43 protein-coding genes and 1 other annotated feature (1 of these 44 cut by a window edge) are annotated in these 44388 nt (G+C 38.8%); of the genes, 32 read left to right on the forward strand and 11 right to left on the reverse strand.

All coding sequences use genetic code 11. The annotated features are described in order from the left end of the window. The 6 genes from argB to CYJ36_RS00275 all read left to right on the forward strand — a co-directional run. Window positions 1-345: the 3' end of an acetylglutamate kinase gene (argB, locus tag CYJ36_RS00250; RefSeq protein WP_101563692.1), read on the forward strand. Its footprint begins 435 nt before the window's first position; the window shows 345 of its 780 coding nt (coding positions 436-780); its start codon lies beyond the left edge, outside the window; it ends in the stop codon at window positions 343-345. Then, window positions 342-1502, forward strand: a complete 1161-nt coding sequence (locus CYJ36_RS00255; protein WP_101563694.1) for an acetylornithine transaminase — start codon at window positions 342-344, stop codon at window positions 1500-1502. The genes argB and CYJ36_RS00255 overlap by 4 nt, the downstream gene beginning before the upstream one ends. A gap of 72 nt (window positions 1503-1574) precedes the next feature. Continuing rightward, window positions 1575-2624: a carbamoyl phosphate synthase small subunit gene (locus CYJ36_RS00260; RefSeq protein ID WP_101563696.1), complete on the forward strand. Its 1050-nt coding sequence runs from the start codon at window positions 1575-1577 to the stop codon at window positions 2622-2624. Further along, entirely contained in the window at window positions 2617-5703 is a 3087-nt protein-coding gene (locus CYJ36_RS00265; RefSeq protein WP_101563698.1) for a carbamoyl phosphate synthase large subunit, read from the forward strand. Before CYJ36_RS00260 ends, CYJ36_RS00265 begins: the two co-directional genes overlap by 8 nt. Then, the gene (gene argF, locus CYJ36_RS00270; RefSeq protein ID WP_101563701.1) at window positions 5700-6653 is read left to right on the forward strand and encodes an ornithine carbamoyltransferase; all 954 of its coding nucleotides are present in this window, start codon (window positions 5700-5702) and stop codon (window positions 6651-6653) included. Before CYJ36_RS00265 ends, argF begins: the two co-directional genes overlap by 4 nt. A gap of 201 nt (window positions 6654-6854) precedes the next feature. Then, window positions 6855-7034 carry a YjzC family protein gene (locus CYJ36_RS00275; protein WP_101563703.1) on the forward strand — a complete coding sequence of 60 codons (180 nt, stop codon included), beginning with the start codon at window positions 6855-6857 and terminating at the stop codon, window positions 7032-7034. Window positions 7035-7106: 72 nt separating this feature from the next. Here CYJ36_RS00275 and CYJ36_RS00280 read toward each other — a convergent pair whose 3' ends face one another. Further along, window positions 7107-7292 carry a YjzD family protein gene (locus tag CYJ36_RS00280; RefSeq protein ID WP_101565553.1) on the reverse strand — a complete coding sequence of 62 codons (186 nt, stop codon included), beginning with the start codon at window positions 7290-7292 and terminating at the stop codon, window positions 7107-7109. A gap of 203 nt (window positions 7293-7495) precedes the next feature. On the opposite strand from CYJ36_RS00280, the gene CYJ36_RS00285 reads away from it, so the two are divergent. The 4 genes from CYJ36_RS00285 (at window position 7496) to CYJ36_RS00300 (ending at window position 10444) form a co-directional block, all read left to right on the forward strand. Continuing rightward, entirely contained in the window at window positions 7496-8227 is a 732-nt protein-coding gene (locus tag CYJ36_RS00285) for a hypothetical protein (RefSeq protein WP_101563706.1), read from the forward strand. Window positions 8228-8318: 91 nt separating this feature from the next. Next, window positions 8319-9167, forward strand: a complete 849-nt coding sequence (locus CYJ36_RS00290) for an NAD-dependent epimerase/dehydratase family protein (protein WP_101563708.1) — start codon at window positions 8319-8321, stop codon at window positions 9165-9167. A gap of 122 nt (window positions 9168-9289) precedes the next feature. Continuing rightward, window positions 9290-10240, forward strand: coding sequence for a BMP family ABC transporter substrate-binding protein (locus CYJ36_RS00295; RefSeq protein WP_101563710.1), 951 nt, complete (start codon window positions 9290-9292; stop codon window positions 10238-10240). Between the two features lie 12 nt (window positions 10241-10252). Further along, on the forward strand, window positions 10253-10444 hold the full coding sequence (locus CYJ36_RS00300) for a ComZ family protein (protein ID WP_101563712.1): 192 nt from the start codon (window positions 10253-10255) through the stop codon (window positions 10442-10444). Between the two features lie 488 nt (window positions 10445-10932). Here CYJ36_RS00300 and rsgA read toward each other — a convergent pair whose 3' ends face one another. Both rsgA and CYJ36_RS00310 read right to left on the reverse strand, forming a co-directional pair. Further along, window positions 10933-11940 (reverse strand): ribosome small subunit-dependent GTPase A, encoded by a 1008-nt coding sequence (rsgA, locus tag CYJ36_RS00305; protein ID WP_101563714.1) that lies wholly within the window; start codon window positions 11938-11940, stop codon window positions 10933-10935. Between the two features lie 230 nt (window positions 11941-12170). Continuing rightward, window positions 12171-12428, reverse strand: a complete 258-nt coding sequence (locus CYJ36_RS00310; protein ID WP_101563716.1) for a hypothetical protein — start codon at window positions 12426-12428, stop codon at window positions 12171-12173. 155 nt (window positions 12429-12583) lie between these two features. Between CYJ36_RS00310 and CYJ36_RS00315 the strand changes: the two genes are divergently transcribed. The 9 genes from CYJ36_RS00315 to CYJ36_RS00355 all read left to right on the forward strand — a co-directional run bounded on the left by CYJ36_RS00315 (window position 12584) and on the right by CYJ36_RS00355 (window position 22726). Next, the gene (locus CYJ36_RS00315) at window positions 12584-13516 is read left to right on the forward strand and encodes a beta-ketoacyl-ACP synthase III (protein ID WP_101563719.1); all 933 of its coding nucleotides are present in this window, start codon (window positions 12584-12586) and stop codon (window positions 13514-13516) included. A 36-nt stretch (window positions 13517-13552) separates the two neighbouring features. Then, window positions 13553-14791 carry a beta-ketoacyl-ACP synthase II gene (gene fabF, locus CYJ36_RS00320; protein ID WP_101563721.1) on the forward strand — a complete coding sequence of 413 codons (1239 nt, stop codon included), beginning with the start codon at window positions 13553-13555 and terminating at the stop codon, window positions 14789-14791. A 186-nt stretch (window positions 14792-14977) separates the two neighbouring features. Beyond that, window positions 14978-15775 carry a DUF2268 domain-containing protein gene (locus tag CYJ36_RS00325; protein WP_257962348.1) on the forward strand — a complete coding sequence of 266 codons (798 nt, stop codon included), beginning with the start codon at window positions 14978-14980 and terminating at the stop codon, window positions 15773-15775. 204 nt (window positions 15776-15979) lie between these two features. After that, window positions 15980-16966, forward strand: coding sequence for an ABC transporter ATP-binding protein (locus CYJ36_RS00330; protein WP_101563723.1), 987 nt, complete (start codon window positions 15980-15982; stop codon window positions 16964-16966). Then, entirely contained in the window at window positions 16963-17982 is a 1020-nt protein-coding gene (locus CYJ36_RS00335; RefSeq protein WP_101563725.1) for an ABC transporter ATP-binding protein, read from the forward strand. The genes CYJ36_RS00330 and CYJ36_RS00335 overlap by 4 nt, the downstream gene beginning before the upstream one ends. A gap of 112 nt (window positions 17983-18094) precedes the next feature. Continuing rightward, window positions 18095-19753 carry a peptide-binding protein gene (locus tag CYJ36_RS00340; RefSeq protein WP_101563728.1) on the forward strand — a complete coding sequence of 553 codons (1659 nt, stop codon included), beginning with the start codon at window positions 18095-18097 and terminating at the stop codon, window positions 19751-19753. A gap of 154 nt (window positions 19754-19907) precedes the next feature. Further along, window positions 19908-20858, forward strand: a complete 951-nt coding sequence (locus CYJ36_RS00345) for an ABC transporter permease (protein ID WP_101563729.1) — start codon at window positions 19908-19910, stop codon at window positions 20856-20858. A 14-nt stretch (window positions 20859-20872) separates the two neighbouring features. After that, window positions 20873-21790, forward strand: a complete 918-nt coding sequence (opp4C, locus tag CYJ36_RS00350; protein WP_101563731.1) for an oligopeptide ABC transporter permease — start codon at window positions 20873-20875, stop codon at window positions 21788-21790. Window positions 21791-21979: 189 nt separating this feature from the next. Continuing rightward, on the forward strand, window positions 21980-22726 hold the full coding sequence (locus tag CYJ36_RS00355) for a YjbA family protein (protein WP_101563733.1): 747 nt from the start codon (window positions 21980-21982) through the stop codon (window positions 22724-22726). 155 nt (window positions 22727-22881) lie between these two features. Here CYJ36_RS00355 and trpS read toward each other — a convergent pair whose 3' ends face one another. Together trpS and CYJ36_RS00365 are read right to left on the reverse strand one after the other, a co-directional pair. Further along, complete coding sequence (trpS, locus tag CYJ36_RS00360) at window positions 22882-23871, reverse strand: tryptophan--tRNA ligase (RefSeq protein WP_101563735.1); 990 nt, start codon at window positions 23869-23871, stop codon at window positions 22882-22884. A 138-nt stretch (window positions 23872-24009) separates the two neighbouring features. Continuing rightward, window positions 24010-24218, reverse strand: a binding site (T-box leader). Window positions 24219-24270: 52 nt separating this feature from the next. After that, window positions 24271-24630: a DUF3899 domain-containing protein gene (locus tag CYJ36_RS00365; protein ID WP_101563737.1), complete on the reverse strand. Its 360-nt coding sequence runs from the start codon at window positions 24628-24630 to the stop codon at window positions 24271-24273. 418 nt (window positions 24631-25048) lie between these two features. Between CYJ36_RS00365 and CYJ36_RS00370 the strand changes: the two genes are divergently transcribed. The 6 genes from CYJ36_RS00370 (at window position 25049) to CYJ36_RS00395 (ending at window position 32256) form a co-directional block, all read left to right on the forward strand. After that, window positions 25049-26746 (forward strand): peptide ABC transporter substrate-binding protein, encoded by a 1698-nt coding sequence (locus CYJ36_RS00370; RefSeq protein WP_101563739.1) that lies wholly within the window; start codon window positions 25049-25051, stop codon window positions 26744-26746. Window positions 26747-26893: 147 nt separating this feature from the next. After that, window positions 26894-27820, forward strand: coding sequence for an oligopeptide ABC transporter permease (opp3b, locus tag CYJ36_RS00375; protein ID WP_101563741.1), 927 nt, complete (start codon window positions 26894-26896; stop codon window positions 27818-27820). Beyond that, window positions 27820-28842 carry an oligopeptide ABC transporter permease gene (opp3C, locus tag CYJ36_RS00380; RefSeq protein ID WP_101563743.1) on the forward strand — a complete coding sequence of 341 codons (1023 nt, stop codon included), beginning with the start codon at window positions 27820-27822 and terminating at the stop codon, window positions 28840-28842. The genes opp3b and opp3C overlap by 1 nt, the downstream gene beginning before the upstream one ends. A gap of 21 nt (window positions 28843-28863) precedes the next feature. After that, entirely contained in the window at window positions 28864-29907 is a 1044-nt protein-coding gene (locus CYJ36_RS00385; protein WP_101563745.1) for an ABC transporter ATP-binding protein, read from the forward strand. A 3-nt stretch (window positions 29908-29910) separates the two neighbouring features. Continuing rightward, entirely contained in the window at window positions 29911-30849 is a 939-nt protein-coding gene (locus tag CYJ36_RS00390) for an ABC transporter ATP-binding protein (protein ID WP_101563747.1), read from the forward strand. A 201-nt stretch (window positions 30850-31050) separates the two neighbouring features. Beyond that, window positions 31051-32256, forward strand: a complete 1206-nt coding sequence (locus tag CYJ36_RS00395; protein WP_374702766.1) for a putative glycoside hydrolase — start codon at window positions 31051-31053, stop codon at window positions 32254-32256. Between the two features lie 257 nt (window positions 32257-32513). On the opposite strand, the gene CYJ36_RS00400 is transcribed toward CYJ36_RS00395, so the two are convergent. After that, entirely contained in the window at window positions 32514-32699 is a 186-nt protein-coding gene (locus tag CYJ36_RS00400) for a hypothetical protein (RefSeq protein WP_101563749.1), read from the reverse strand. A 118-nt stretch (window positions 32700-32817) separates the two neighbouring features. On the opposite strand from CYJ36_RS00400, the gene CYJ36_RS00405 reads away from it, so the two are divergent. Beyond that, window positions 32818-33396, forward strand: a complete 579-nt coding sequence (locus CYJ36_RS00405; protein WP_101563751.1) for a GNAT family N-acetyltransferase — start codon at window positions 32818-32820, stop codon at window positions 33394-33396. Window positions 33397-33701: 305 nt separating this feature from the next. Continuing rightward, a complete protein-coding gene (gene spxA, locus CYJ36_RS00410; protein ID WP_101563753.1) occupies window positions 33702-34097 on the forward strand; it encodes a transcriptional regulator SpxA in 396 nt (131 codons plus the stop codon). 28 nt (window positions 34098-34125) lie between these two features. On the opposite strand, the gene CYJ36_RS00415 is transcribed toward spxA, so the two are convergent. After that, complete coding sequence (locus CYJ36_RS00415; protein ID WP_101565559.1) at window positions 34126-34800, reverse strand: TerC family protein; 675 nt, start codon at window positions 34798-34800, stop codon at window positions 34126-34128. Window positions 34801-35236: 436 nt separating this feature from the next. Between CYJ36_RS00415 and mecA the strand changes: the two genes are divergently transcribed. The 5 genes from mecA to pepF all read left to right on the forward strand — a co-directional run bounded on the left by mecA (window position 35237) and on the right by pepF (window position 41161). Further along, window positions 35237-35908 (forward strand): adaptor protein MecA, encoded by a 672-nt coding sequence (mecA, locus tag CYJ36_RS00420; RefSeq protein ID WP_101563755.1) that lies wholly within the window; start codon window positions 35237-35239, stop codon window positions 35906-35908. Between the two features lie 174 nt (window positions 35909-36082). Beyond that, a complete protein-coding gene (gene cls, locus CYJ36_RS00425; protein ID WP_101563757.1) occupies window positions 36083-37606 on the forward strand; it encodes a cardiolipin synthase in 1524 nt (507 codons plus the stop codon). A 200-nt stretch (window positions 37607-37806) separates the two neighbouring features. Continuing rightward, window positions 37807-39006, forward strand: coding sequence for a competence protein CoiA (locus tag CYJ36_RS00430; RefSeq protein WP_180849970.1), 1200 nt, complete (start codon window positions 37807-37809; stop codon window positions 39004-39006). 101 nt (window positions 39007-39107) lie between these two features. Beyond that, a complete protein-coding gene (locus CYJ36_RS23460) occupies window positions 39108-39266 on the forward strand; it encodes a hypothetical protein (RefSeq protein WP_180849972.1) in 159 nt (52 codons plus the stop codon). 77 nt (window positions 39267-39343) lie between these two features. Continuing rightward, window positions 39344-41161 (forward strand): oligoendopeptidase F, encoded by a 1818-nt coding sequence (pepF, locus tag CYJ36_RS00435; RefSeq protein WP_101563761.1) that lies wholly within the window; start codon window positions 39344-39346, stop codon window positions 41159-41161. Between the two features lie 211 nt (window positions 41162-41372). Here the strand turns inward: pepF and CYJ36_RS23465 are convergent, their stop codons facing one another. The 4 genes from CYJ36_RS23465 to CYJ36_RS00460 form a co-directional block, all read right to left on the reverse strand. After that, window positions 41373-41543 carry a hypothetical protein gene (locus CYJ36_RS23465; protein WP_374702774.1) on the reverse strand — a complete coding sequence of 57 codons (171 nt, stop codon included), beginning with the start codon at window positions 41541-41543 and terminating at the stop codon, window positions 41373-41375. A 342-nt stretch (window positions 41544-41885) separates the two neighbouring features. After that, window positions 41886-42767 carry a ClpXP adapter SpxH family protein gene (locus tag CYJ36_RS00440; protein ID WP_101563763.1) on the reverse strand — a complete coding sequence of 294 codons (882 nt, stop codon included), beginning with the start codon at window positions 42765-42767 and terminating at the stop codon, window positions 41886-41888. Next, the gene (locus CYJ36_RS00445) at window positions 42764-43174 is read right to left on the reverse strand and encodes a globin domain-containing protein (protein WP_101563765.1); all 411 of its coding nucleotides are present in this window, start codon (window positions 43172-43174) and stop codon (window positions 42764-42766) included. Before CYJ36_RS00445 ends, CYJ36_RS00440 begins: the two co-directional genes overlap by 4 nt. A 585-nt stretch (window positions 43175-43759) precedes the next feature. After that, entirely contained in the window at window positions 43760-44386 is a 627-nt protein-coding gene (locus CYJ36_RS00460) for a lytic transglycosylase domain-containing protein (RefSeq protein ID WP_101563771.1), read from the reverse strand. Between the last annotated feature and the right edge of the window lie 2 nt (window positions 44387-44388).

Consider the following 44388-nt stretch of genomic DNA (forward strand, 5'->3'; position numbering starts at 1 on the left):
CTTGCCAGAACAGAAGATCATCAAACGCTTAATGTAAATGCTGATACGGCAGCTGCAGCGATTGCAAGTGCGCTTGGTGCAAAAAAACTGCTGTTTGTCACAGACGTACCAGGAATATTAAAAGAAAAAAAATTAATTGATCATACGACCCCTGAAGAAATTGAAGAATTGATTGTGAGCGGGGTCATTAATGGCGGGATGATACCAAAGGTACAGGCTGCGATCAAGTCGTTATCCCAATCTTTAAAAGAAGTTATGATTGTCAGCGGCCAATCCATGTTTGTCGCAGAACAATCATTATTAGGGACGAAAATTACAATGAGCAAGGAGGCGACTGTAAAATGAGTCACGTATTTCCAACATATGCACGCTGGAATCTAGAGATAAAGGAAGCAAAAGGATCAATCGCCATTGATCAAAATGGAAAATCATATCTTGATTTCATATCAGGAATTGCTGTATGTAATCTTGGCCATGCAGACACGGACGTAAAGCAAGCTGTTCAAGACCAGCTTGACAAAGTCTGGCACGTGTCGAATTTGTTTCAAAGTTCGCTGCAGGAAGAAGTTGCTGAGATCCTCACCGCAAATAGCTGCGGAGATGCTGTTTTCTTTTGCAATAGCGGGGCTGAAGCGAATGAAGCAGCAATTAAGCTAGCTAGAAAGCATACTGGAAAATCGAAAATTGTTACATTTAAGCAATCGTTTCATGGACGAACGTTTGCGGCAATGTCAGCTACAGGGCAAGCGAAAATACATGAAGGCTTTGGGCCGTTATTGCCTGAATTCGAATATTTGCCTTTCAATGATATAGAAACATTGCAGCAGTTAACTGGAGACGGGTATGCAGCCATCATGCTTGAAATCATTCAAGGTGAAGGCGGTGTCGTACCTGCTGAAGCTCTATTTTTAGAAAAAATAAAAGAAACATGTAAACGTCTTGGGGCACTTCTGATTATTGACGAAGTTCAAACAGGCATAGGACGTACAGGAATGCCGTTTGCATATCAGCACCATCATTTAGAACCTGATATCATCACAGCAGCAAAAGGGCTGGGAAGCGGTTTTCCTGTCGGTGCGATGATTGGAAAAAAAGAGCTCATTCCATCTTTTCAGCCTGGGTCACACGGAACGACCTTTGGGGGGAACCCATTGGCTATGGCAGCAGCAAAGGCAACACTCGCTAAAATTTTTCAATCTGAATTTTTAGAGGCAGTTAAAGAGAAATCGGAGCAATTGACTGAAAAACTTCAAGCTGCATTGTCTGATTCTCCGGTTGTTCATGAACTTAGAGGTATGGGATTAATGATTGGAATGCAATTAGACCGAGAAGCAGCCCCAATCATAACAGAGCTGCGAACCAATGGATTATTGGCACTTTCAGCTGGTCCGAATGTGATTCGGCTGCTTCCGCCGCTTACCGTAACAGATGATGAAATAAATAAAGCCGCTGAGATACTTGAAAGTACGATTAAACAAGCTGCAGCTGCAGCAAGTCACTAACTTAAATTTTTTTGCAGAATAATGTATAAATATACTTTTAAATAAATAAAAATTCATTATGAGGTGAATAAAATGAGCGGTTACTTACTTCTCGAGGATGGCACCAGCTATCATGGGGAACTTCATGGGGATGACAGTGAGGGTGAAATCGTCTTTTACACAGGCATGACAGGCTATCAAGAGGTGCTGACAGACCCTTCTTATCAGAATCAGATCATCGTGTTTACGTATCCTTTGATTGGAAATTACGGCATAAACGCAGTTGACTTTGAAAGTGAAAGACCACAAATAAAAGGTGCCGTTTTTTATGAATGCTGTGAACATTTCTCTCACTATGAGGCCGCTTATAGTGTCAAAGAATACTTAAGTAAATGGAACATTCCATATATAAGCCATGTTGATACAAGGTCCATTGTCAAACAAATCCGCAAAAATGGGACGATGAAAGCAAGATTGTCAGCAGGATGCGGACAGGTGGAACAAGGGAAGCCCGCTGTAAACGAACTTCCAAAGATTGAACATGGGATTACCACATTAGGAGAAGGAACTATTCATGTTGCATTACTGGATTTTGGATTTAAGAAATCAATATTGCAATCTTTTCTTAAACGAAACTGTAAAGTAACAGTTATTCCATATACAGAAATGGATAAACTGGACCTTTTTCAACCTGATGCCGTAGTGATCTCAAATGGACCGGGAGATCCAAAATATCTGAAACAATATCTGCCTCAAATCAAGAAAATTGCGGAAAGCTATCCGACACTTGGAATTTGTCTCGGTCACCAGCTCATCGCATTAGCTTTTGGAGGAGACACGAAGAAGTTGCCTTTTGGTCATAGAGGTGCCAATCATCCAGTGATTGACCGCAATAGGGGGACTGTTTTTATGACTTCTCAAAATCACAGCTATGTAGTGACATCCAGTGATGAGAAGGAATTTTCAGTTCGATTTGAAAATGTGAATGATCAATCGGTTGAGGGCATGCTTCATCACATACTTCCGCTTTTATCGGTTCAGTTCCATCCAGAAGCACATCCTGGTCCGGCGGAGAGTGAATATATATTTGACGAATTTCTGGAAATGGTTCTAAAGACAAGGAGAGAAATGGTTTATGCCTAAACGTCAGGACATTAAAAGCATCTTAGTTATTGGTTCAGGACCAATTATTATCGGTCAGGCAGCAGAGTTCGATTATGCTGGGACACAAGGCTGCATCGCACTGAAAGAAGAAGGTTATAAGGTCATCCTTGTTAATAACAATCCGGCAACGATTATGACGGATCATAAATATGCAGATGAAGTTTATTTTGAACCTTTAACTGTGAAAAGCTTGACTAAGATTATTGAAAAAGAAAGGCCTCATGGCTTGCTTGCAACGCTTGGAGGTCAAACAGGCCTGAATTTGGCCGTGAAGCTCCATGATGCAGGTGTCCTTCAAAAATTTGGCGTTCAAATGCTCGGCACATCTGTTGAATCTATCCAAAAGGGTGAAGATAGAGAAAAGTTCAGAAAGCTGATGTATGATTTGAACCAGCCTGTGCCTGCAAGTGAAATTGTGACAGAGGCAGATGAAGCATTATCATTCGCAAAAAAAATTGGCTATCCCATTATAGTGCGTCCTGCCTTTACTCTCGGAGGAAAGGGAGGCGGAATTGCAGAAAATGAAAAAGCTTTGAAAGAGTTGATGAAAAGCGGTTTAAGTGCAAGTCCGATTCATCAATGTCTCGTTGAGAAAAGCATTGCGGGGTTTAAAGAAGTTGAATATGAAGTAATGAGAGATTCGGCGGGTACTTGCATTACTGTTTGCAACATGGAAAACATTGATCCTGTCGGCATTCATACGGGTGATTCGATTGTAGTGGCACCATCACAGACGCTGACAGATTATGAATATCAAATGCTTAGAAGTGCTTCGTTAACGATTATTTCTGCATTAAACGTAGTCGGCGGCTGCAATATTCAATTTGCCTTAGATCCTGCCAGTAAACAATATTATGTCATAGAGGTTAATCCTCGTGTAAGCCGGTCTTCGGCTCTTGCTTCTAAAGCGACAGGCTACCCAATTGCTAAAATTGCAGCAAAACTTGCAGTCGGCTATACATTAAGCGAGCTGAAAAATCCGCTAACACAATCAACATCTGCAAGCTTTGAACCAGCGCTCGACTATGTAGTTGTGAAATTTCCGAGATGGCCATTTGACAAATTTAAAAATGCGGATCGGACTCTTGGTACAAAGATGAAGGCTACTGGCGAAGTGATGGCTATTGAACGAAATCTTGAAGCCGCTATTCAAAAGGCTGTATCCTCACTTGAACTTGGGAATATTGGAATTTATTTTGATGAAATCTCAAATCTTTCTTCAATCGACCTTGTGAAAATGGTAAAAAAAGCAACTGATCAACGTTTTTTTGCCATCATTGAGCTGTTGAGAAGAGGAGAAGATGTAACCGTCATTCATGAGACTACCGGGATAGATTACTATTTTTTAAATAGTTTTTACTCGCTGGTAACGTTAGAAAACCAGCTTAAATCAACAGCCTTGTCTGAAATTCCAAAGGAACTCTTTTCTTTTGCAAAGGAAAAGGGGTGTTCAGATCAATACTTGGCCTATTGTATGAATGAGAATGAATCGGACATTCGAAATGCAAGAAACTCGCTTGGAATAACAGCTAAATTTAAGCTTGTTGATACATGTGCTGCAGAATTTGAAGCGAGAACGAATTATTACTATTCAACATATTTCGGGGAATGTGAGCTGCTGGAAAAAACAGCAGCCAAGAGAAAAAAGGCATTAGTCATTGGCTCAGGTCCGATACGGATCGGTCAGGGGATTGAATTCGATTATAGTGCTGTACAAGGAATAAAAGCGCTTCAAAGATTAGGATACGACGCAATTATGATCAACAATAATCCAGAAACGGTGAGCACAGATTTTGAAACGGCTGATCGTCTCTACTTTGAACCGCTGACAATAGAACATGTATTAAATGTCATCGAAGCTGAACAAATAGACGTTGCGATTGTTCAGTTTGGCGGGCAGACAGCCATTAATCTGGCGGCAGGTTTAGAAGCAAACGGGGCAAAGCTTCTTGGAACAGATTCAGAAACACTCGATTTGCTTGAAGAACGCGAAAAATTTTATCTTCTATTGGATCAGCTGAATATCAATCATCTTCCTGGGTCAACAGCTAATTCCACTGAGGAAGCCATCATTCAAGCTGAAAAAATCGGGTATCCCGTCTTGATCAGACCTTCCTATGTAATCGGAGGAAAAGGAATGATTGTTCTTGAAACGAAAGAGCAGCTTCAGCAGCAATTAGAGAAATCTGAAACACATCCATTTCCAATTTTAATTGATCAATATGTTACTGGCCAAGAAGCGGAAATCGATCTTGTCGCAGACGGGGAGAACATACTAATCCCTGCGGTAATGGAACATATTGAACCTGCTGGTGTTCATTCAGGTGACAGCATGGCGATTATTCCTGCCATAAATATTAGCGAAGACATCAAATCCGCTATGCACCATGCAGCAGAGAAAATCGTTAAGGAGCTGGGGTTTACTGGGATTATGAATATTCAATTTCTCATTCAGGAAGAAACTCTATATGTGCTTGAGGTCAATCCAAGAGCAAGCCGGACTGCCCCAATCGTAAGCAAGGTTATGGATGTGCCAATGATTGAATTGGCAGCAGGCATGTTAAATGGTGAAAAATTAACGTATCAGTATATAGATGAAAAGAAGCCGTATGTTGCTGTTAAATATCCTGTATTTTCAAGTCACGCTCTTCATAATGTTGACCTTAAACTAAGTCCTGAAATGAGATCGACAGGAGAAGGAATGTGTCTTGCGCCTACATTAAAAGAAGCGCTTGGAAAAGTTTTTGATGAAGATGGCGATATGAAAAACAGCAGTGTTTTTATCGATGAAAAAGATTATACATTGCTTCAAAAAGCTGAAACAGCAGGACTGACATCGGAAACAGAGAACTTTGAGGAATGGGCAGAAACAGCAGTAAACGGTATTTTTGTCAGTCTGAAAGCCGATGAATCTAAGGAAAAACGGCTGCTTGCAATTGAGAAAGGAATAAAGGTATTTTCAAATGCTTCAACCTTCCTTGCCTATTTAAAAGCTGCATCTGAATATGACGTGTACTCAATCGGTGAATTAACAAGAACAGGAGTGAAAATGATATGAGTTCCATTAAATTAGCACAGGCTAAAACATCCTCATTATTTGGAAAAGACTGCTTAACGCTGCTGGATTATACATCTGAGGAAATCCTGCATCTAGTTGAAGAAGGCTTGCAAATGAAAAAATTCCCGATCCAATCAATCTTGTCTGGAAAAATATTAGCGCTGATTTTTGAAAAATCTTCTACACGGACACGAGTATCGTTCGAAGCCGGGATGCAGCAGCTTGGCGGCAATGCACTCTTTCTCAGCAGTCAAGACCTTCAAATCGGACGCGGTGAAAGCATTGCAGATACAGCAAAAGTACTGTCAGGCTATGTAGATGCCATCATGATCCGTACGTTTGAACACGAAAAAGTGGAAGAGCTTGCGCTTCATGCATCAGTTCCTGTCATTAACGGGCTTACGGATACGTTTCATCCTTGTCAGGCACTCGCTGATTTAATGACGATTCTGCAGCTGAAACAAACATTTAAAGGAACAAAGGTTGCGTATGTTGGTGATGGTAATAATGTTGCCCACTCTTTATTAATTGCGTGCGCAAAAGTAGGCATGGATGCTGTAATTGCTCATCCAGAAGGGTACGGTCCGGATCCGTCCGTAATGGAAAAAATAGCAGAAATATGTGAACTTACAGGTGCTGTTATTACATCCACATCGAATCCGGAAAAGGCTGTTCATGAAGCAGATATTGTATATTCTGACGTATGGACGAGCATGGGACAGGAAAAAGAAAATGAAATCCGGCTGACTGCTTTTCATGCTTATCAAATAAACGCAGAGTTGATGAGCGGCGCGAAAAAGGATTGTCATTTTCTTCATTGTCTGCCTGCACATCGAGGTGAAGAAGTTACAGCTGAAATCATTGATGGAAGCCATTCCGCAGTGTTTCAGCAGGCGGAAAATCGGCTGCATGTTCAAAAAGCGTTGTTAAAGGAATTGCTGATTGGTTAGTTGCATTAGTTTGAAAATAAAAAGCATGGATCACTGAATCCATGCTTTTTGCCTTGGTAAAGATAACGCAGTTGGTCAAGCAATAATACGATAATATACAAATAATTCCTATGATAATGAGTGAATTTCTCTTCTGATAGCATGTAATCTTCGGAAAATGCCATACTATTTAAAGAATCATACCTAAGGAGGGATCTAATTTTGGGGCAGCAGCATCACTTTAAATCAGGTCAGAAAGCACCTAACAATGGGATTTATGTAGAAGTTGGAGAAACAGGATCTATGGTCAAAAATCCGCAGAAAATAAAGCTGCAGGCAGGAGATCAATTCCCTGAGACTTCAAATGATGACCGTCATTGGACATATCAAAGAAAACCATAAAAAGTGAAATAGAAGCAAAAAACCCTACTATCAATAGTAGGGTTTTTTGCATGAAGAGTCGAAAATTAGGTATTAATGATGTCCTTCTGCAGATCGGTCAGGAACAACTTCCCCGATGATCAGGATGAGAACGGTTACAACGACAGCTAGGATAGAAGCAGTGCCAAAGTTATATGCAACACCTGTCATTGAAGATACAACATAAGCCATCATTTGCATTAATAAAAACGTCCAAAAAAATGTCCAAAAATAGCGCAATCTGTTCACCTCAATCTCCAAACAATTCTATGTCCATATTATCATACATAGATTGTGGAATAAAAGCATTATTTAGACGTAAAGTTGACTATTTCATGAACGTTCATTTGCTGAATAATTAGGTATACATCCATTCGCTTTTTCACCTCGAACATATCTTATATAGAGTGCTCAAAGTACGAATGAAAGGTGGTGGGCAAACGATGGGAATTACAGAACGCTTTTTTCAGCTTGAATCCGAATGGAACATCATTCATTATCCTTATAAACCAAATGGTTTTGGTGTCTTTATTTTCGGCGACAAAACACATTTTGTTGATGGGCAAACAAGTTTCTGGCTGCAGCACTACGGCAGAAATCAGCTGCTTTCAATCCTGCTTAATGAAGGCTACACGGTCTTTACTTCTAATTTGTACGGGGCCAATTGGGGAAGTCCGAAAGCACTGCAGCTGGCAATGAAGATCTATCATATTGTAATGAAGAAAGAAATATTAAATGAACGTGTTCACATTCTCTGCGAAGGAATGGGTGCGTTGGTTGCGAAAGAATTTATGAAGCTTTCGCAAGATAAAATCCGCTCTGTAGCAATGTTCAATCCATGCCTGAACCTCCAAGCCCACCTTGAAAAAGAAAGAGAAAACATGTTTTTTTATAAAAGACTGACAAAAGAAATCGCCAATGCGTATGAAATTGATTCAAAACGAATAAAGGATTACAGCTTTGAATCCAGTTTTGCCTGCGGAGCAATTCCTGTCCATATTTGGCAGAGAATGAACAGCATCACATATCCGTATCAGGATCACAGTAAAATTTATGAAGAATTTAGAAGCAAGCAAGGGACAGATATCGAATTAACCTTTCACCTCTCAGATAACCTTTATAGGCTGAATCATTCTGTTGTGAAATTTTTCAAAGAAAATGAAAAAAATTTATGATCGAATCGTTCCTTGTGAAGCGGGAACGATTCTTTTGTGATAGCAGGTTGCATACGATACTATAACGCTTCCTAAAGGAGGAACGGAGCACATGAAAAAAGTATTGATTGCAGGAATCGGACAATTTGTTGGATTCGCCCTTTGCAATCATCTGCTGGAAGAGGGCGTCCAAGTTGCTGGATACATGAAAAAGCAAGAAGACAAACAAAAACAAAATATAGCTGAAGAAAAAATGATGCTGATCGGCAGGAATGCCTTATTTGAAAGATTGGAATCATTGAAAGAAGACAATGCATATGATGCTGTTTTTTACTGTATGACAGACCCTGCGGATCGGGTAAATGAAAATAACTCGAATTTTTTGAAGCAGTGTACGAACCTTTCCATTCAACAAAACATTCCATTTATTCTTGTATCATCAACAGAAGTATTTGGGGAGAAACAAACTGTAATTGAGAAAGAAACCGTCCCTGTTCCAACGACTGAAAATGGAAAGTCTCATTTCCGTCAAGAAGCTGAGGTACAGACACTTTTTGGGGAAACAAAGTTATACAGGATTGTACGGATCCCAGGACTTTATGGTCCATGGCAGCCTGTAAACATGTATGTTCATCAATGTATCATGTCATCTTTGACAGGTGTTAAATCGAACGAGACCAAAAGCGAAGAAACAAGAGACCTGATTTTTATTGATGATGCAGTCAGCAGTCTGCTTGATATTGTGAAGCTGAATTTATATGGGGGAACGGTTATTCATCTATCTTCTATGAAAAATCAATGGAATCAGGTAGCAGAATTATTTTCTGAAAAGCTTCCTGGAGATTCTGATTTTTCATTATCGAAGGATATCATTCACGTTGTGAAAAATAGTGTTTCTCTAAAAGAAGGAATACAGATGCAAAAAGAATGGATCAAGCAAAACCTGTATATTTACCAATAATTTTAGATAAAATTCAAGTTTTATTTGTTATTGGGAGATATTTCCTTGTGCTGTGAATTGGTTACAGTCTAAAATATAGGTGTAAATCATGTAATTGCACAAGCCAAAAGGAGTTGCTTGTAATGATAAAGAAACGTTTTCTTTTCGCCATATGTCTTTTTTTTCTGGCGGCATGTGGACAGCCCCAGCAAGAAGAAATGAAAAAAGTAGGCTTGCTTGTTCCTGATACCATCAGTGATCAAGTATGGGGTACGAAAGGATACAAAGGTTTATTAAAAATACAATCTAGCTACGGTGTCGATGTTTTTTATAAAGAAGGCATGAATAATGAAGAGGTTGTTCGTGAAGCAGTGGAAGAATTATCTGGAAAAGGCGTCAATTTGATCTTTGGCCATGGCAGTGAATATGAACCATATTTTAATACATTAAATGAGGAATATGAAAATATCCATTTTGTGTTTTTTAATGGTGATGCAAAAGGAGATAATGTTACTAGCCTTAATTTTGACTCAAATGCAATGGGTTTTTTTGGCGGAATGATTGCAGGGGAAATGACAAAAACAAACAAAGTCGGTGTTTTGGCTGCTTATGAATGGCAGCCTGAAATCGATGGCTTTTATGAAGGAGCATACTATCAAAACCCTGAAGTTGAAGTGGAAATAAAATATGTACAGAGCTGGGATGATGTAACAACAGCGCTCAACTATACAGATCAAATGATAGCTGAAGGCGTTGATGTTGTATATCCTGCCGGTGACGGGTATAATGTACCTGTCATTGAGCGGATAAAAGAAGAGGGTCTTTATGCAATCGGATATGTTTCCGATCAATCAGATCTCGGTGAAACAACGGTCCTTACGAGCACGATCCAGCATGTTGATAAATTATATGAGCTTGTTGCCCAAAAGTATATAAATGGTGATCTAGATAGCGGTAACTTGTATTTTGATTTTAAAGACGAGGTCATTGATCTCGGCAAATACAGTCCAAAAGTGGACAAGGCATTTCAAGACGAAATGAAAGAACATATTGAAACATACAGGCAGACAGATAAGCTGCCAAATCAACTATAAGGGAGAATTCAGATGAACCAGGAACCTAAAACACTAGAATTTATGCAAATTGCCATGAAGCATCTTCCAGAAGCAAAAGCAAAACTTGATGAAGCAGGAATTGAAATTTCAGCAGAACACCTTCAGCCAATGATGGAACTTCTGACAAAAGTCATGAATGATGCATATGAATTAGGGAAAAATGAAGCAATAAATAAAGATTGAACGAACGCAGCCGATGAGCTGCTTTTTTTTATGAAAATGAAAACCCAAGGCCAGACCTTGGGTTCCAAAAAGCTTTCATCATCGAGGTGCTAAAAAAACTCTTGAGGTATTAAACATATTTGATACGCTAACCAATATCTTGGAAATCCCAGCCGAATGGTGCCCTAGAAATTAGAAATAGTGAAATCAAGGTACCCATACGATCTGAATGGTGCCCTGGAAACCGGAAAAAGTGAAAACCAGGTACCCATACGATTTGAATGGTGCCCTGGAAACAGGGAAAAGCGAAATCAAGGTACCCATACCATCCGAAAGGAAGCATATATCAAAGCAGAAGGCATTAAGGTCTTGTCATTAGTACAATTGGGAAACCGTTCAGTTGTCCTTCGGCGTCTGGTCAGTAACAAAGGCCTTCTGCACAGAGAAAACCATCCACGCAGGGCTTTTTTGAATCAAAAAAACCGGATTAAGCATCCGGCTTTGAAAGACTATCTCTTGCTGTCCTTTTTCTGCTCTTTTTTCTCTAAATAGTCAAGTTCCCTCTGCAGCTTTCGGTAACTTTGCAGTCTGGAGGATGATAGGGTTCCGTCTGAAATAGCCTGATTAATCGCGCATTTTGGTTCGTTATGATGGCCGCAGTCCCTAAAATAACATGCCGCAGAAAGAGACTCAATATCTTCAAAACTCTGTTCCAGGGAGTCTGAATCCCAGAGCTGTAATTCCCTCATTCCGGGTGTATCAATTAAAAGTCCTTTTTGCGGAACAGCCATTAATTCTCTGTAAGTTGTTGTATGACGTCCGCGGTCATCGCCTTCACGCACATCTTGGGTCAGCTGCTTTTCTTCTCCTATTAAGCTGTTAATCAGCGTAGATTTTCCAACACCTGATGATCCAACGAAAGCAGAGGTTTTTCCTTCAGCTAAATAAGGTGCAAGCTGGTCCATTCCGCTGCCTTCAAGTGCACATACAGGAAGAACTGGAACGCCGAATGCCACACTTTCTGCAGCCATCATCTTCTTTTCCAAATCGCTGCATAGGTCTGCTTTTGTCAAAAGAATGACGGGATTCGCGCCGCTTTCCCATGCCATGATCAGATACCTTTCCATTCTCCTAATGTTAAAGTCATGATTCAGGGCCATTACAAGAAAAAGTGTGTTAATATTTGCTGCAATTAATTGCTCTTCATTGCCAGTGCCAGCCGCTTTTCTTGAAAGTTTACTGAACCTTGGCAGCACATGATGAATAGTTGCCTTCTTGTCTTCTCTCGCTGAAAGAGCTACCCAATCCCCAACTGCTGGATAATCCTCAGTCTTTTCCGCATCGAATCGAAATTTTCCGGATAAAGATGCCAATACTTCTCCATTCTCAGTTAGAACACGGTATAGATGTTTGTGTTCTAATGAAACCCGTCCGAATAAAAGGGTGTGATAAGAATTGCTCAATTCTTGAAAATGTTCGTTCCATCCTAATTGATTGAGTGTATATTTATTATTCATTTTTTCCTCCTGAAATTGTTTTTAGGCATAAGAAAAACCATGTGCAGACACAGCCCATGGTTCTCTAAAGAACAATTCAGGTAAGAAGGGTCATCTTTCCGGCAGATGAACCAAGGGCTGTGTATATGAAATAAGCGGCATTAATACAATTAAATTTTCCATATAACATCCCTCGCTCTCTCGCAGTTAATAAAATGATCATATGTTATTTACACTCTTTTGTAAACGGTTTATTTTAATTTTTTCTTGATAAAATCAACAATTGGCGTGAATTCCTTCAATACTGGCTTTAACTCATTCAATGACCCCATAATCTCATCTATTTGCATGAAAAGCTGAAAAAAATCGTTGTCTGATTGAGGTTCTTGCCCATCTGCAGCGGGGCTGCTTTCAGTTTCTTCATCCACTTTGCTTCGCTCTTTTTTATTCCCAAACATCATGGATGAGAAGAAATCTCCAGATTCTTCAGACCTTTTATCTTCGCTCAACATAAACACCTCGCTTTTTATTCCTTATTAATACTGTATGTTTCTTTTTAACAGAAGAACGAGACAAAAGCACAGGATTTAGATTGAAATTTTAAAAAGGATAAGATAAAATTAGTACCAGGTAATAATAATTGATTCTAAAAGGAGTTGCGTATATGAGTGCAGGAATTATTGGAATCGGACGGTATAATCCAGAACGTATTGTAACAAACGCGGATTTGGAGAAAATCATGGATACGTCAGATGAATGGATACGCACAAGAACTGGTATTGAAGAAAGAAGACTTGCAAATGATGATACAGATACATCTGATATGGCTTATTACGCAGCCAAAAAAGCAATTGAGAACGCAGGCATAACAGCTGAGGATCTTGATATGATTTTAGTGGCTACTGTTACACCTGATCAGCCGTTTCCTTCAGTAGCTTGTATGCTGCAGGAGAAATTAGGGGCTAAAAAAGTCGCTGCGATGGATTTGAGTGCAGCATGTGCAGGATTTATGTACGGTTTAGTATCAGCAAATCAATTCATAGAAACTGGAGCCTATCAAAATGTTCTTGTTGTCGGTGTTGAAAAGCTATCAAAAATAACGGATTGGAATGATCGGAATACAGCAGTTCTCTTTGGAGATGGTGCTGGAGCAGCTGTAGTCAGTGCTGTCAGCGAAGGAAAGGGCATCCTTGCTTTTGAATTAGGTTCAGATGGCTCTGGCGGAAAACATTTGTATCAGGCAGATAAACTTGTGATGAATGGCAGAGAAGTCTTTAAATTTGCTGTCAGACAAATGGGTGAATCAAGTATTAATGTGATTGAAAAAGCAGGTCTGAAAAAAGAAGATGTCGACTACTTGATTCCGCATCAGGCTAACATCCGCATTATGGAAGCTGCCAGAGAGCGTTTAGAGCTTCCGGCAGAAAAAATGTCAAAAACGGTGCATAAGTATGGAAACACTTCAGCAGCATCGATCCCGATATCTCTTGTAGAAGAGTTGGAAGCAGGAACGATTAAAGATGGCGATATTATTGTAATGGTTGGCTTTGGCGGCGGTTTAACATGGGGAGCCATTGCAATGCGATGGGGCAGATAATGAATACACAAGTATGTGAAAGGTATGGTGTTTTATATGAGTAAAAGACGTGTTGTTGTAACGGGTATGGGGGCAATTACGCCAATTGGCAATGATGTTAACGCTACATGGGAAAGTGCAATTAATGGAAGAACTGGCGTAGGTCCGCTAACCCGCATTGATTCAGAAGATTATCCAGCGAAAGTGGCTGCAGAAATAAAAGATTTTGACGCAGAAAAATTCATGGACAAAAAAGAAGCCCGAAAAATGGACCGCTTTACACAATATGCGGTTGCCGCTTCTTTCATGGCTGTACGTGATGCAAACCTTGAGATTACAGATGAAATCGCACCTCGTGTAGGTGTATGGATCGGCTCTGGAATTGGCGGAATGGAAACATTTGAAAACCAATTTGAAACACTTCTGACTAAAGGCGCAAGACGTGTCAGCCCATTCTTTGTTCCAATGATGATTCCTGATATGGCGGCAGGCCAAGTTTCAATCGCATTAGGAGCGAAAGGATTCAACTCATGTACTGTAACAGCTTGTGCAACAGGTACAAATTCAATTGGAGATGCTTATAAAGTCATTGAACGCGGCGATGCGGATGTGATGATTTCTGGAGGAACAGAAGCACCGATTACAAGAATGGCGTTTGCTGGTTTCTGTGCAAGCAAAGCTCTTTCGACAAATCCAGATCCAGCAACTGCAAGCAGACCATTCGATGCAAATCGGGATGGCTTTGTTATGGGTGAGGGAGCGGGAATTCTTGTATTAGAGGAGCTCGATCATGCGGTTGCACGGGGAGCCACAATCTATGCTGAAATCGTAGGATATGGCGCAACAGGTGATGCACATCACATTACTGCACCGGCTCCAGGCGGAGAAGGCGGAGTCCGTGCGATGAGGATGGCATTGGAAAACGGCGGATTGGTTCCTGAAGACATTGATTACGTCAATGCACATGGAACAAGCACATCGTATAATGATAAATTTGAAACACTTGCCATAAAAGAAGTATTTGGCGAACATGCATACAAACTTGCAGTTTCATCTACCAAATCGATGACTGGCCACTTGCTTGGCGCAGCCGGAGGTGTTGAGGCGATTCTTTCCATTCTTGCCATTAAAGAGGGTGTGATCCCGCCGACAATTAACTACACAACTCCAGATCCTGAGTGTGACCTGGATTATGTGCCAAACAATGCGAGAAAAGCTTCCGTCAATGTAGCTTTAAGCAACTCATTAGGCTTTGGCGGACATAACGCGACAATTATATTTAAGAAATATGAATAACAATTTGAAAAAAGTCAGCCTAGTGCTGGCTTTTTTGCATGTATATTTTTGCAGATATCCCATTTCTGAGCGCTAGTTAAATCGATGTCTAACAACTATTTTATTGATTAATCGTCATACAAAAACAAATCCAGACTCCAAATCACTTACACAAACACCCCAACATAAGATACGGCAGGAGGGAGTGTGGCGAATTCCATGACTGTCATGAATACAAATGAATGGCTCGATCAAACGGCAGATTATCTGAAAGTATGTGAACGTCTAGTACCATTTTTTAATAAAAATAAACCGGAAGAAATCAGCAAATATCTCCATGCATTCGGCATGTACAAAAGGGAAAGCACAGGAAAAGAAATCTTTGAAAAGCTTAAAAAGAAAAACGTATGGGAATTTGTAAAAAAAGATGAAGCAGTATTGAAAAAGAAATGGAACGGTCCGAATGTGCCGATTTTTATATTGCCTGCAGATGCTGAAAATCGAAAAATGAAGTATGAGTTTGGAGGCAAATCCGGACTTGCCTTTCATGATAAGTTATTTCTATTTTTATCTGAAAACAGCAATAAAGAAATACAAACGATATTAACTCATGAATATCATCACGTCTGCAGGCTCGCCAAGGATCCAAAGAAAGAAGAAGACTACACACTAATAGATGCAATAATTCTTGAAGGTCTGGCAGAGAACGCTGTAAGGGAGAGGATGGGAGAAGAGCTTGTCGGTTCCTGGACGAAGCGATATTCAAAAGAACAGATTCATCAATTATATAATAATATAATTGAACCTAATCAAGATCTGAAAAGTGACTCAAAGAAATTTTCCCAATTAATGTTCGGTACTGGATTTTATCCGAAAATGCTGGGTTATGCTGTAGGATATCAGTTGGTGAAATATTACATGGAGATTACAAATTCGAATATAACAGATTTATTTTCAGTCCCAAGTGAAGAAATAGTGAAAAAGTCATCAATAAAACCCAATTAAGGGTTTTTTTATTGGTATTTTTTCCTATTAATGAACGTATTTTTAATTTTAGATTACATTAATTTTAAAATTAGCTTGATTTTGTAAAAATATTGTAATAATATACAAATATATATTTTCTGATTATTCTATGTATACAGATGATTTACAAAATTAAGTTTATTAAAGTGGTTTATTTTTTACATCATAGGGCGGTGAAGGGTATTGTCAGTATTGTTAGAAGTTAAGAATCTAAAAACATATTTCTACAAGAAGAAACAGGCAGTTCCAGCAGTGGACGGCGTTGATTTAAAAATACATAAAGGCGAGACTGTAGCTTTAGTAGGTGAATCTGGTTCAGGTAAAAGTATCACATCTTTATCGATAATGGGACTTGTTCCCAGTCCAGGAGGAAAAATTGTAGAAGGTGAGATTTTATTAAATGGAAAAGATCTGGTGAAGTTACCTGAAAAAGATTTGTGCAAAGTGCGCGGAAATGATATTTCGATGATATTCCAAGAGCCTATGACATCCCTTAATCCTGTACTGACAATTGGAGATCAGGTAACTGAGGTTCTTATATATCACCAGAAACTCCCAAAAAATCAAGCTGTAAAAAAAGCAATTGAATTACTTAGATTAGTAGGTTTCTCACGGGCTGATGAAATTATAAATGATTATCCGCACAGATTATCAGGCGGGATGCGCCAGCGTGTTATGATCGCGATTGCGATGAGCTGCAATCCTAAGCTGCTTATTGCTGATGAGCCCACGACAGCTCTTGATGTAACAATACAGGCACAGATTCTTGATTTAATGAAAGATGTCAGCCGAAAATTTGATACTAGCATTCTATTAATCACTCATGACTTAGGTGTCGTATCTGAAATTGCTGAACGTGTTGTTGTTATGTACTGCGGGCAAGTTGTGGAAGAGGCTTCCGTGGATGACCTGTTTATTGAGCCGCTTCATCCCTATACACAAGGACTTATTGCTTCGATTCCGTCTATAGAAGGGGATATTGAAAAACTAAATTCAATACCAGGAAATGTTCCTGCACCGGATAATTTGCCGGTCGGCTGCCGATTTGCTCCAAGATGTCCAAAAGCATTTGACAGATGCTTCAGCGAGCAGCCAGATTTAACGTTAAAGTCAGCTCATCGCTCTGTTCGATGCTTTTTATATGATGATGAGGAGGCCGAGGTTCAATGAATGTAATAGACGCAGAAAGAAAAACAACCGGGCTGAAACAAGAGGAGACCATTCTGCAGCTCATAGATGTCCAAAAGCATTTCCCCATTAAAGCAGGAATTCTCCAGCGAACAGCCGGATATGTAAAGGCAGTAGACGGCATCAATTTATCTGTAAAAAAAGGTGAAACAATTGGGATTGTTGGAGAGTCAGGGTGCGGAAAATCTACAGCAGGGCGGACAATTATTCGACTTTATGAGCCGACAGGCGGAAAAATATTATTTGACGGACAAGATATTTCCCATTTACCTGAAAGTGAATTGCGAAAAACGGTAAGAAAAAATATTCAAATGATTTTTCAGGATCCTTTTGCATCGCTGAATCCAAGAAAAACACTCGGTTCCATTATTAAAGAACCAATGAATACACATGGAATTTATAAAGGGAAAGAAAGAACGGAAAGAGTGGAAGAGCTCCTTGAAAAAGTAGGTCTGAATGCTTCTTTCATTAATCGCTATCCTCATGAATTCTCAGGCGGACAGCGGCAAAGGATTGGGATTGCGAGAGCTATTGCACTAAATCCGCAGATGATTATTGCTGATGAAGCTGTTTCTGCACTTGATGTATCGATTCAGGCACAAATCATTAACTTGCTTGAAGAGATTCAGGATGAGTTTCATTTAACGTATATTTTCATTTCCCATGACTTAAGTGTAGTTAGACATATAAGCGACCGAGTCGGAGTCATGTACTTAGGGAAAATGATGGAACTTGCTGATAAAAACACCTTATATTCAGAACCTTTGCATCCTTATACGCAAGCGCTGCTGTCAGCGGTGCCGGTTCCAAGAAAAGCTGGAGCAGCAAGAAGAGAGCGAATTGTGCTTAAGGGGGAATTGCCAAGCCCTGCAAATCCTCCTCAAGGCTGTGTGTTCCATACAAGATGTCCAGCTGCGACAAGCGCATGCCGTGAAGCTGTTCCCCAGTTTAAAGAAGTACAAAAAAATCATTTTGTTGCTTGCCATCTTTACAATTAAAGGCTGGCAGGATCAGCATACATATCAACTGCTTGAAGGGAGGAGATGGACGAACAATACTTCTTTATGTTAAGCAAACTGAATATTCATAATCTAAAGGGGGAAATACGAAGTGAAACAACGTAAAAGTTTATTAACATTACTTAGTTTATTGTTAGTTTTCTCTTTGTTCTTAGCTGCTTGTAATAGCGGCGCGGGCGAAAAAACACCTGCTTCAGGTTCAGGCGGTAAAGAAGATGAAAAGCCTGCTGAAGATGCTGGAGAACCGCAAATGGGCGGAGATATCGTCGTTGGATCGATTGGAGCACCGACTTTATTCAACCCGCTTTATTCAACAGATGTTTCAAGTTCAGATATTGAAGATTTTATCTATGACGGCTTAGTAGATTCTGACACTGAGTTCAACCCTGTTTTGAATATAGCTGAAGATATTCAGACATCAGAAGATGGATTAACGTACACAGTCAAAATCAAAGAAGGCATTAAATTCCATGATGGCGAAGACTTAACAGCAGATGACGTTGTATTCACATATAGTATTCCGAAAAGCCCTGATTACGTTGGCGAGCGCGGATCAGCGTTTGAATCAATGGAATCAGTAACGAAAAAAGGCGATTATGAAGTTGAATTCAAGCTTTCAAAGAAAGATGCATCATTCTACCCTGTAACTCTAAGCTATGGAATTCTTCCTGAGCATATCCTTAAAGATGTTCCAGTCGGAGAGCTTGGCGAACATGAATTCAATACAAAATCTCCAATCGGTTCTGGTCCATTTAAATTTGTTGAGTGGAAAGATGGAGAGTATGTAAAAGTTGAGAAAAACCCTGATTATTTCCAAGGCGAGCCATACTTAGATTCGATCACGTACAAAATTGTTCCTGACCAAGATGCTTTATTGGCACAGCTTCAAGCTGGTGATGTTCACTTCACCGAAGTTCCTGGAACAGATATTGAAACAGTTAAAAGCACATTCAGCGGTGTGAAAGTGGAGTCTGGTCTCGGACTTTCTTACACGTATGTTGGATGGAATGAAAAGAATGAATTATTCAAAGATGTAAAAGTACGTCAAGCTTTAACGCAAGCAATTGACAGAAAAACTATCGTAGCACAAGTAATGAATGGTGATGGAGAAGTTGCTGACGTACCTGAAAGTCCATTATCTTTCGCTTACAGTGATGATGTAACAAAATTCGAATTCGATCCAGAAGCTGCAAAGGCTACTTTTAAAGAAGCAGGCTGGGAAGATACTGACGGAGACGGCATTTTAGACAAAGACGGCAAAAAATTCTCATTCACATTAAAGACGAACCAAGGTAATAAAATCCGTGAAGATATCGCAGTTGTCGTGCAACAGCAATTAAAAGAAGTTGGAATTGAAGTAAAACCTGAAATCGTTGAATGGTCTGCATTCATTGAGCAAGTTTCTGCACCAAACTGGGATTATGAAGCGATGATCTTAGGATGGAGCTTGTCTACATTCCCAGATCAATATGACATTTTCCACTCAAGCCAGGCTGCTGAAGGCTTGAACATGATTCACTACAACAACCCTAAAGTTGATAAATTGATTGATGAAGCGAAACAAATTCTTGATCAAGATGAGTATGCAGCTGCATATGGTGAGATTTATAAACTTCTTGCAGAAGATCAGCCTTACACATTCTTGTACTATCCAAACGTTCACCGCGTAATGCCTGAGAATCTTCAAGGCTATGAATTTAATGCGAAGAGCGAATACTACAACATTCACAAATGGTGGTTAAAAAAATAAGCACTGAGTGATAAAACGGTCATCAAAGAGTTTTCAGAGGGAAGGGAATATTCCCTTCCCTCGTTTTTATGACATTGAATATTGAACGAGTCTATGGAAAAAGTGGACATGTTTTTATTTATAGAAAATTGAGAAGGGAAGGGGAGAACTAGCTGTGTTAACTTATATCGTCCGCCGTACATTAATGGCTATTCCCTTATTATTAGGCATCACCATTATATCCTTTGCAATCATTCGTTTGGCGCCTGGTGATCCGACAAGCCTGCTGATGGACCCATCGATAAGCCCAAGTGATAAAGCGAAATTTATGGAGAGATATGGACTGAATGATCCTGTACATATTCAGTATTTTAAATGGCTTGGCAATATGGCACAGGGGGATTTCGGAACATCCCTAATCCGAAAAGGCGTACCTGTAAGTGAAATGATAATGAACCGTTTGCCAAACACATTGCTGTTAATGGTTGTTTCTACTGTGTTAGCTCTATTGATTGCCATCCCGTTTGGAATCATTTCTGCAGCAAGACCTTACACAAAAGTTGATTACACAGTTTCGGTTACTTCCTTTTTAGGACTGGCTACTCCGAACTTTTTTCTCGGTCTGATATTAATTATGGTATTTGCTGTACATCTTAACTGGTTCCCGACAGGAGGGACCTCTACCTTGAATGCGGAATTCAGTTTATGGGACAGAATCCATCATCTTATCCTGCCTGCGTTTGTATTGGCTTCAGCTGATATGGCAGGTTTAACGAGATATTCCAGATCCAGTATGTTTGACGTGCTGAAACAGGATTATATGAGAACGGCACGGGCGAAAGGGTTCAAGGAATCCAAAGTCATCATCAAGCATGGTGTACGCAATGGATTAATTCCAATCATTACAATCTTCGGTTTAATGATCCCTTCATTTATTGGAGGAGCGGTCGTTGTTGAGAAAATTTTTTCATGGCCTGGAATCGGTTTGCTGTTTTTTGATTCAGCCTTCCAGCGTGATTATCCGGTCATTATGGCTTTAACCGTCATATCAGCTGTCTTTGTAGTTGTCGGCAATTTAATTTCTGACATTCTATATGCCATTTTTGATCCGAGAATTGAGTATTAGGAAGGGGGAGCGGTATGTCACAAACAAATCTAACACCTGAAACTTCTGGTCAGCTGGCGGTCCATGGAAATATTAAAGCAAACCCTGATACATTAACGAAAATCTTTTTCAGGAAATTTGTAAAGAACAAACTGGCAGTGATTGGAGCGATTTTCCTTTTTATCATTATTTCCGCTGCAATATTTGCACCAGTCATTGCTCCATATTCTCCAGAAAGTCAGGATTTATTAAAAAAATTAGTGCCTCCTGGCGGTGAGAACATTCTCGGTACAGACCGTTTTGGACGTGATATGCTGACACGCTTGTTATATGGTGCTCAAGTATCCTTGCTTGTAGGGTTTGCGTCTGTTATTGGTTCGATTACTATTGGAACGGTTGTTGGAGCCATTGCAGGATACTTTGGGGGAATTATTGATGCAATCTTAATGCGTTTTGTTGATATTATTCTCTCAATTCCTCAGTTGTTCTTACTCATCACACTTATCACAATTTTTAAGCCTGGTGTCGATAAGCTAATTATTATCTTTGCGGTTTTGGGATGGACAACAACAGCCCGTTTAGTGCGTGGAGAGTTTTTATCTCTTCGTACACGCGAGTTTGTTTTAGCATCAAAAACCATTGGCACGAAAAGCTTTACCATTATTTTTTCGCATATTTTGCCAAATGCATTTGGTCCTATTATCGTTTCGGCGACGTTATCGGTAGGAACTGTTATCCTGGCTGAATCAACGTTAAGTTATTTAGGATTAGGAATACAGCCGCCAGTTCCAAGCTGGGGAAATATGCTTCAGGATGCACAGAACTTTACAATTCTCTTAACTTCCCCATGGTATCCTTTATTACCGGGATTATTGATTCTCTTCACTGTCCTTGCTTTTAACTTTGTAGGGGACGGTCTGCGGGATGCACTTGATCCAAAGGTGAATGAGTAAGAAAATGCTTAGTCGAGAATTATATTCTTGGCTTTTTTTTGAAGATGTACGATATTAACGATAATCAAAAAACGATTAATGTGAAAAAACTTTTTAAAAGAAATCATCCATAATCTGTTCGGAATGGAATATATTTTCTTCTCACTGCCTATACTGAAAGACAAAAGCATCGGAAGTGAGGGGTAGTAAATGTTGTTTCTTCATGATGTATGGGTGAACTGGTTTGAAGGCGAAGAGAACGGGTACAATGTGTGTCATTTTCATGAATGGAGAAAAGATGACAGTGTCGAACTCTTAGACCAGGTTCCTCTATTTAAAGTAAACTCGGTATTATTCCATTATATTGAAAATGATTTGTCTGAATTGCCGCAGGGATTATTAAAAGATGCCTTTCAAAAAGCGTATATTCGCAAAAATCATGAGCGCATCCAGCTTGATTATTGTTTTGTCGTAACAGATGGAGAAGGGATCTTGGCTGTTGATACGATCGGCTACAGCATTCCAGTTCGTAAAAGCAGGTTAATTCCCCGTCAGGAACAGCTCGTTTATGAAATGATTAAAGATGTTGAATCAGAAGAATATTTGTTTGAAGTGGAAGAGTTGGAAAAGGAATTTCATATCCTTTCCCCAAATCCATTACATATGAGCGGGTTAACAAGAAAAGAACGTCAGTTAAAGCAGCTGCTGTTTATGGCTCTTGATCAGCTTCAATCAACAAAAAATGCGGCTGAGGTCAAGTACTGGTATACTGAGTGGAATCCGACCATGTATGTAACGATACAAGATTTGGGCTTTGAGGATGTATGGAGAAAGCTATACGAAGAAACACTAAGCGGCTGGAGTCAGAAACATATGACTTTATGCGAGAACTTGATTAAAGGACAGCCATTTTTCGAAAAACTTTGGGAAATGGAGCATGAATCTAAAGTGAATTAGGACAAGCACTATCATAAAGGAACCTGCTTCAATATTTAATGAGTCAAAAAGGGGTAGGTTTTGAACAAATATAAAAGAGCGTCGATATGCCGATGCTCTTTTTTGTGTTTCAGCTATAGGTTATGGCGCTGACATACGTGCCTCTGATCGTGATGTTATTTCTTTTTCCTCCCGAGCCCCATTGCACTTTCCATTTTCTTTATCATTTTATTTGCCGCTGCATTGGCTCTCTCTGCTCCCCGGTCCAAAATAAGATCTAATTCTTCTGATTCCAGCAGGGCATAATACTTTTCTTGTATTGGTTTTAATACTTCAATGACAGCAGCAGCTGTATCGCTCTTAAAATCTCCGTAGCCCTTGCCATCATATTTTTCCTCTAATTCAGCAATTGATGTACCAGAAAGAATCGAATAAATCGATAATAAATTAGAAACGCCAGGTTTGTTTTCTTTATCGTATTTTACGATTCCTTCAGAATCAGTAACAGCACTCTTGATTTTCTTTTCAATCGTTTTTGGATCATCTAATAGCGTAATGAACGATTTTAAGTTTGGATCAGATTTGCTCATTTTTTTCAGCGGATCAGCAAGGGACATGATTCTCGCCCCAACCTTGGGAATACGTACTTCTGGAATTGTAAAAATGTCATTGTACTTTTTGTTGAAACGCTCAGCTAAATCACGTGTCAGCTCTAAATGCTGTTTTTGATCTTCCCCAACAGGAACGATGTCAGTCTTATATAGTAGAATGTCGGCAGCCATAAGTGGAGGATAGGTTAATAATCCGGCAGAAACTGCTTCTTTTCCAGTGGATTTATCTTTGAATTGTGTCATTCTTTCGAGCTCACCGATGTATGCGACACATTGAAGCATCCATCCTGCCTGAGCGTGAGCTGGAACTTCTGATTGTACAAATAACGTTGCTTTCTCTGGGTCAATGCCAATTGCAAGATAGAGAGCAGCTAGCCCCCGAATGTTTTTGCGCAGCTGAAGACGATCCTGAGGTACAGTGATTGCATGCTGATCAACAATGCAAAAATAGCAGTCATAATCATGCTGCAAATCAATAAACTGCTTCAATGCTCCAATATAGTTTCCTAATGTAACTGAACCTGTGGGCTGTATGCCAGAAAAAATGGTTTTCATTTCTCTTCACTCCTACTAATAAAATGGTTGTCATTTGAAAATCGTGCTCTTTTCTAATAAAATTACTTATCGCTTTATTAATTGAATGTTTTAGAAAAGAGCCTATAAAATACAAAAAAGCCCATTCGTCCCCTGCTGTACAGGGACGAATGGACCGCGGTGCCACCCTAATTATTTCTAAAAGAAATCTCTTAAAGTCTTATAACGCAAGACAAAACGGCTGATCCTACTAGTGTTCAGTCAGCTGCTCAAAAGTCCATTCCATCATGTTCATTACCCGCATCCCAGCAGCAGCAGGCTCTCTTAAAATGAATCCATCATGTACTACTCTTTATCATCGCTTCTCAAATAAGTATTTTTTTACATTATAAAAGCTTATAAGCAGATAAGCAACTTGATTTATAAATAATAAACAAATAAGCTTCCGAGCATAGTTGCGGCGAGGAGAAGGCCTGCCAAAAGGAACGGCATATATTCAATACTCAGCAGCTCAGAAAAAAGCTTCATCTCTTCAACTTCCTCTTTATCAAGGTCCTTGCCCTTAGACTGAAAGGTTCTCCTGAATCCCTGGGTAATTCCATCAAAAAAGCCGCCCTGAGATACTAATAAAAACAAACAAACAGCAAGAAGCACACCTGATATATAGAAAGAAATGTTTATATAGTGAAGGATCGTGATCTCTCTATAGAATAGGAGAGACAGCAGCAAGACCAGAACAAATGAACCAGTAAAAACAGTAGTAAACAATTTTAGCTTCATAAATTAACCTCTTTTTTAAAATTAATCATATCAGAAATGGAGAAAGTCAAATAGTAATTTTGTCTTCGTAAATACGAAGGAAACTATTTTAAGAAAATTTTAACTAATCAGAATCTTTTAATTATGCCCGCAAAATAGTTTATTAACTATTAGTGCATACTGTATACATTTTCTATTTTACACGCAATTTAAAATCTTTACAAAGACTATAGGAATGGTATTTTCTATGTAATAAATTCGAAAAACCGGGACTAATATTGTCAGAAAATATAGGTATAAAGAACTATTTTTCATTAATAAAAGTCTTAATTTTATTGCATTTGTGTAAATTTTATTAAAAAAATGAATGTACAAAAATTCGAAAGCTTGTATAATAGTGTTTGTAAGAATTTTTTAAAAATAAAAGGGAGGGTTATTAATGAAAAAGTCAAAATTTTCATTGCTTTTAGTTCTTTCGCTTGTAATCAGCGTATTTTTATCAGCATGCTACGGCGGAGGCAACCAAGGTTCTTCTGATGGAGGAGACAAAGATAAAGACTCCAAAGAAGAAACAAATGTACCACAGGAGCTTAAAGTTCTTGAGCAATCTGAGATTCCATCAATGGACTCAGTGTTAGCTGAAGATACAATCAGCTTATCTCAATTGAACAATACAAATGAAGGATTATATCGTATTGATGAAAACCAAGAGCCAGTTCCTGGAATGGCTGATGGTGAGCCTGAAGCAAATGAAGAGGGCACAGAATATACAATTAAAATTAAAGAAGATGCTAAATGGTCAAACGGTGACCCTGTTACAGCTAACGACTTCGTATTTGCTTGGCAGCGTGCTCTTAATCCTGATACTGGATCTGCATATGGTCCATATATGATGATGGGCAAAATTAAAAATGCTGAAGCATTATATAATGGAAAAGCGAAACCAGAAGAATTAGGTGTCAAAGCTGAAGATGAAAAAACATTGGTTATTACATTAGAAAAACCAATTCCTTTCTTTAAATCATTAATGGCTTTCCCAACTTTCTATCCGCAAAACCAAAAGTTTGTTGAAGAACAAGCTGCAAACTTCGGTAAAAAATCAGAAAATTTAGTGTTCAATGGACCTTTCGCAATCAATGGCTGGGAAGGACCTGCTGATACTGAGTGGACTTTAGAGAAAAATGCTGAATACTGGGATGCAAAAAATGTAAGCCTTGAAAAAATCACGTTCAATGTTTCAAAAGATCCTCAGGCTGCAGCGAATGCATTTGAAGCTGGAGAAGCTGATGTTACTCCAAAACTTTCAACACCGGCAGTTATCGCTCAATATGATGGTGACGATCGCTTATTAAGATGGTTAGAGCCTACAATTTTCTGGCTTAAATTAAATCAGAAAAACGAAGCTCTTGCTAACGTAAATATCCGTAAAGCAATTGCAATGGCATTCAATAAAGAAGATTTAACGAATGAAATTTTAAACAATGGATCAATTCCTGCAAACTATGCTGTACCAAAAGAATTCGTAACAAACCCAGAGACTGGTGAAGATTTCCGTAAGGCTAATGGAGATTTATTAACGTACAACCTAGAAGAAGCTAAAAAGCTTTGGGCAAAAGGCTTAGAAGAGATTGGCCAAAAAGAAGTGAAATTAGTTTACCTTGGCGGAGACACAGAAACTTCTAAAACAATCGATTCTTACATGAAAGATCAGCTTCAAAACAACCTTGAAGGTTTAACAATTGATGTACAAAGTGTTCCTTTCAGTGTTCGTTTAGATCGCGACAAAACAATGGATTATGACATCCAGGCTGCTGGATGGGGTCCTGACTACCTTGATCCAATTTCTTTCTCAGATCTATGGATAACTGATGGCGGAAATAACAGAATGGCATATTCTAACGAAAAGTATGACAAATTATTAAAAGACGCTCAAACAACTTTAGCTAACGATCCTGCTAAACGTTTCGAAGCTTTACAAGAAGCTGAGAAAGTTGTATTAGAAGAAGATGCTGGTATTGCTCCAATTTACCAACGTGCATCAAACCTTTTAATCAACAAAAAGGTTGAAGGATTCACTTACCACCTTGTTGGTCCTGAATACAGCTACAAGTGGATTAAAATCACAGACGCTGAGTAATAACTATTTACAATTACAATGCGAATGATTAGAATCAAAAAGAATAAAAAGAGAGTATATGCGATATACTCTCTTTTTACCTGCTAAAGAATTGTCGAATTATGTAGATGATTCTGAATTTTTCATATAGTTCTAGGAGGTGCACACATGGTCAAATATTTAGGGCAACGTATGATTTATATGCTTATTACACTTATATTGATTGCTTCTTTTACTTTTTTCCTTATGAAAATGATCCCCGGTTCTCCATTTAATAGTGCTAAGCTATCTGATGCACAGATAGAGATCATGAAAGAGAAATATGGGTTAGATGAGCCTGTACCTGTACAGTATTTCACGTACATGACAAATCTTGTGAAAGGTGATTTTGGTGTATCTTTCCAATTTGACAACACTCCGGTATCAGAGCTGCTTGCTGCTCGTATCGCCCCATCGGCCATCCTCGGTTTTCAGGCAATGTTTGTAGGTACTATATTCGGAATATTACTTGGTATTTTAGGAGCGCTTCGTCAAAATACATGGGTTGATTATGGGTCAACATTTATTGCAGTTATCGGTAAATCGATCCCTTCTTTTGTATTTGCTGGATTAATGCAATATTACATCGGTGTAAAACTTGGATGGCTTCCTGTTGCATTTTGGCGCGGCCCTGAATACAGCATATTGCCTACAATTGCTTTAGCTATGTTCCCAATTGCAATTGCAGCACGTTTTATGAGAACAGAAATGATTGATGTTTTAAATTCTGACTATATTACACTTGCTAAAGCTAAAGGTGCAAGCTACTTTGAAATTGCATTTAAACATGCTTTGCGAAATGCATTAATTCCAGTTGTAACGGTTTTAGGACCGCTTGCAGTCGGATTAATGACTGGTTCCCTCGTAATCGAAAAGATTTTCTCGGTTCCAGGAATTGGAGAACAATTCGTAAAATCGATTACAGTTAATGATTACCCTGTCATTATGGGGACAACACTTTTATTTGCTTTCTTATTTGTATTAATTATTCTTGTTGTCGATATTCTCTACGGCATCATAGACCCACGAATTCGTTTAGCGGGAGGTAAAAAATAATGTCACAAAAAGAAATCAGCAAAGAATTATTCCAGCCCGCTAATATTGATTCTTCAAAGAGTGAAGAAATAAATAAACCGAGCCTCAATTATTGGCAGGATGCATGGCTTCGAGTAAGAAAAAATAAGGCTGCCGTTTTCAGTTTAATTGTGATTGTTCTGCTAACTCTATTAGCATTTATCGGACCTGCTGTAAGTGGCTATGATTCAGCTCGTCAAAAGGCAACTCATGCTAATTTGCCTCCTCGTATTCAAGGTCTTGAAAACATTAGCTGGCTGCCTTTTGATGGGACAAGAACCCTTAATAATGGAGAAGAAGTAAAGGTTTATGAACAAAAACAAATTAAAGAGTATTACTGGTTAGGAACGGATAATTTGGGCCGTGACCAATTTACACGTATTTGGAAAGGCACCCAAATTTCACTGTATATCGCGTTTTTAGCGGCTTTCATTGATATGATCATTGGAGTTGCATACGGGGCAATATCCGGTTATTTTGGCGGACGCATCGACAATGTCATGCAGCGAATTATTGAGGTTTTAATGGGTATACCAAATCTGGTTGTCGTTATCTTGATGATCTTAATTTTGAAACCTGGTATTATCTCGATTACAGTTGCATTAACGATCACCGGCTGGGTTGGTATGGCCAGGGTCGTTCGGGCACAAGTGCTTAAGCTTAAGAATCAGGAATTCGTGTTGGCATCGAGAACTCTTGGAGCAAGTCACAGTAAAATTATTTTTAAACATCTGATTCCAAATTTAGTTGGAGTTATTATTATAAATACAATGTTTACCATTCCAAATGCTATTTTCTTCGAAGCGTTCTTAAGCTTCATCGGTCTTGGATTACAGGATCCTCTGGCTTCTCTAGGAACGTTAATTGATGAAGGGTTTAAATCAATGAGAGCATTCCCTTATCAAATGATTTATCCGGCAATCGTAATCAGTGTCATTATGGTTGCATTCAATATGATTGCTGATGGATTGCGCGATGCGCTTGATCCTAAGATGAGAGACTAGAAATAAGGCAGGTGAATGATGTTGGAGAAAATTTTAGAAGTTAAAGACTTACACATTTCGTTTCACACGTTTGCAGGTGAAGTTCAAGCCATCAGAGGTGTGGACTTTGATTTGAAAAAAGGGGAAACTCTTGCAATTGTAGGAGAATCAGGATCTGGTAAATCTGTAACAACCAAATCGATCATGAGATTATTGCCTGAGAGCAACTCCGAAATCAAAAAAGGTGAGATTCTCTTTAATGGCAAGAACCTTGCGACACTATCTGATAAACAAATGCAGAAAATCCGAGGAAAAGATATTTCGATGATTTTCCAGGATCCAATGACTTCCTTGAATCCGACAATGATTGTTGGAAAACAAATTATGGAACCGATCATTAAACATCAAAATATGAGTAAAGCGCAAGCGAAAGAAAGAGCAATTGATCTCCTTCGACTTGTTGGAATTCCGAAACCTGAACTGCGATTTAAACAATATCCACATCAATTTTCAGGCGGGATGAGACAGAGGGTCGTAATTGCCATTGCCCTTGCATGCAACCCAAAGGTATTAATTGCTGATGAGCCAACGACAGCTCTTGATGTGACTATACAAGCACAGATTCTTGAGCTAATGAAAGACTTGCAAAAGAAAATTGATACATCAATCATCTTTATTACACATGATCTTGGTGTAGTAGCAAATGTCGCCGACCGGGTAGCTGTTATGTACGGAGGGAAAATTATCGAGATCGGGACAGTCGATGAAATTTTCTACAATCCGCAGCATCCATATACGTGGGGTCTGATCAGTTCAATGCCAAGTCTGGACTCTACTGATCAAGAACTTTATGCGATACCTGGAACTCCTCCGAACTTATTGCATCCGCCTAAAGGAGATGCTTTTGCACCGCGTAATGAATATGCAATGCAAATTGATTTAGAAGAGCAGCCTCCAATGTTTAAGGTGTCTGATACACATTATGCTGCAACATGGCTGCTTCATCCGGATGCACCTAAAGTTGAACCGCCGGCAGCCGTTAAGCTTCGCCAGCGCAAATTCCCTGAAATGAAGGAGGGAAAGTAAAAGATGGAAAGAGAAAAATTACTTGAGGTTAAAAACTTAAAACAGCATTTTAATGTAGGAAAAGCAAATGAAGTGAAAGCTGTTGATAATATATCTTTTGATATCTATAAAGGTGAAACACTCGGTCTTGTTGGTGAGTCAGGGTGCGGAAAATCAACAACAGGCCGCTCAATCATCCGTCTTTACGATGCGACTGACGGTGAAGTGAAATTTAATGGTGTGAACGTTCATGGCAAAAAATCTAAAAGTGAGTTAAAAACATTTAACCGTAAAATGCAAATGATTTTCCAGGATCCGTATGCATCCTTGAATCCTCGTATGAAGGTTTCTGACGTTATTGCCGAAGGAATCGATATTCACGGATTGGCAAAATCAGATAAAGAGCGGATGGAAAGAGTGTATGAACTGCTTGAAACTGTTGGATTAAACCGTGAGCATGCGAACCGTTTTCCACATGAATTCAGCGGTGGACAGCGCCAGCGTATTGGTATTGCACGTGCACTTGCAGTAGACCCGGATTTCATAATTGCAGATGAACCAATCTCAGCACTTGATGTATCCATCCAGGCACAGGTAGTCAATTTAATGAAGCAGCTTCAAAAAGAAAAAGGATTGACATACCTCTTTATCGCCCATGATCTGTCAATGGTAAAATACATCAGTGACCGAATTGGAGTTATGTATTTTGGGAAGCTTGTAGAGCTTGCTGATGCAGAAGAGCTTTATAACAACCCAATCCATCCATATACTCAAGCATTGTTATCTGCAATACCGCTTCCGGATCCTGATTATGAGCGCACTCGTATTAGAAAAAAATATGATCCCGCTCAGCATCAGTATACAGAAGGTGACGAGCCTCAGTTCCGTGAAGTAAAACCTGGACATTTTGTTATGTGTTCAGAAGCTGAATTTAAGCAATATCAAACTCTATATGCGAAGTAAAAGAAAGTGATCTCTTGATAGAGATCACTTTTTTAACGTCTAATCATGACCGATAAGTAAACGGAATATACTAGTTTATATAAGATTTTATACCTGTTGTTTATTTTGTTGAAAAATGTCAAAATAAGTCCCAATACATGTATGAACATCCTATTTTTTCATTTATAATAAGGGTAAATCAGCAAATGGAGGGTGTTAAACGTGGCTTTCTTTCAAAAGGCTATACCTGTTTTCCTATTAGCAGGGGCATTAGCCATCACAGGATCGGGCACACAGACGCAGGCAAATACCGACTTAGCTGCAGCGGCACATAATAGTAAAACATTGGCATTTCAGAAGAAGGAATTGCCGGAATCAATGCCCCGCTTTGCTTTCGATTCAGGACTGAAATTTGAATATCCAGATGCGATCAGAGGAATATATGTAACAGGACATTCTGCAGGCGGCAGCAAATTTGAACAGCTGACTAACTTAATGGATACTACAGACTTAAATGCAATGGTCATTGATGTAAAAGATGATTTCGGAAATTTAACCTATCGGCCAGATAAGTCTTCTCCTTACTATGATATAAGTCATCAATACATAAAAGATCCGCGCGCAATGCTTAAGGAACTTGAGAAAAAGAAAATCTATCCAATTGCACGTGTTGTTGTTTTTAAAGATTCTGTTTTAGCAAATAAAAAGCCGGAATGGTCGTTTAAAGATGGAAACAGCGTTTGGAAGAATGGGCGCGGAGAGTCGTTTGTGAACCCTTTTGTTAAGGAAGTATGGGATTATAATGTTCAAATTGCGATTGAAGCTGCGAAAATGGGTTTCCAGGAAATTCAATTTGATTATGTCCGTTTTCCAGAGGGGTTTGAAAATAAAGATGCCACTCTAAAGTACAGCTCAGGAGATTATACAGATACAAAACAAGATAATATTCAAAAGCGAGTAACTGCCGTGACGGATTTTGTTCAATATGCCCGGGAAAAGCTAAAGCCATATGGGGTGAAAACATCGGTTGATATTTTTGGCTATTCCGCAACATTGCCGGAAGCACCCGGAATCGGTCAAAATTTCACAAAAATCGCAGACAACGTTGATGTCATCTCATCAATGATTTATCCAAGTCATTGGACAGCTTATTTCGGAATTGCAAAGCCGGATTTAAAACCATACGAGTTAATTACGGAATATGCAAAGCTTGAGAATAAGAAGCTGGATGAATTAAAAACACGGCCAGTATCCCGTCCATGGCTTCAAGATTTTACAGCATCTTGGCTAGGCAGCGGAAATTACAAGAAATATGGAAAAGAAGATGTAGAAGCACAAATCAAAGCATTGAATGAACAGGGAATTAATGAATATCTCTTATGGAATGCCGGCAATAACTATACAAAAGGCGTTGATTATACGCCTTGAATGATTAGCCCCCGTATCTTATACGGGGGCTGTTTTTAGTAAGAAAGGGGTTCTTGTGGGATCATAATACAGCTGTTCCGATAGTAAAACTTGGATCCCGGCTAATAAGATGTCTTGTGCGAATAATAAGTACAGCATTTCGGAAAATTAGTGGGGTAATAAGGGTGCGGAGCGCTTACACAAACTTATGTAAACGCTTTAAAATTGCAAAAAAATAAATACCCAAGTTCTGCTAGCAACAGGCGCTCAGGTGGCCATTATCTTTGTCTTCCCCCGACCTTTCTCCAGCCAGCCTGAGTTTTTAATGTATGCTCGACGTTTTGATTTTTCTTTTTTCCGCTAAAGATGGTTTCGCCGATTCCATTTGTGATTACACCCATTAAAGCTGTGATACCAATGACTAAAGCAGCAACAAGCAGAAAATCGAATGCATATTCAAGCAAAAAACCTCACCATCCCATTATTTACTTATTATTTAATATATCTTATGTTTAACACTAAGGAAAGAGGGTAAATCAATTTATAGAGGTACGAACGTTTAAAACAGCAAGGAGCGGATCGATGAACTGGTATGAAAAATTAAATCAATATTTTCCAATCGAAGAGATGAAGTCTAAAGAGCATATCGAAACTCTTTTAAAAGAGCGGGGTGATATTTATCATAAAGACGAAGGAGAATTTCATGTTCTGATGTATGCAGAGCTTGCAGATTTTATCTTTATCGATTACTTGTTTGTTTCAAAGAAGGCAAGAGGACAAGGCCTTGGACATAAGCTGATTTCTAATCTAAAGGAGCTTGGAAAACCAATTATTTTAGAGGTGGAACCCGTGGACGAAGATATTTTAGATACGGGCAAGCGATTGAAGTTTTATCAAAGAGAAGGTTTCAAGCATGCAAAAGCAATCGGTTACAGAAGAAAGTCGCTTGCTACAAACGAAATTAATGCAATGGAAATTCTCTATTGGTCGCCAGAAGATGCTTCAGAAGAATTAATCTATGAAGCAATGAAGAAGACATACTTAATGATTCACACTTATAAAGATAAAGAAATTTACGGCAAAGCATACCAGGATGTTCAGGAGGTCCTGTCAATGCAGGATCAGGATAATCAGAAAGACATTTTCGATGCCCTGGACTAATTGAGAATGGAATCATGGGATTTTATCATGTTATTTCCCATTACAGCCATTTGTTTCAACGAAAATGACTGTTTTTCGGAGCACTTTTTATGAATAATAGTAAAAGAAATATGCTATTCATTACGGAATTGTAACTGTTTTGTCAAACATTTGTTTTGAAAAAGTATATACTTACTTACTTTTCTATAGTATAATCTGTTATAGACATTACTTAATTATAGTAATTTCAATTTAAAAACATAATGTGATACTTATTACTAATATAAGCAGTCTGTTCATTTTACACAAAAAGGAGTGAAAGGTTTATGGTAACGTTATATACTTCACCAAGCTGTACTTCTTGTCGTAAAGCGAAAGCATGGTTAGAGGAACACGAAATTTCATATACAGAGCGTAATATTTTTTCTGAGCCATTGTCAGTTGATGAGATTAAAGAAATTCTGCGAATGACAGAAGATGGCACAGATGAAATTATTTCAACCCGTTCAAAGATATTTCAAAAGCTGAATGTAAATGTTGAAACAATGCCGCTTCAAGAACTTTATGATCTGATTCAAGAGCATCCTGGTCTTTTAAGACGTCCGATCATAATTGATGAGAAACGCTTGCAAGTTGGGTACAATGAGGATGAAATCAGACGATTCTTACCTCGTAAAGTACGCACGTATCAGCTTAGAGAAGCACAGCGTTTAGTGAATTAATGAGAGATGCGAAAACCTTCCTTGAATATCATGGAAGGTTTTCGTTTTTTTCGATTTTTTGATAGATGACACCTGCTGCAATCAAAAAGATAATCAGCAAATATGGAAGCATCACACTTATGCTTGGATGAGTATGGAAAATCGGTGCGAGCTTATGTTCATGGATAATCATTTTTCCTGCTGTATAAGCAAGCATTCCACCTCCAATATAAACAAGGGCCGGATATCGATCAAGTATTTTTAAAATGAGGTTGCTTCCCCAAATCATGATCGGAATGGAGATAAGAAGGCCAATGATGACAAGCATTGTTTGTCCATTTGCAGCCCCCGCAACTGCAATAACATTGTCCATCCCCATCAGCATGTCAGCAAATACAATTGTTTGAACAGCTTTTCTCAAGGATTGATGGCTTTGAATCTCTCCTTCACTTTCTGCTGTACCAACAATCAGGTGATACGCAATGTAAAGAAGCAATATTCCGCCAATTAGCTGCACAAATGGAATTTGAAATAAATAAACAGCGACTGATGTCAGCATAATGCGAACCACAATTGCTAAAACCGTTCCAATAATCACTGCTTTTTTCCTTTGTTTTGGGGGAAGATTGCGGCTTGCCATTGCAATAACGATTGCGTTATCGCCCCCAAGGAGCAAATCAATGCCGATAATCATAACCAAAGAGAGTAAAAATTCCTGTTCCATCATGAGTACCTCTTTCCCTGGAATATCAGAACTTAAATAATTTCTAGCATCCATGTCTAGCTCCAGCGCCTAACTCCTTGGGGCAGAACGGATCTGCCTGCCTGCGCTGCAAGGCGTTTGTGCTTTTCATGTGATAGACTGCTCGTACCATATATATGAAGTGAACTATGATTTATGAGCCATTCTGTATGGGTAAATAACTGTTTTTGTAAAATCAAGGTTTTTTTATTTCATTCGGAGAGGTTTTATCATAAAATAGGAGTACAAGAATATTGAAAGCCAAGTCCCTCTTTCAAGACAAGTTTTAACAGGCTTTTATTGCATTGCGCTGAGGATTAAAGAGCTGCAGAAAAGGGTAAAGTGTAAGAAAGTGCAACTTAAATTTAGGGGTTTAGTTGTCCCTTCAACATCATAAATAGAAGGGAAGGTTGTAAAGATGGAGATAGAACGTATTAATGAATATACCGTTAAGTTTTATATTTCATATCTTGATATAGAAGAACGCGGTTTTGACAGAGATGAAATCTGGTACAACCGCGAAAGAAGTGAAGAGCTTTTTTGGGAGATGATGGATGAAGTCCACGATGAAGAAGATTTCATGGTGGAGGGACCGCTGTGGATTCAGGTTCAGGCTCTTGATAAAGGACTTGAAGTCATCGTCACAAGAGCACAGCTGTCAAAAGACGGCCAAAAGATTGAGCTTCCATTGTCTGAAGATAAAGGTAAAGAACTGCCTGTTGATGGGAATATTGAATCCATTCTTGATCAGCACTTCAATGACGATATTGATGATAAAGCTGATGCTGCGCTAATAGAAGAAGAGCAGCAGCTGCAATTTTTAATAAAATTCAGTGATTTTGAACATGTAATTGCTTTAGCTGGCGTTCCAGTTGCTGGATTTACAAATGCCCTCTATTCACTTGATGACCAATATTATTTATATGTAGAGTTTGATGAGGAACAATTAGACGAAGACATTGAAAATATATTGAGCATTATACTCGAGTATGGACAAGAATCAAGAATGACCATTCACCGGGTTACTGAATACGGCAAAGAAATCATTAAGGAAGATGCTCTTGATGTTGTTAAGAAACATTTTAGTTAAGTAAGATAGAAAAAAGTGCCGATTTCATTTCGTTTGAAGTCGGCCTTTTTCATAAGGTAAAATGTTATCCCGAATACATAGCAAGGAGCAATGTCTGGCTCACTCAGGTTAACAGGCAGATCATGGCGCTTTTAGCTTTTCTTCAAAGATTACATAAAAAGTCAGGGGTACACTATGAAAAATACGGTTCGAGTGCTTTTATTTCTTCTTATAATTGGTTTTTTTATTTTCATCATTCAAAATTTTACAGGGATTGTATCACGGGAATGGCTCCTGACTGCTACAACGGTTCTTTTCATGTTTTCGATTATTTTTATTGGCTTTGTAATCTTTTTGGAAAATCGCAAGCCTACTCAAACCATTACATGGCTAGTAGTATTAGGAAGTTTCCCTTTAATTGGTTTTTTATTTTACCTCTTATTTGGACGCAATGTGAGAAAGAAAAAATTATTTGACCGAAAAGCACTTGTTGATGAAAAAATTATGCTTGAGATTGAAGGAAATCAATCAAATTATGAAGATAAAATCGACAAAATGGGCGACCATCAGCAAATGCTATTTAATCTTGCGCATCGCCTCGGTCATACACCGATTTCGTTTGCAACAAGGACGAAAGCTTTGACAAATGGAGAGGAAACGTTCAATCATATTTTTGCAGAACTTGAAAAGGCTGAACACCACATTCATCTTGAATATTATATCGTCAGACATGATGAGGTAGGCAATAAGCTAAAGGATGCTTTGATTAAGAAAGCAAAAGAAGGCGTAAAGGTTCGCTTTTTATACGACTCTGTCGGCAGCTGGAAATTATCAAAGGCATACATAAAAGAAATGCAGCAGGCAGGTATTGACGTTGTTTCCTTTTTACCTGTACGAATGCCTTTTTTGAATAATAAAATTAATTTTCGCAATCACAGAAAAATTATTGTCATTGATGGAACAGTAGGCTTTGTTGGAGGATTAAATGTAGGGGATGAATATTTAGGAAAGAATGAATTTTTCGGTTTTTGGAGAGACACTCATTTAATGGTATGGGGCGAAGCTGTCCGTACGCTGCAGATGATTTTTCTTCAGGACTGGTATTACATGACCGGTGAAAACTTGGTGAAACAAGAATATATGACTCCTTCAATCGAGCTTGAAGAACATGAAGGCGGCGTTCAGATTATTGCAGGCGGTCCCGATAATAAATGGGAAATCATTAAGAATCTGTTTTTCTCGATGATCACATCAGCAAAAGATTCTATTTGGATAGCATCGCCTTATTTTGTGCCTGATGAAGATATTCTGTCGGCGCTCAAAATAGCGTCTTTAAGCGGAATCGATGTGAGACTGCTCGTCCCCAAAAATCCTGATAAAAAAATCGTATTCTACGCTTCAAGGTCTTATTTTCTTGAATTGCTTGAAGCAGGCGTGAAAATTTATGAGTACAAAGATGGATTTATGCACAGTAAAATTGTCATTGTCGACTACGAACTTGCATCGATTGGTACAGCAAATATGGATATGAGAAGCTTTCATCTTAACTTTGAAGTCAATGCCTTCCTTTACCGGACAACAAGTACACAAACTCTAGTCGATGAATTTGAGCGGGATATAAAAAAATCACATGAAATCATCATGGATGAATTCAATGAGCGCCCATTCAAGCAAAAAATGATTGAATCGATGTCAAGATTGCTCTCGCCATTATTATAAGCATAAGAAGACGTGCCGTTTGCGGCATGTCTTTTTTGGAAAGGAAATAATAAAAGATAAAAGGTTTTGGATACTGAAATAAAGATGGTGCCTAGCTTATCCTCACTTTGTTCACTGCTGATTGCTTTCACTACCTAAAATAAGGAAAAGCATTGTATAATATAGGCGAAGAAGTTCATGAATGGGAGATGATACAAAGTATGTTAGTAGCCAAGACCAGTAAAAACACGGTAATAAATCTTACGGAAAAGCAATGGACCTACGAAACGCTTTATCGTATAAGGAAAGAGGAGTCCTTCTATTGTCCTGTATGTGAAAATGAACTTGATCTGAAATTGGGCAAAATTAAAATTTATCATTTTTCACATCAAAAAAATAAGACATGCAGGATTGAACTGGAACAGGAAAGTGAATATCATTTAAAGGGCAAGTTAAAGCTCTATGAATGGATTAAATCTCAAAATATCCAGAGTGCTAAACTGGAACATTATTTACCGAGCATCTCACAACGTCCAGATATCTTCATTAAACAAGGCTCAGAATTTACTGCAATTGAATTTCAGTGTTCAACAATTCCATCTAGCCTCTTAACGAAAAGAACCAAGCAATATAAGCAATTCCGCATTGAACCCATTTGGATTTTAGGCGGAAAAAATGTATCCAGAACAAGCAGCCACACCTTTCGTATTTCACAATTCCAATGGCTTTTCACGAGGCCGGGTTCGGTTCCGCTTGATCCGCCATCTCTTCTCACATTTTGTCCTCAAGTCAACTCGTTTCTCTTTTTAGATCACCTCATTCCATTTTCAAAGCAGACATTCTTTGCCATTCCAGGCTATCAGCCTCTGAAAATGGTCATTTTATCAGATCTTCACTTTCGTAAGTCAGTTTCTATTCATCCATTTATCTCACAGTGGATCAAGCTAATTCGATCCCATCGGTTAAAACCTGCTATTCATCTTCCTCCTGAGTTAAAAAAACTGCAGAAAGATCTATATGAAAAAAACCTTACAAGCATTCCCCTTATCCCTTCAGAAGCTTTTCTTCCCCTAAAAACAAGCTATTTATTTTATTCACACATCTTCCTTTGGCAAACGAAAATTCTCCTTTTTATTCATCAAAAGAATCTCTTTGAGAAAATAATACTTGAAGAAACAGTAAATGAAATAAAAAATGATCCATCATTGGAGAGGAGAGATGTAACTTTATTAAATAACCTAACAATCGGCGCTGCTATTCTAGAGTATCTGCAAGCATTAACTTCAATAGGAGTGCTCCGCAATGTGCAAAAAAACACCTATATCAAACAGAGAGAAATAAACTGGCAGTGTTCTCTCTTAGAATTATTGAAAAATGACGAGATGATTATGAACAAATTCGTTTCTAAATGCGGACGTTAATAGGCGACTGGCAGGACTCCATAAAAGCTGAAATGATTCGTATGAACAGTGAGTGGATGTCACAACCTAAAGAGAGAACATTTTGAAATGGAGGAATTAGTATGTTTTATAAGAAAAGAAAGAAATATACCTTTTTTGATATGACCTTAACCGCTGTTAGTACAGGTGCAATCGCGTATTTAATGACTAAATCGATGAGAGATGATGAAGACCGGCATGTCGACAGCCGTCAGGACTTGTCTGATTTACAAGGAAAATAGCAAGACTCTTAGATTGATTTGCAAGAAAATATAGAATATTATTGGGATAATCAGACTTAAAGGGGGATTTAGTTCATATGACAGAACAAACAGCCGTTAAAACATTGCCGAAGAGATCTGAAATCGCTGTAGAAGATACTTGGGGACTTGAAGATATTTTTGAAAATGATGAGGCATGGGAAGCTGAGTTTAAAGAAGTGAAAGCTGCGTTGCCTAAAATCAGTGAATATAAGGGCAAACTTGCAGATTCAGCAGAAGGATTTCTAGAAGCACTTACATATCAGGATGAAGTGATGGAGAGATTAGGAAAGCTTTATACATATGCACACATGAGATACGATCAAGATACAACAAATTCGCATTATCAGGGTTTGAATGACCGTGCGTCTAATCTGTATACACAAGCAAGCAGCGTTTCTTCTTATATTATCCCAGAGATTTTATCAATGGATGAAGCTTCAATTAAAAGCTTTTTAGAAGAAAAAGAAGAACTGAGAGTATATGAACATACGCTAGACGAAATTAATCGCCAGCGTCCTCATGTTTTATCTGCTGAGCAGGAAGCACTCTTAGCCCAGGCCTCTGATGTGCTTGGCTCATCAAGCAATACGTTTGGCATGCTGAATAATGCAGATCTTGAATTTCCTTCTATAAAGGATGAAGATGGGGAGGATGTAGAAGTTACACATGGCCGCTACATTCGCTTTTTAGAGAGCGAAGACCGCAAAGTAAGGGAGGATGCATTTAAAGCTGTTTACAGCACGTACGATAAGTATAAGAATACATTCGCAAGCACGCTTAGCGGTGCGGTAAAAAAAGATAACTTCTACGCAGCGGTCAGAAATTATGATTCAGCCCGTCAAGCTGCATTAAGCAATAACAATATTCCAGAAGAGGTGTACGATAACCTCATTAAAACAGTTAATGATAATCTGCACTTGCTCCATAAGTATCTTGATCTTCGCAAAAAAGTTCTGGGTCTTGAAGAACTTCATATGTATGATCTCTTCACACCGCTTGTAAAAGATGTAAAGATGAAGATTCCATATACAGAAGCAAAGGACTATTTATTAAAAGGCCTTGCTCCATTAGGCGAAGATTACTTAGCGATTCTGGACGAAGGATTTGAAAATCGCTGGGTAGATGTTCATGAAAACAAAGGAAAAAGAAGCGGTGCTTATTCTTCTGGCACATATGGCACAAATCCATATATTCTAATGAACTGGCAGGATAATGTAAATAATCTTTTCACACTGGCACATGAATTTGGCCATTCAGTTCACAGCTATTACACACGACAATCGCAGCCATATCAATATGGACACTATTCAATCTTTGTAGCTGAAGTGGCATCTACTTGCAATGAAGCATTACTAAACGATTATTTATTAAAAACGATCGATGATGAGAAAAAACAGCTTTTCTTGCTGAATCACTATCTCGAAGGATTCCGCGGGACTGTGTTCCGCCAAACAATGTTTGCCGAATATGAGCATACAATTCATAAAAAAGCACAAGAGGGAGAACCACTGACACCTGAACTATTAACAAAGCTTTATTATGATCTGAACAAGAAATATTTCGGAGAGAATGTTGCAATAGACGAGGAAATCGGCCTTGAATGGGCAAGAATTCCACATTTCTATTACAATTATTATGTGTATCAGTATGCAACAGGCTATAGTGCAGCAACTGCTCTCAGCAAGCAGATTTTAGAAGAAGGTGAGCCTGCTGTAAAACGCTATCTGGAGTTCCTTAAATCAGGAAGCTCTGATTATCCGATTGAAGTGCTGAAAAAAGCAGGAGTCGATATGACATCCCCGCAGCCGATTGAAGAAGCGCTGAAAGTCTTCGAAGAAAAGCTGAATGAAATGGAACAGCTTTTATCTAAATGAACAGGATAAAGGAATGCAGTCCGTGCTGCATTCCTTTTTATGATGTGAATTTTAGTACTGTTTACTCAGTCCCTTTGGGGTAGGAACAAGGCAGATCCTGTTCTTATCAGTGAAAAACACCATTTTATCAGTGTAAATCCAGATTTTATCAGTTAAAACTCAAGTCTTATCAGTCAAAATCAGTAATTTATCAGTTGTCCCCATTTATATGTTAAAATCCCTTGAACGTTTTTCGGTGATTGACCAAATAAAGCATCACAAATATCGAGATAAATAAAAGCGGTGATGAAATCGATAGGGGAAACATCTCCATTAAGCCGAGTATATTTAAGAAAAAACTTATAATCAGCAGGATAATACTAATGATTAAAGGAATACTGATATTCACGCCGGAATCCTCCTTGTTTGTCCTTTATAAAAATTATGAGTCTTCGTTTAGAAATATGTTTGTGACAAATTTGTGAAATGAAGGTATATGGGTTGTCAAAAGTCGACAATATTTGATATATTATAGATGTGAAATTAATCACATACAAACATTTACCCCTTTGTTTGACCGTGAAAAATTTCTCCCATCCCCTTTGTTGTCGTTAAGACATACAGAAGGCTCCGTATTACCCGTGCGGAGTCTTTTTAAGATTGAGAATGCAAACGTTTTCAATTGCTGTAAGTAAAAATCCTGCATGATTCATGCAGGATTTTCTTAAAGCCTTGTTAATCGTATCTAACTAATATATCTCCAAAACGTTCCATGCTTGACTGGAACACGTTCCACTTTTTGAGCAAGCAAATACTTCTTCATCTCTTTTTCTGCCTCTTCCATTGAAATACTGTAAACAGCAGCAATTTCTGCAGTAGCTACAAACTTGAAGTACCTTAAAAAGATTTCAAGAGGTGGAACTTCAGTTGGCTTTGGCATATCGCCTAGCATTTCTGCCAATATGCCAACGTACATTTCATAAGGATAAAAGCCGCTGATTTTAAGACCTTCCAAATCTGCATTCTGATTAAAAAATGTAAGAGTCGGTATTTCCTGTACGTCCATTTCTGCGGTAATCTTTAAATCGCATTGCAGGGCTTTTGCAGAACTGGCTGAATGAAGATCTTTTAAAAACTCTTCTTCATCGAGACCCACTTCCCTTGCAATCTCAAGAAGTACTTTTTCCTCTGTTACATTCTGGGTTTGCAGAAATAAAACTTCCTGAAGCTTTCGCAAAAAACGAATTCCTGCCTTTCGTCCCTGCAATTCAGCTGATTTGATAGCAAGTGAAGCAGTAAATGGAGTCGAAATAGGATTTTTAGACCATAGCGTTCCATCACAGGACATGCCAGTTAAATTAGCCGTCTTTTCCCAGACTTGAGCAAGGCTGCTGGGATTTTTGCGTTTTGTATGGTTTAACGTTTTAATCTGTCCGCTGATAATATGCTTTAATGTAAAAAATCTTCCATATTGAATCTGCAGTTTCTTTATGACAGGTTCAAGTGCCCAGCATTCAGGGCATAATGGATCGATGAACATGTAGATTTCGAGCGGCTTTCTTGAATTGCCTTGACAGTGAGAGAAGAAAGGAGCCGATTTTTGATCCTCACTGTTCCGAAACATCATCGCACTGCACCTTCAGACAGATCTTCTTCCTCATGAGAGTTAACCATGTGCTGGGCTGTCAGCTGAAGCCGTTCAAAAAACCACTCCCGAAATTGTTCATCGAGTTTCACTTCGTCCATAGCTTCCTCCATGCACGAAAGCCACGCCTGCGCTCTTGCAGGTGTAATTTTAAAGGGCAAATGTCTAGCCCGGAGCATTGGATGCCCATGTTCTTCTGTATATAAAGACGGTCCGCCTAAGTATTGTGTTAAAAACTGCTTTTGCTTTCTAGCTGTTTCCGTCAAATCATCAGGAAAGATCGGAGAAAGCAGAGGGTGCTTATGCACTTTTTGATAGAAGGCATCAACCAGTTGCGAAAGTCCGTTTTCTCCAATCGCTTCATAAGGTGTTGCAAATTGATCAGCCATGCCTGAGAACTCCTTTGTGTGATAATGATATGTTTATTGTAACAATTGACCTAGCATAGCTCAAACAAACTGCTCTAAAAAACGGATCTCAAGATCAAAAATGGCTTTTTTCCAATGTTTAACGCTCTTTTTAAGCTGATGAAAATGATTCCGCTTTTCTTAGTATTGTGGAAGGCATTAAAATTTATTAACTGCGCCTGATCATGTTCATTAAATTGAAAAGCTCTTCTCGTAAAGTTTGTTGCTATTAGAGTAATGGTTAAAACCTTTAGTGGATTGTAGCGGAAGGCACTTGACTCCTGCGGGAAATAGAGGGGAATGGGAGACCCCACAGGCATAGCCGAGGAGGCTCCCATCCTCACAGGGGAAAGCAAGTGCCTGATTGCGGAAATCCACGGGTGAAATTTATAACCAAAAACAACAATCAATGCAAAAACAGCCAAATGCAAAAAGAGCCGATTCAAAGCATCTGCGCCTTTGTATCAGCTCCTGAATGGTCTTTGTTTGTTAAAGGCTTTGCTCGCAGCGTATTGTGTTTACGTCTGTTGTTAGGGTAGCAATAATGGATTAAAAAAGAGCATTGTTTTAAGCAAAATAAGATGAGGTTATCTTTTGAACATAGTTTTGTGTTTCTTTAAATGGAGGAATCCCCCCATATTTATCTACATTTCCAGGACCGGCGTTGTAAGCAGCCAATGCAAGCGGAAGATCTCCATTGTATTTGCTTAGCATTTGTTTTAAGTATTTAGTCCCGCCTTCAATGTTTTGGGCTGGATCAAGCGGATTCATGACACTAAGATATTTTGCTGTGTTTGGCATAAGCTGCATCAGCCCCATCGCACCTGCATGGCTTTTTGCATCAGGATTAAAGTTTGATTCTTGTTTAATAACTGCCCTGATCAGCTTTTCATCCACATCATATTTCGCAGCCATTTCTGAAATAATCTCTTCAATGTTTTGAGTACCTGAGGATGATGATGAATTTATTTTAATTGGTGCATGTGCCATAGGCTGCGCAAGAGGGATAGCAGCTGATTTATACTGTGGCAGCTGTTCTTTAGGTGACGCAGCAGACTGTCCTTCAATAAAAGCCTGAAAGATGTCCTTGAACATGGAAGATTGGGATTCTGCAGCTGATTCACTTGACTCACCATGAGAAAGGTTACGCAAAGCCTGTAGCTGCATCAATGCCTTCAGATGATTAATTTCCATTA

This window comes from Bacillus sp. UMB0893, from assembly GCF_002858905.1.
Taxonomy (GTDB): domain Bacteria; phylum Bacillota; class Bacilli; order Bacillales; family Bacillaceae; genus Bacillus_P.

What these genes read in the sequence shown, in the direction of transcription:
- CYJ36_RS00255 (WP_101563694.1), top strand. Translation starts at nt 342, where the DNA reads ATGAGTCACGTATTTCCAACATATGCACGCTGGAATCTAGAGATAAAG.
- CYJ36_RS00260 (WP_101563696.1), top strand. Translation starts at nt 1,575, where the DNA reads ATGAGCGGTTACTTACTTCTCGAGGATGGCACCAGCTATCATGGGGAA.
- CYJ36_RS00265 (WP_101563698.1), top strand. Translation starts at nt 2,617, where the DNA reads ATGCCTAAACGTCAGGACATTAAAAGCATCTTAGTTATTGGTTCAGGA.
- argF (WP_101563701.1), top strand. Translation starts at nt 5,700, where the DNA reads ATGAGTTCCATTAAATTAGCACAGGCTAAAACATCCTCATTATTTGGA.
- CYJ36_RS00285 (WP_101563706.1), top strand. Translation starts at nt 7,496, where the DNA reads ATGGGAATTACAGAACGCTTTTTTCAGCTTGAATCCGAATGGAACATC.
- CYJ36_RS00290 (WP_101563708.1), top strand. Translation starts at nt 8,319, where the DNA reads ATGAAAAAAGTATTGATTGCAGGAATCGGACAATTTGTTGGATTCGCC.
- CYJ36_RS00295 (WP_101563710.1), top strand. Translation starts at nt 9,290, where the DNA reads ATGATAAAGAAACGTTTTCTTTTCGCCATATGTCTTTTTTTTCTGGCG.
- CYJ36_RS00300 (WP_101563712.1), top strand. Translation starts at nt 10,253, where the DNA reads ATGAACCAGGAACCTAAAACACTAGAATTTATGCAAATTGCCATGAAG.
- rsgA (WP_101563714.1), bottom strand. Translation starts at nt 11,940, where the DNA reads ATGAATAATAAATATACACTCAATCAATTAGGATGGAACGAACATTTT.
- CYJ36_RS00315 (WP_101563719.1), top strand. Translation starts at nt 12,584, where the DNA reads ATGAGTGCAGGAATTATTGGAATCGGACGGTATAATCCAGAACGTATT.
- fabF (WP_101563721.1), top strand. Translation starts at nt 13,553, where the DNA reads ATGAGTAAAAGACGTGTTGTTGTAACGGGTATGGGGGCAATTACGCCA.
- CYJ36_RS00335 (WP_101563725.1), top strand. Translation starts at nt 16,963, where the DNA reads ATGAATGTAATAGACGCAGAAAGAAAAACAACCGGGCTGAAACAAGAG.
- opp4C (WP_101563731.1), top strand. Translation starts at nt 20,873, where the DNA reads ATGTCACAAACAAATCTAACACCTGAAACTTCTGGTCAGCTGGCGGTC.
- CYJ36_RS00355 (WP_101563733.1), top strand. Translation starts at nt 21,980, where the DNA reads ATGTTGTTTCTTCATGATGTATGGGTGAACTGGTTTGAAGGCGAAGAG.
- trpS (WP_101563735.1), bottom strand. Translation starts at nt 23,871, where the DNA reads ATGAAAACCATTTTTTCTGGCATACAGCCCACAGGTTCAGTTACATTA.
- CYJ36_RS00365 (WP_101563737.1), bottom strand. Translation starts at nt 24,630, where the DNA reads ATGAAGCTAAAATTGTTTACTACTGTTTTTACTGGTTCATTTGTTCTG.
- CYJ36_RS00370 (WP_101563739.1), top strand. Translation starts at nt 25,049, where the DNA reads ATGAAAAAGTCAAAATTTTCATTGCTTTTAGTTCTTTCGCTTGTAATC.
- opp3b (WP_101563741.1), top strand. Translation starts at nt 26,894, where the DNA reads ATGGTCAAATATTTAGGGCAACGTATGATTTATATGCTTATTACACTT.
- opp3C (WP_101563743.1), top strand. Translation starts at nt 27,820, where the DNA reads ATGTCACAAAAAGAAATCAGCAAAGAATTATTCCAGCCCGCTAATATT.
- CYJ36_RS00390 (WP_101563747.1), top strand. Translation starts at nt 29,911, where the DNA reads ATGGAAAGAGAAAAATTACTTGAGGTTAAAAACTTAAAACAGCATTTT.
- CYJ36_RS00405 (WP_101563751.1), top strand. Translation starts at nt 32,818, where the DNA reads ATGAACTGGTATGAAAAATTAAATCAATATTTTCCAATCGAAGAGATG.
- spxA (WP_101563753.1), top strand. Translation starts at nt 33,702, where the DNA reads ATGGTAACGTTATATACTTCACCAAGCTGTACTTCTTGTCGTAAAGCG.
- CYJ36_RS00415 (WP_101565559.1), bottom strand. Translation starts at nt 34,800, where the DNA reads ATGGAACAGGAATTTTTACTCTCTTTGGTTATGATTATCGGCATTGAT.
- mecA (WP_101563755.1), top strand. Translation starts at nt 35,237, where the DNA reads ATGGAGATAGAACGTATTAATGAATATACCGTTAAGTTTTATATTTCA.
- cls (WP_101563757.1), top strand. Translation starts at nt 36,083, where the DNA reads ATGAAAAATACGGTTCGAGTGCTTTTATTTCTTCTTATAATTGGTTTT.
- CYJ36_RS00430 (WP_180849970.1), top strand. Translation starts at nt 37,807, where the DNA reads ATGTTAGTAGCCAAGACCAGTAAAAACACGGTAATAAATCTTACGGAA.
- CYJ36_RS23460 (WP_180849972.1), top strand. Translation starts at nt 39,108, where the DNA reads ATGTTTTATAAGAAAAGAAAGAAATATACCTTTTTTGATATGACCTTA.
- pepF (WP_101563761.1), top strand. Translation starts at nt 39,344, where the DNA reads ATGACAGAACAAACAGCCGTTAAAACATTGCCGAAGAGATCTGAAATC.
- CYJ36_RS00440 (WP_101563763.1), bottom strand. Translation starts at nt 42,767, where the DNA reads ATGATGTTTCGGAACAGTGAGGATCAAAAATCGGCTCCTTTCTTCTCT.
- CYJ36_RS00445 (WP_101563765.1), bottom strand. Translation starts at nt 43,174, where the DNA reads ATGGCTGATCAATTTGCAACACCTTATGAAGCGATTGGAGAAAACGGA.
- CYJ36_RS00460 (WP_101563771.1), bottom strand. Translation starts at nt 44,386, where the DNA reads ATGGAAATTAATCATCTGAAGGCATTGATGCAGCTACAGGCTTTGCGT.